The organism is Kitasatospora sp. NPDC005748, assembly GCF_040630735.1.
In the GTDB taxonomy this organism is placed as follows: Bacteria; Actinomycetota; Actinomycetes; order Streptomycetales; family Streptomycetaceae; genus Kitasatospora.
Genome location: NZ_JBEXYD010000027.1, coordinates 55,984 through 101,396, shown reverse-complemented (window position 1 = coordinate 101,396; position 45,413 = coordinate 55,984). Strand labels below are relative to the sequence as shown.

The 45,413-nt window shown below is 75.4% G+C and carries 36 protein-coding genes and 1 pseudogene (1 of these 37 running past the window's edge); 18 read left to right on the top strand and 19 right to left on the bottom strand.

Translation table 11 applies throughout. From position 1 onward, the window contains the following. The 5 genes from ABZ495_RS20690 to ABZ495_RS20670 all read left to right on the top strand — a co-directional run. A partial coding sequence (locus tag ABZ495_RS20690; protein WP_359837302.1) for an electron transfer flavoprotein subunit alpha/FixB family protein occupies positions 1-408 on the top strand: 408 nt, incomplete at its 5' end. Positions 409-627: 219 nt separating this feature from the next. Continuing rightward, entirely contained in the window at positions 628-2,049 is a 1,422-nt protein-coding gene (locus ABZ495_RS20685) for an acyl-CoA synthetase (protein ID WP_359808447.1), read from the top strand. A gap of 304 nt (positions 2,050-2,353) precedes the next feature. Then, positions 2,354-3,250: a C40 family peptidase gene (locus tag ABZ495_RS20680; RefSeq protein WP_359808445.1), complete on the top strand. Its 897-nt coding sequence runs from the start codon at positions 2,354-2,356 to the stop codon at positions 3,248-3,250. Positions 3,251-3,731: 481 nt separating this feature from the next. Continuing rightward, on the top strand, positions 3,732-4,799 hold the full coding sequence (locus ABZ495_RS20675) for an NUDIX domain-containing protein (RefSeq protein ID WP_329490790.1): 1,068 nt from the start codon (positions 3,732-3,734) through the stop codon (positions 4,797-4,799). Positions 4,800-4,892: 93 nt separating this feature from the next. Continuing rightward, the gene (locus ABZ495_RS20670; protein WP_359808441.1) at positions 4,893-5,678 is read left to right on the top strand and encodes a DUF4184 family protein; all 786 of its coding nucleotides are present in this window, start codon (positions 4,893-4,895) and stop codon (positions 5,676-5,678) included. Positions 5,679-5,730: 52 nt separating this feature from the next. Here the strand turns inward: ABZ495_RS20670 and ABZ495_RS20665 are convergent, their stop codons facing one another. Next, positions 5,731-7,095, bottom strand: coding sequence for a dipeptidase (locus tag ABZ495_RS20665; protein ID WP_359837299.1), 1,365 nt, complete (start codon positions 7,093-7,095; stop codon positions 5,731-5,733). Between the two features lie 274 nt (positions 7,096-7,369). On the opposite strand from ABZ495_RS20665, the gene ABZ495_RS20660 reads away from it, so the two are divergent. Continuing rightward, entirely contained in the window at positions 7,370-8,542 is a 1,173-nt protein-coding gene (locus ABZ495_RS20660; protein ID WP_329492354.1) for a geranylgeranyl reductase family protein, read from the top strand. A gap of 102 nt (positions 8,543-8,644) precedes the next feature. Here ABZ495_RS20660 and ABZ495_RS20655 read toward each other — a convergent pair whose 3' ends face one another. Then, positions 8,645-10,948: a glycosyl hydrolase family 18 protein gene (locus tag ABZ495_RS20655; RefSeq protein WP_359837297.1), complete on the bottom strand. Its 2,304-nt coding sequence runs from the start codon at positions 10,946-10,948 to the stop codon at positions 8,645-8,647. Between the two features lie 181 nt (positions 10,949-11,129). Beyond that, positions 11,130-12,122, bottom strand: a complete 993-nt coding sequence (locus ABZ495_RS20650) for an ArsR family transcriptional regulator (protein ID WP_359837295.1) — start codon at positions 12,120-12,122, stop codon at positions 11,130-11,132. Between the two features lie 228 nt (positions 12,123-12,350). Between ABZ495_RS20650 and ABZ495_RS20645 the strand changes: the two genes are divergently transcribed. Then, positions 12,351-13,613: an MFS transporter gene (locus tag ABZ495_RS20645; protein ID WP_359837293.1), complete on the top strand. Its 1,263-nt coding sequence runs from the start codon at positions 12,351-12,353 to the stop codon at positions 13,611-13,613. 79 nt (positions 13,614-13,692) lie between these two features. Here ABZ495_RS20645 and ABZ495_RS20640 read toward each other — a convergent pair whose 3' ends face one another. Both ABZ495_RS20640 and ABZ495_RS20635 read right to left on the bottom strand, forming a co-directional pair. Beyond that, on the bottom strand, positions 13,693-14,109 hold the full coding sequence (locus ABZ495_RS20640) for a RidA family protein (protein WP_329490796.1): 417 nt from the start codon (positions 14,107-14,109) through the stop codon (positions 13,693-13,695). A 55-nt stretch (positions 14,110-14,164) separates the two neighbouring features. Beyond that, complete coding sequence (locus ABZ495_RS20635; RefSeq protein ID WP_359837291.1) at positions 14,165-14,962, bottom strand: ATP-grasp domain-containing protein; 798 nt, start codon at positions 14,960-14,962, stop codon at positions 14,165-14,167. Between the two features lie 187 nt (positions 14,963-15,149). On the opposite strand from ABZ495_RS20635, the gene ABZ495_RS20630 reads away from it, so the two are divergent. Then, the gene (locus ABZ495_RS20630) at positions 15,150-15,923 is read left to right on the top strand and encodes an enoyl-CoA hydratase family protein (RefSeq protein WP_329490798.1); all 774 of its coding nucleotides are present in this window, start codon (positions 15,150-15,152) and stop codon (positions 15,921-15,923) included. A gap of 13 nt (positions 15,924-15,936) precedes the next feature. Here the strand turns inward: ABZ495_RS20630 and ABZ495_RS20625 are convergent, their stop codons facing one another. Further along, positions 15,937-16,773: a maleylpyruvate isomerase N-terminal domain-containing protein gene (locus ABZ495_RS20625; RefSeq protein ID WP_359837289.1), complete on the bottom strand. Its 837-nt coding sequence runs from the start codon at positions 16,771-16,773 to the stop codon at positions 15,937-15,939. Between the two features lie 119 nt (positions 16,774-16,892). Here ABZ495_RS20625 and ABZ495_RS20620 point away from each other — a divergent pair, with 119 nt between their 5' ends. Continuing rightward, positions 16,893-17,651: a DapH/DapD/GlmU-related protein gene (locus tag ABZ495_RS20620; RefSeq protein ID WP_329490800.1), complete on the top strand. Its 759-nt coding sequence runs from the start codon at positions 16,893-16,895 to the stop codon at positions 17,649-17,651. Positions 17,652-17,756: 105 nt separating this feature from the next. Here the strand turns inward: ABZ495_RS20620 and ABZ495_RS20615 are convergent, their stop codons facing one another. Beyond that, positions 17,757-18,974, bottom strand: coding sequence for a helix-turn-helix domain-containing protein (locus ABZ495_RS20615; RefSeq protein ID WP_359837287.1), 1,218 nt, complete (start codon positions 18,972-18,974; stop codon positions 17,757-17,759). 174 nt (positions 18,975-19,148) lie between these two features. On the opposite strand from ABZ495_RS20615, the gene ABZ495_RS20610 reads away from it, so the two are divergent. After that, the gene (locus ABZ495_RS20610; RefSeq protein WP_359808426.1) at positions 19,149-20,111 is read left to right on the top strand and encodes an alpha/beta fold hydrolase; all 963 of its coding nucleotides are present in this window, start codon (positions 19,149-19,151) and stop codon (positions 20,109-20,111) included. A 102-nt stretch (positions 20,112-20,213) separates the two neighbouring features. On the opposite strand, the gene ABZ495_RS20605 is transcribed toward ABZ495_RS20610, so the two are convergent. Together ABZ495_RS20605 and ABZ495_RS20600 are read right to left on the bottom strand one after the other, a co-directional pair. After that, positions 20,214-20,789, bottom strand: coding sequence for a HutD family protein (locus ABZ495_RS20605; protein ID WP_359837283.1), 576 nt, complete (start codon positions 20,787-20,789; stop codon positions 20,214-20,216). A 376-nt stretch (positions 20,790-21,165) separates the two neighbouring features. Further along, entirely contained in the window at positions 21,166-22,455 is a 1,290-nt protein-coding gene (locus ABZ495_RS20600) for an MFS transporter (protein ID WP_359837281.1), read from the bottom strand. Positions 22,456-22,571: 116 nt separating this feature from the next. On the opposite strand from ABZ495_RS20600, the gene ABZ495_RS20595 reads away from it, so the two are divergent. The 3 genes from ABZ495_RS20595 (at position 22,572) to ABZ495_RS20585 (ending at position 25,706) form a co-directional block, all read left to right on the top strand. Then, the gene (locus ABZ495_RS20595) at positions 22,572-23,753 is read left to right on the top strand and encodes an ROK family protein (protein ID WP_359837305.1); all 1,182 of its coding nucleotides are present in this window, start codon (positions 22,572-22,574) and stop codon (positions 23,751-23,753) included. A gap of 138 nt (positions 23,754-23,891) precedes the next feature. Then, on the top strand, positions 23,892-25,010 hold the full coding sequence (locus ABZ495_RS20590) for a PLP-dependent cysteine synthase family protein (RefSeq protein ID WP_359837279.1): 1,119 nt from the start codon (positions 23,892-23,894) through the stop codon (positions 25,008-25,010). 99 nt (positions 25,011-25,109) lie between these two features. Further along, positions 25,110-25,706: a TetR/AcrR family transcriptional regulator gene (locus tag ABZ495_RS20585; protein WP_359837277.1), complete on the top strand. Its 597-nt coding sequence runs from the start codon at positions 25,110-25,112 to the stop codon at positions 25,704-25,706. A 43-nt stretch (positions 25,707-25,749) separates the two neighbouring features. Here ABZ495_RS20585 and ABZ495_RS20580 read toward each other — a convergent pair whose 3' ends face one another. From ABZ495_RS20580 to ABZ495_RS20535, 10 genes and pseudogenes are all read right to left on the bottom strand, one after another. Then, positions 25,750-28,161 carry a right-handed parallel beta-helix repeat-containing protein gene (locus tag ABZ495_RS20580; protein WP_359837275.1) on the bottom strand — a complete coding sequence of 804 codons (2,412 nt, stop codon included), beginning with the start codon at positions 28,159-28,161 and terminating at the stop codon, positions 25,750-25,752. Positions 28,162-28,565: 404 nt separating this feature from the next. Beyond that, a complete protein-coding gene (locus ABZ495_RS20575) occupies positions 28,566-29,447 on the bottom strand; it encodes an MOSC N-terminal beta barrel domain-containing protein (RefSeq protein ID WP_359837273.1) in 882 nt (293 codons plus the stop codon). Between the two features lie 670 nt (positions 29,448-30,117). After that, a pseudogene (locus tag ABZ495_RS20570) lies at positions 30,118-30,495 on the bottom strand (DUF6643 family protein); the annotation flags it as partial. Positions 30,496-30,850: 355 nt separating this feature from the next. Continuing rightward, positions 30,851-31,306: a large conductance mechanosensitive channel protein MscL gene (gene mscL / locus ABZ495_RS20565; RefSeq protein WP_352294355.1), complete on the bottom strand. Its 456-nt coding sequence runs from the start codon at positions 31,304-31,306 to the stop codon at positions 30,851-30,853. A 128-nt stretch (positions 31,307-31,434) separates the two neighbouring features. Beyond that, on the bottom strand, positions 31,435-32,628 hold the full coding sequence (locus ABZ495_RS20560; protein ID WP_359837270.1) for an aminotransferase class I/II-fold pyridoxal phosphate-dependent enzyme: 1,194 nt from the start codon (positions 32,626-32,628) through the stop codon (positions 31,435-31,437). A gap of 129 nt (positions 32,629-32,757) precedes the next feature. Further along, entirely contained in the window at positions 32,758-34,311 is a 1,554-nt protein-coding gene (locus ABZ495_RS20555; protein WP_359837268.1) for a hypothetical protein, read from the bottom strand. Next, positions 34,311-35,516 carry a GNAT family N-acetyltransferase gene (locus tag ABZ495_RS20550; RefSeq protein WP_359837266.1) on the bottom strand — a complete coding sequence of 402 codons (1,206 nt, stop codon included), beginning with the start codon at positions 35,514-35,516 and terminating at the stop codon, positions 34,311-34,313. Before ABZ495_RS20550 ends, ABZ495_RS20555 begins: the two co-directional genes overlap by 1 nt. A 53-nt stretch (positions 35,517-35,569) precedes the next feature. Further along, positions 35,570-36,709 (bottom strand): glycosyltransferase, encoded by a 1,140-nt coding sequence (locus tag ABZ495_RS20545; protein WP_359837265.1) that lies wholly within the window; start codon positions 36,707-36,709, stop codon positions 35,570-35,572. After that, entirely contained in the window at positions 36,706-38,634 is a 1,929-nt protein-coding gene (locus ABZ495_RS20540) for an AAA family ATPase (protein ID WP_359837262.1), read from the bottom strand. Before ABZ495_RS20540 ends, ABZ495_RS20545 begins: the two co-directional genes overlap by 4 nt. 402 nt (positions 38,635-39,036) lie before the next feature. Next, the gene (locus ABZ495_RS20535) at positions 39,037-40,167 is read right to left on the bottom strand and encodes a glycosyltransferase family 4 protein (protein WP_359837260.1); all 1,131 of its coding nucleotides are present in this window, start codon (positions 40,165-40,167) and stop codon (positions 39,037-39,039) included. A 310-nt stretch (positions 40,168-40,477) separates the two neighbouring features. Between ABZ495_RS20535 and ABZ495_RS20530 the strand changes: the two genes are divergently transcribed. The 5 genes from ABZ495_RS20530 to ABZ495_RS20510 all read left to right on the top strand — a co-directional run. Further along, positions 40,478-41,590, top strand: a complete 1,113-nt coding sequence (locus ABZ495_RS20530) for a glycosyltransferase family 4 protein (RefSeq protein ID WP_359808406.1) — start codon at positions 40,478-40,480, stop codon at positions 41,588-41,590. Between the two features lie 169 nt (positions 41,591-41,759). Beyond that, a complete protein-coding gene (locus ABZ495_RS20525) occupies positions 41,760-42,437 on the top strand; it encodes a thiol:disulfide interchange protein DsbA/DsbL (RefSeq protein WP_359808404.1) in 678 nt (225 codons plus the stop codon). Positions 42,438-42,593: 156 nt separating this feature from the next. Then, positions 42,594-43,499: an ABC transporter permease gene (locus ABZ495_RS20520; protein ID WP_359837258.1), complete on the top strand. Its 906-nt coding sequence runs from the start codon at positions 42,594-42,596 to the stop codon at positions 43,497-43,499. Beyond that, a complete protein-coding gene (locus ABZ495_RS20515; RefSeq protein WP_359837255.1) occupies positions 43,489-44,688 on the top strand; it encodes a polysaccharide ABC transporter ATP-binding protein in 1,200 nt (399 codons plus the stop codon). The genes ABZ495_RS20520 and ABZ495_RS20515 overlap by 11 nt, the downstream gene beginning before the upstream one ends. Before the next feature lie 3 nt (positions 44,689-44,691). Next, positions 44,692-45,413, top strand: partial view of a glycosyltransferase family 4 protein gene (locus ABZ495_RS20510; RefSeq protein WP_329490820.1) — the 5' portion only. 478 nt of this gene lie beyond the right edge of the window; the window shows 722 of its 1,200 coding nt (coding positions 1-722); it begins with the start codon at positions 44,692-44,694; its stop codon lies beyond the right edge, outside the window.

The following is a 45,413-nucleotide window of genomic DNA, read 5'->3' as shown; positions in this document are numbered from 1 at the left end:
CGCACCCCGCGGGTCTCCTCCGGGCGCCCGGAGCTGACCGAGGCCGCGATCGTGGTCTCCGGCGGCCGCGGCGTCGGCGAGGCGGCCGGCTTCGGCGTGGTCGAGGAGCTGGCCGACGCGCTGGGCGCGGCCGTCGGTGCCTCGCGCGCCGCCGTCGACGCCGGCTGGTACCCGCACAGCAACCAGGTCGGCCAGACCGGCAAGCAGGTCTCCCCGCAGCTCTACATCGCGGCGGGCATCTCGGGCGCGATCCAGCACCGGGCCGGCATGCAGACCTCGAAGACCATCGTGGCCGTCAACAAGGACCCGGAGGCCCCGATCTTCGAGCTGGTCGACTACGGCGTGGTCGGCGACCTCTTCGCAGTGCTGCCGCAGCTCACCGGCGAGGTCCAGGCCCGCAAGGGCTGACCGCACGGCGTCGGACCGACACGGCGCGAGGGCGCGCCCGGGAACCGTCCCGGGCGCGCCCTCGCGCTTTCGCGCGGGCGGATCCCCCGCTGCCGCGGTCCGTCCCCGCGGGCTCTGCGGGTGCCCGCCGCCGGGCCCGTAGAGTCGGACGCCGGACCGGCGGCGACAGGGCCGGCGGGGACAGAGCGCCACACCGCGACCAAGGGCGAGGGCAGACGCATGACACTCTTGACGGCACTTCAGGGCGACTTCGGCGACTCCGGCGACGCGCTCCGGATCGACGGGCGGGAGCTCTCCCGCGAGCAGCTGCTGGGAGCGGCGACCGCGGTGGCCGACCGGGTGGCCGGCGCCCCCGCGCTGGCGGTGCTCGCCCGGCCCACCGCCGAGACCGTCGTCGCGGTGGTCGGCGGGCTGCTGGCCGGCGTGCCCGTGGTGCCGCTGCCGCCCGACTCCGGGCCCAAGGAGCGCGCGCACATCCTGCGGGACTCGGGCGCCGTCCTGCTCGCGCACGCCGCCGGGGACACGGTGCCGGAGACCGGGGGAGTGTCGGCGCTGCCCGTCGACCCGGCCGAGCGCTCCGCCACCGGTCACGCCGAGCCCGCGCCGGATGCCACCGCGTTCGTGCTCTACACCTCGGGGACCACCGGCGCCCCGAAGGGGGCGATGATCCGGCGCTCCGCCGTCGCGGCCGACCTGGACGCGCTGGCCGAGGCCTGGCGCTGGACCGCCGACGACACACTGGCCCACGGTCTGCCGCTCTTCCACGTGCACGGCCTGGTCCTCGGCGTGCTCGGCGCCCTGCGCGCCGGCAGCCGGCTGGTGCACACCGGGCGGCCCACGCCGGCGGGCTACGCGGCCGCCGGTGCCAGCCTGTACTTCGGCGTGCCCACGGTCTGGTCCCGGCTGGCCGCCGACCCGGAGGCGGCCGGGCAGCTCGCCTCGGCCCGGCTGCTGGTCTCCGGCAGCGCGCCGCTGCCGGTGCCGGTCTTCGAGAAGCTCGCCGCGCTGACCGGGCACGCCCCGATCGAGCGCTACGGCATGACCGAGTCGCTGATCACCCTCTCCACCCGGGCGGACGGCGAGCGCCGCCCCGGCAGTGTCGGGCTGCCCCTGACCGGCGTGCGGACCAGGCTGGTCGGCGAGGAGGGCGAGCCCGTCCCGCACGACGGCGAGAGCGTGGGCGAGCTGCAGGTCGCCGGGCCGACGCTGTTCACCGGATACCTCAACCGGCCGGACGCCAACGGGGAGGCGTGGACGGCGGACGGCTGGTTCCGCACCGGGGACGTCGCCGTGATCGGCGAGGACGGCTTCCACCGGATCGTCGGCCGTGCCTCGGTGGACCTCATCAAGAGCGGCGGCTACCGGATCGGCGCCGGCGAGGTCGAGGCGGCGCTGCGCGACCACCCGGCGGTCGCGGACGCCGCGGTGGTCGGCGCGCCCGACGAGGACCTCGGCCAGGCGGTGGTCGCCTACGTCATCCCGGACGGCACGGTGACGGGGGACCAGCTGACGGCCTTCGTGGCGGAGCGGCTCTCGGTTCACAAGCGGCCGCGGCGGGTGGTGCTGGTGTCCGAACTGCCCAGGAACGCCATGGGAAAGGTGCTCAAGAAGCAGCTGCTGGCGGAGTCGGCACTCGGGTGACGGGAGGTCACCCGGTGACGGTCGTTCATCTCTTCGACCGTCACCCCGGCGGTCCTCCTCACCTTCCGTGAACCCTTCCTTTGGCGCACTCCACTGCGCGCTGTGAGCGGCCGCGTGCCTAACGTGACACGCAGGCAGAACTGAATCCCAGGGTGACGAGCCGCGGCCTCCGGTCGCAGGACCGGAAGCCGCGGCTCGTCACCGGGAACCCCTCTGCCCTCCCCGTTCAGTGTTCAGCCGGGGTTCAGCAGCGTCAGCGGTGCTGGGCAGTGCTGAGCCGCGTTCAGCAAAGGAAGACAGCAGGATGACGACCGTCAACACCGGCGCACCGGGTGCAGCCGACGACCCGACCGGGCAGACCGCCGCCACCACCGACGGGCCGGCGCGTGCCGCCCGGCCCTCCCGGGCGGCACGGGTCCGTCGGGGGATAGGCATGGTGGCGGTGATCGCGGCCGGTGCCGGCGTGATCGGCCTCGGTACCGGGGTCAGCAGCGCGGCCGCCGAGCCGGCGCCGGCCCACGCGGGCTGGGACGGTTCGCGGTACTGGTTCAAGAACAGCCAGGGTCAGTGGCGCTGGACCAGCCACTACGACATCTACCGGGCCCGGACCGGGAGCGGTGCCAAGGCCGCGGCCCCGGCGGCCTCCTCCTCGTCCGGGGGGATCACGCAGGGCTGGGACGGTTCGCGGTACTGGTTCAGGAACAGCCAGGGCCAGTGGCGCTGGACCACCCACTACGACGTCTACCTGGACCGGACGGGTGGCGGCTCCGCCGCCGGTTCGTCCTCCTCCTCGGGCTCGGCCGGGTCGTCCGCCGGCTCCGGCTCGGTGGCCGCCGACGGGGACGTCGAGACGGCGGTGCAGTTCGCTCTCGCCCAGCTCGGCAAGCCGTTCCGGACGGCCGGCAACGGGCCGGACGGGTACGACTGCTCGGGCCTGGTGCAGCAGGCGTTCAAGCGCGGCGGCATCGCGCTGCCGCGGGTGGCCAACGACCAGTACGAGGCGACCACGCCGGTCAGCGCCAGCCAGCTGCGCCGCGGTGACCTGCTCTTCTGGTCGGACGACGGCAGCGCCCGGGGCATCCACCACGTGGCGATCTACCTGGGCAACAACCAGTACGTGGAGGCCGCCCGGCCCGGCACCAACATCCGGATCTCGGGGCTCAGCAGCGGCTACTACCCGACGCAGATGGGCCGCCCCTGAGGAGCGTGCCCGCCGGGTGACGCCCGGCCGGTCGAGCGGCTGTCCGTACGCCGCCCGACCGGCCGGGCGTCCGGGTGTCTCGGCGCTTCCGCGCCTCCGCGCTTCAGGGATTCGGCACTCTGTCGCCGGGTCGGGCCGTCAGGGGTGCCGGGTGGGGTGCCGGGTGGGGCGCGGGGGATGGGGAGCGTGGGGCGGGTGGGGGCGCGAGAGGTGTTCAAGGGGGCGCGCGTAAGGTAGGTGGCCGCCGGTGATCAGGGGCGTGCGGACCGGCGGTCGGGCAGGCGCGCGTACCGTGGTGCGGACCGCCTGGCCTGGGCACATGCCCCTGTCACACGGCGTGGCCGGGTTCGGCCGCCGGGCCCGGTCCGCAGGTATGGGGACCGGCGCGGCGGGGGTACCACCTCGGGTGGCGCTGGTACGGCTGACGGGGGCGCCGCCCGGTGCGAACGGCATCGGGGGAAGTCGAGGGGCAGGGGACGTTGTGATCGTCTGGGTCAATGGCACATTCGGGGCGGGCAAGACGACTGCCTGCCGTGAGTTGGTGGAGCTGCTGCCGGGGAGCACGCTGTTCGATCCCGAGCTCGTCGGGTTCGGGCTGCGCGACCTCCTGCCCGCGGACCGGCTGGCCGCCGTGTCCGACTTCCAGGACCTCCCGGCCTGGCGCCGGCTCGTCCCCGAGACGGCCGCCGCGCTGCTCGGCGAGGTGCCGGGGCCGCTGGTGGTCCCGATGACGCTGCTCCGGGAGGACTACCGCGACGAGATCTTCGGCTCGCTCGCCTCGAACGGCATCACGGTGCACCACCTGGTCCTGGACCCTGAAGAAACGATCCTGCGTGCGCGTATCGCCCAGCGGGACGAGTGCCCCGGCGATCCGGAGCGCAGCGAGCGCGTCCGGCAGTGGTGCCTGGAGCACCTCCCGCGGTACCGGGCCGCCCGCCGCTGGCTCATCGAGGACGCCCGGATGGTCGACAACGGCGAGCTGACACCGCGCGAGACCGCCGCCCGGCTCGCCCAGCTCGTCCGTGACGGCTCGGCCCGCTGCCCGATCGTCCAGACCCCGGACCCGACCGGGGACACGGTGGCCTCCGCCGTGCTGTTCTTCGACGAGCAGGACCGGGTCCTGCTCGTCGACCCGGTCTACAAGCCGGACTGGGAGTTCCCCGGCGGGGTTGTCGAGCGCGGCGAGGCGCCGACCGACGCCGCCCTCCGGGAGACCGCCGAGGAGCTGGGGCTACGGCTCGACCCGGGCACGCTGCGGTTGCTCGCCGTCGACTGGGAGCCGCGCACCGGCCCGCGCCGCGGCGGCCTGCGACTGGTCTACGACGGCGGCCTGCTGGACGCCGCCGCCCGGCAGAACCTGCTGCTCCAGCAGGAGGAGCTGCGCGGCTGGCGCTTCGTCAGCCTGGACGAGGCCGCCGGTCTGCTGCCCCCGGGCCGGTACCGGCGGCTGGCGGCCGCGCTGGACGCCCGCCGCAGCGGCGAGTTGCGCTACCTGGAGGCCGGCCGCCGGGCCGGTCTCGGCCTGGCCAGGGCGGCGGACGCGGCGTAGCGCCCGTCGTGGTGCCCGCGGCCGCGAGCCGGCGGGGCCGCCCCCGGTGCGGTTCGGGTGTGCCGGGCGGGGTGGGGGCGGGAGGATGGGGCCATGCCGTTCACACTGAGCCATCCGGCCGCTGTCCTGCCCCTGCTGCGCGCGGCGGGGGCGCGCGGCCCGCTGGTGGCCTCGGCGCTGGTCGCCGGGTCGATGGCGCCCGATGTGCCGTTCTTCCTGGAGTCGTTGCTGCCCGGCGTCTACGGGCAGGGCGGGACGACCCACCGCTGGTGGGCGGTGCCCACCGTGGACGTGGCGATCGCGGGCGTCCTGGTGGCCGGGTGGCACGGGCTGCTGCGCGCCCCGCTGCTCGCCCTGCTGCCCGAGCGGTGGGCCGGCGCGGCCGAGGCGCTGACGGTCCGGCGGGGCGGCGGCGCGAGTGCAGCCTGGTTCGCCGGCTCGGCGGCGCTGGGCGCGGCCACCCACGTCGGGTGGGACGCCTTCACCCACGAGGGCCGGCTGGGCGTCCGCCTGCTGCCGGTGCTGGACCGGACGGTCGCCGGGCTGCCGCTGTACACCGTGCTGCAGTACGGCAGTTCGGCGCTGGCACTGGCGGCGCTGGCCGGGCACCTGGCGCGGGCGGCCCGCGCGGTGGAGCCGGTCCGGCCCGCCCCGGCGCTCCCCGCGGGGGCCCGGCGGGCCGCCGTGGCGGTGCTCGGCGCGGCCACGGCGGCCGGGGTGGTGCACCGGCTCGTCCCGCTGCGGCGGAACCCGATCCCAGAGTTCTGCTTCGGGGCCGGCGCCGGCCTCGCGGCCGGAGCGGTCGGGTACGCGCTGGTGCACGCGGTCGCGGGGCGGCTGGCGGGCCGGCGGCGGGCGGCCGGGCGGCTGCCGGTGTGACGGCCGCCCGGCGCACCGGGGCGCCGTCGCACCGGCAGGGCGGGGCCGGGGCTCAGACGGAGCGCAGCTCGGCGTACCGGCGCAGGAAGAGCGCCTCGGTCAGCGCCATCCGCTCCAGCTCCCGCGGGTCGACGCTCTCGTTGACCGCGTGGATCTGGGTGGTCGGCTCCTCGACGCCGATCAGCACGATCTCGGCCTGCGGGTAGAGCGACTGCAGGGTGTTGCAGAGCGGGATCGAGCCGCCCTCGCCGGAGGCGACCATCGGCGTGCCGAAGGCCTCGGCCATCGCCGCGCCCATCGCCTCGTAGGCCGGGCCGGAGGTGTCGGCGGCGAACGGCTCACCGGCGCCCTGCCGTTCGATCCGCAGCCGGGCACCGGCCGGTGCCTGCGCCTCCAGGTGGGCGATCAGCGCGTCCTGGGCGGCGGGGGCGTCGCCGCCCGGCGGCACCCGCAGGCTGACCAGCGCCTTGGCGGCGGCCTGGACGGAGGAGGTGGCGCCGATCACCGGCGGGGCGTCGATGCCGTGGACGGTGACGGCCGGGCGGGCCCAGAGCCGGTCCGCGACGGTGCCGGTGCCGGTCAGCGCCACGCCGTCCAGCACCTTGGCGTCGGCGCGGAACTGCTCCTCGGGGTACTGCACCCCGGGCCAGGTCTGGTCGCTGGCCAGGCCGGCCACCGCGACGTCGCCGTGCTCGTCGTGCAGCGAGGCCAGCATCCGGACCAGGCCCTGCAGGGCGTCCGGGGCGGCGCCGCCGAAGGCCCCCGAGTGCAGGTTTCCGGCCAGGGTGGTGAGCGACACCTCGACCATCGTCATACCGCGAAGGGTGGCCGTGACGGTCGGCAGGCCGGCGGTGAAGTTGCCGGTGTCGCCGATGACGATGGCGTCGGCCGCGAGCAGCTCGGGGTGCGCCTGGGCGTACTGCTCCAGGCCGCCGGTGCCCTGCTCCTCCGAACCCTCGACGATGATCTTCAACCCGACCGGGTAGCCGCCGTCAACGCGGCGCAGTGCCCGCAGGGCCGTCAGGTGCATCAGGATGTTGCCCTTGCAGTCGGCCGCGCCGCGCCCGTACCAGCGGCCGTCCCGCTCGGTCAGTTCGAAGGCCGGGCTGAGCCAGGCGTCCTCGTCGAGCGGGGGCTGCACGTCGTAGTGGGAGTAGAGCAACACGGTCGGCGCGCCCTCGGGGCCGGGCAGCTCGGCGTAGACGGCCTGGGTGCCGTCGGGGGTGTCCAGCAGCTGCACCTTCGTCAGGCCCTCGGCGGCGAAGGCGTCCGCGACCCAGCGGGCGGCGCCGCGGCACTCCTCGACCGGGAACTGGCGGGGGTCGGCCACCGAGCGGAACGCGACCAGTTCGGCGAGGTCGGTGCGGGCACGGTCCATCAGGGACCGGACGGCGTCGGCCAGGGGCTGCTGCGGCATCGGGGGCTCCGGTGGTGGTGGTCCGGCCCGGAGGGTGTTCCGGGCGGACGGTGCTGACAGGGGGATATGTCGATCATAGGCGGATCGAACGGGCGGGCCGGAGGGCCGTCCGGGCGTTCGGGGCGGCGCGACGGACGGTGGCTCCGGAGGACGCATAGGATTGCTCGACGTGACTGACTCCGGAAGCTCCGATTCCCGTAGCCCGCTCGACGCCGAGGCGCCCGGACAGCCGTCCGAGCCGCAGCCCGCCCCGCCGCGGGACGGGCCCGATCCGCTGGACGGCGTCTGGGACGTCGTCGTGGTCGGCGCCGGACCGGCCGGGGCCTCGGCCGCGCAGGCCGCCGCCGCCCAGGGCCGCCGCGTCCTGCTGCTCGACAAGGCCGAGCACCCCCGGTACAAGACCTGCGGCGGGGGCATCATCGGCCCCTCCCGGGACAGCCTGCCGCCGGGCTTCCGGCTGCCGCTGCAGGACCGGGTGCACGCCGTCACCTTCGCGTACGGCGGCCGGTTCACCCGGACGCGGCGCTCGAAGCGGATGCTGTTCGGGCTGGTCAACCGGGACGAGTTCGACCTGCGCCTGGTCCAGGCGGCCAAGCAGGCGGGGGCGGTGCTGGTCACCGGAGTGACCGTCACCGGCGTCGAGCAGCGCGGCGGCGAGCACCGCACGGCCGTGGTCACCGCCGCCGACGGGCGCACGTTCGAAGCGCGGGCGGTGGTCGGCGCGGACGGCAGCGCCAGCCGGATCGGGCGGCACGTCGGCGTCTCCTTCGACCAGATCGACCTCGGGCTGGAGGCGGAGATCCCCGTCCCGGCGGAGGTCGTGGCGGACTGGGCCGGCCGGATCCACCTCGACTGGGGTCCGCTGCCGGGCAGTTACGGCTGGGTGTTCCCGAAGACCGAGTCGAACAGCCTGACCGTCGGCGTCATCTCGGCGCGCGGCGACGGCGAGCGGACCAAGCAGTACCTGGCCGACTACATCCGCCGGCTCGGGCTGGCCGGGTTCCCGCCGAGCGTGGAGTCCGGGCACCTGACCCGCTGCCGGGCCGAGGACTCGCCGCTCTCGCGCGGCCGGGTGCTGGTCGCCGGGGACGCGGCCGGTCTGCTGGAGCCGTGGACCCGCGAGGGCATCTCGTACGCGCTGCGCTCGGGCCGGCTGGCCGGGGAGTGGGCGGTCAAGGTGGCCGAGGCGGGCACCGCGGCCGAGGTCCGCCGGGAGGCGCTGAACTACGCGTTCGCGATCAAGGCCGGGCTGGGCGTGGAGATGCGGGCCGGCAAGCTGATGCTGGCCGCCTTCGAGCGCCGTCCGTACCTGTTCCACGCGGCGGTCTGCCTGGTCGCCCCGGCCTGGCGGGCGTTCGCCCGGACCACCCAGGGCCACACCACCTTCGCCCAGGTGCTGCGCCAGTACCGGGCGGCCCGCAAGCTGACCTCGCTCGCCTCGCGGTAGCGGGCGGGGCTCCCGCGGGCCGGCGTCGGCCGGTCCGCGGGAGCCTCTTCGTGCGGTTCGTTCCGAGGGCGGCGCCGGCCCGGGGACCGGCGCCGCCCGGGCTCACTTCAGCCCGGTGTCGAGCGCCGTCATGAGGGCGCCGTTCGGGGTGTCGCCGGTCATCTCCCAGATCATCGCGCCGAGCAGGTTCTTCGACTTCAGGTAAGTCGTCTTCTGGCCGATCGACCAGGCGTCGTCGAAGGTCCACCACTGCCCGCCCGCACCCGTGTACCCGTACGTGGCGATCGACTGGGTGTCGTGGTGGACGGTGAGGTTGGGGAAGGTGGTGATCAGGTTGTTGTACCCGCGGGTGCCGGCCTCCTCGGCGAACTGGCCGGGCGCCGCGCCGGTCGCGCTCTGCCACTCGCCCGCCGCGCCGCCGTCCGCCACGCCCTGCCAGCCGCGTCCGTAGAACGGGAAGCCGATGGTGAGCTTGCGCGGGTTGACCCCGGCGGAGAGGTAGGCCTGGACGGCCGCGTCCACGCTGAAGTGGAACGGGTACGGGTCCTGGCCGTCGGCGTACAGGTTGGCCTGGTGCCCGGCCCGGTTCGGCTCCCAGGAGTTGTCGCTGCCGGCGCCGTGGAAGTCGTAGCCCTGGACGTTGGCGATGTCCAGGTAGGTGAAGATCTTCGAGAGGTCCCAGCCCTGGCCGATCTTGACCGGGTCGGCCGGGGTGAAGGCGGTCAGCAGCTTGTGGGAGCCGCCGAGCGCGTCGAGCTGCTTGCGGAACTCGGCCAGCAGCAGGGTCAGGTTGGCCTTGTCGGCCGTGCTGTAGTGGTTGCCGGCGTGGCCGTCGGCGGAGCCGGGCCACTCCCAGTCGAGGTCGATGCCGTCGAAGATCCCGGCCGCCACGCCGTCACCGCCGGCGCCGTTGTAGAGCGGCAGGTTGCCCTTGATCCAGGTGTCGACGCAGGACTTCACGAACTTCTGCCGGGAGGCCTCGGTGGCGGCCGCGTCCGAGAAGTACTTGGAGTACGTCCAGCCGCCGAGCGAGACGACCACCTTGAGGTTGGGGTACTTGGCCTTGAGCTTCTTCAACTGGTTGAAGTTGCCGCGCAGTTTGCCCCAGCCGTCGTCGGCCACGCCGTCCACGGACTGCGCCGCGCTCATCGGGCGGGCGTAGTCGGCGTCGGCGTCGCCCGCGCCGGTGCCCTGGTCCGGGTCCTGCGGGTCGGCCGTGGTGCCCTTGGTGACGCCGGCCAGGCAGGTGAGGTTGACCGGATCGATGTTCTCGAAGGCGTAGTTGATGACGTCGAGCTTGGCCGCGCTGCCCGAGGTGTCGAGGTTCTTCACGAAGTACTGGCGGCCGTAGATGCCCCACTGGGTGAAGTAGCCGACCCGGGCGTACTTCCCGGCCCCGACCAGGTCGGAGGTGGTGACGGCGAGCGCTGCGGAGGCGGGGGAGGCGTTGTCGGCGCCGTCGCGGGCCTTCACGGTGAAGGTGTAGGCCGTCGACGGGGAGAGGCCGCTGACGGTGGCGGTCAGGGTGCTGCCGGTCACCGTCCTGACCAGCGCGGGGCCCTGGTAGACGTCGTAGGCGGCCACCCGCTGGTTGTCGGTGGCGGCGTTCCAGGCCAGCGTCACGTCGGTGGAGGTCACCGCGGTGGCACGCAGGCCGGTGGGCGCCGTCGGCGGGACGGGGTCGGTGGCCGGGTCGAAGGTGGCGGCCGTGACGGACGCGCTCGACGGGCCGGTGTTGCCCCGGGTGTCCTTGGCGCGCACCGCCAGGGTGTACGAGGTGGCGGGGGTGAGCCCGGTGACCACGGTGTCGGTGGTCGCGGCGGCGGCCAGTACGGTGCTGCCGCTCAGGACCTCGTAGGAGGCGACCGGGAAGTCACCGCCGGTGGCGGCCGGCCACTTCAGTGCCAGGCTGTGCGCGGTCGACTCGGTGACCACCGGGGCGCCAGGGGCGGACGGCAGGACGTCCGAACTCCCGTCGCACTTGTCGCCGTTGATCCGGCAGCCGGTCGGCGTGCCGATCGGGCCGTTGGCCACGAACCAGAAGCTGTACGGCTCGGTGGTGCCGTGCGCCGGGACGCTCGCGTTGTAGAAGGCGTTGGTGGCCGTGACGTGCCGGCCGGTGGTGGTCGCGGTGCCGTTGTAGCTGTTCTGGACGCTCACGCCGGCCGGGAGGTCGAACTCCAGCGTCCAGCCGGAGACGGCGGCGGCGTTGTCGTTGCGGACGATGTAGGTGCCCTTCCACCAGGAGCCGTTGTCGGCGGTGGTGAAGGTGGCGGTCAGTTTTCCGGCCGCGTGCGCCGGGGCGGCCAGCGCGGTGAGCGCGGCCAGTGGCAGGAGCAGGGCGGAGAGCAGCGCCAGCAGTCTGCTGCGCGCTCGCGGGCGTCGGGCCCGGGGTCGAGCGGACATGGTTCTCCCTGTGACTGTGGGGGGTTGAACAGGGCGACGTAGAACCGTACGGGTGGTGCCGCGGCCGTGGTGCGTGGCCGACCGGTGCCCGCGCCGTGGGGAGACGGGGGCATGGGCACTGTAGGAGGACTGGACCAATGCGTCAACAGGTCTGTACCAATTGGGAGTTGGTGCGGGCACGCTAGCCCCGGCGCGGGTGCCCGGTCAGCTCGTCGCCGAGCGGGCTGCGGCCGTAGAGCACCGAACGGCCGTGCCGGGCCCGGGTGACGAGGCCGGTCCGGTGCAGGACCGCCAGGTGCTGGCTGACGGCGCCCGGTGTGACGCCCAGGCGGTAGGCCAGCTCGGTGGTGGAGGCCGGCTCGGCGAGCAGCGCCAGCAGCCGGGCCTTGGGCGCGCCGAGCAGCAGCTCCAGCGCGCGCGGGGTGACCGGGGCGGTCGGCGCGGCCATCCCCGCCCGGCCGCGGGCCGGGTAACTGATCTGCGGCGGACGGTCATTGCTGATCATCGTGATCGCGCCGCGGGCGAAGAAGGTCGGGACCAGCACCAGCCCGCGGCCGTCCACGGTGATCTCGCCGTCCCAGTCCGTCCAGCGGCGGTTGATCGAGAGCAGGCCGTCCGCCCAGTGCAGCCGGTGGTCCAGGTCGGCGAAGAGCGCCGCGGCGCCCTGCTGGGACAGCACCCGCGCCCGGTAGACGAGGTCCGCCTCCAGAACGGCGCGGGCCCGCGGCCACCAGGCGGGGGCCAGGCAGCGCTCCCAGTACTCCTCCAGCGCGTCGGCGATCCGGGCCAGCAGCCGGACCGGATCGCCGAGCCCGGCCGCCAGCGGGGCGGGCAACGGCCGGCCGTGCGGCAGGAAGGTCTGCTCCAGTTCGGCGCGCAGCTGCTCGGGCGGCAGCGCCCGGACCACGGCCAGCTCGGCCCGGAAGTCCGGCGCGGGGACGGACGGGCGGGGCGTCAGGAAGTCGGGGATCCACCGGTTGGCGGCGACCAGGGAGAGCAGCAGCCCGGAGTCCAGCCGTTCGAAGCTCGGGCGCAGCCGCTCGAAGGCGGCGGACTGCAGCGGGTAGACGCCGGGGTGGGTCCACATCCGCAGGCTGAGCGCGGCCTCCTGGATCGGCGAGCAGGCGAACCAGGTGGTGGCGAGATCGGCCAGATCCAGCCTGAACCGGTGCAACTCCGACCCCGTCCCTCCAGCTGCTTTGAGGCAGAGCCTAAATCATTACTGCGGACGCCGGGGACGCGGTGGGATCGGGGCATGAACACCTCACCGGCGTCGTCCGCCGCGCCTTCGCCCGTCGCCGGCCCGGCCGGTCCCCCGGCTCCGCCACCGCCCTCGGCCGCGTCGGATTCCTCGGCCGCGGGTGGTACCTCGGCCGCGGGTGGTACCTCGCAGCCGGGCCCGGTGGGCCGGCCCGCCGGGGGCTCGCGGCTGCTGCACCCCGACCCGATGGTGCGCCGGCTCGCCGGGATCACCCTCGTCAACACCGTCGGCAGCGGGCTCTCGCTCGCCGTCGGCGTGCTCTTCTTCACCCGCGTCCTCGGACTGAGCGCCGCCCAGCTCGGGATCGGGCTCACCGCCGCCGGCCTCTGCGGCGTCGCCGCCAGCGTGCCGGCCGGGCGGGCGGCCGACCGCTGGGGATCGCGGCCGGTGCTGGTGGTCCTGATCACGGTGAACGCGCTGGGCACCGCCGGCTACGCCCTGGTGCACAGCTACCCGGCGTTCCTGGCGCTGGCCTGCGTGGTGAGCGCGGTCGACCGCGGCGCGGCCGCCGTGCGGAACGCGCTCTACGCCGAAGTGCTGCCCGCCGACCGCAGGGTCGCCGGCCGGGCCTATCTGCGGGTGGTCACCAACGTAGGCCTCTGTCTGGGGACGGCGCTCGGCGCCGTCGCACTCCAGGTGGACAGCCGGCCGGCCTATCTGACGGCGATCCTGGCCGACGCCCTCTCGTACCTGGTGGTCGCGGCGCTGTTCCACCGGCTGGCCGTCCCGGCCAGGGTCCGCCCGGCGGCCCGCCCGGTGGCGGGCGACGGACCGGGCGAGCCCGCCGGCCGGCGGCGCAACCCCGCCCTGCGGGACGGGCCGTTCCTGGTGGTGACCGTGCTGAACGCGCTGCTCTGCCTGCAGTTCGCGATGCTGGAGGTGGGTGTGCCGCTCTGGGTGGTCCAGCACACCGAGGCGCCCCGGATCACCGTGGCCGGCACCCTGATCGTCAACACCGTGCTGGTGATAGCCCTGCAGGTGCGGGCCACCCGGGGCACCGAGGACCCGGCGACGGCCGCCCGGGTCTGCGGCCGGGCCGGGCTGATCCTGGCGGCCTCCTGCCTGGTGCTCGCCCTCGCCCACGGGCTGCCCGCGGTGGTCGCCGCCGTGCTGGTGCTCGCCGGGGTGGCGCTCCAGGCGTTCGGCGAGGTGCTGAGCCAGGCCGGCGGCTGGGCGCTCAGCTACGACCTGGCCGGGGAGCGCGACCACGGCGCCTACCAGGGCGTCTACAACGCCGGGTCGGCCGCCTCGCTGATGATCGGCCCCGCCGTCGTCAGCACCGCCGTGGTCGGGTGGGGCCTGTTCGGCTGGGTCGCCCTCGGCGTGCTGCTCGCCGGGGCGGGCCTCGCCATGGGGCCCGCCGTCCGGTGGGCCCGGGGCCGCGAAGGGGCCACCGCGGGGTAGGCCGGGTCGCCCGGCGCTCCGGCCCCCGGGGAGCCGGACGGACAGCGGGTGGCCGGTCGGTCAGCGGGTGGCCGGTCGGTCAGCGCTGCTCCGGGACCAGGGCGAGCGCCTCCACCTCGATCAGCACCTCGGGCAGGAACAGCGCGGCGACCTGCACCGCCGAGCTCGCCGGGAGCGGGGTCGAGCCGAAGTACGCGTCCCGGGCCTCGCGCACGGCGGGCATGAACGCCATGTCGGTGACGAAGTAGGTCAGCTTGACGACGTCGGCGAAGCCGGCCCCGGCGGCGGCCAGGCAGCGGCCCAGGTTCTCGAACACCTGGCGCGCCTGCGCCTTCGGGTCGCCGGCCCCGACCAGGTGCCGCTGTTCGTCGAACGCGACCTGGCCGGAGACGGCCACCAGGCGGCCGGTGCCGGTGACGACCTGGGTGTAGCCGGTGCCGGGGGCGACCCCGGGCGGCTCGGCGATGTGGGTGAGGTGCGGGCGCTGGGAAGTCATGACCCCATCGTGGCCGACGGGTGATCAGATGCACCAGGGCCTTCGCCCGCACCGCTCAGCGGACCACCTCGGGCAGGGCCCGGCCGTACCGCCGGTCCGCCTCCGGGAGGTCGGCGGCCGGTCCGCCGGCCCGCAGCACCACCTCCAGCACCGCCGCCGGGTCGCAGGCGTAACCGCCGCTCGCCCACGCCGGGTTGGCCTCCACCACCGCCCAGCGGCCGGAGTCCAGCGGGCCGACGTCGATCACCACGGCGCTCGGCAGCGCCCCGGCCGAGGCGGCCAGCACGTCCGCGGCGAAGGCCGTCACCTCGGCCCGGTACCGGTCCTCGGGCAGCGGGGCGGTGTCCAGGTCGCCGTCCACCGCGTAGCGCGAGGCGGTGAGCACCTCGCCGTCCAGGACGAACAGCCGGTACTCGCGGCGGAACCGGACCACCTCGCTGGCCAGCACGGGGGTGTCGTCGTCCAGCGCGTCCGGGCCGGGCAGGCCGGAGCCGTCCGGGTAGATCCGGGCGGGGAACAGCTTGTCGCCCGGCGGCTTCAGGAACATCGGGCGGCGCAACAGGCGGCCCGCGGCCAGCGTGGTGAGGGTGACCGACCGGCCGGTCAGCTCCGCCGGCAGGCGGGCCGGCCAGTCGTCCGGCGGCTCCAGCAGCGCCAGGTCGAAGGCGGCGCCGACCGCGTCGCCGAACAGCGGACCGCCGTAGAGGTGCACCGGCGAGCCGATCAGCTCCTCGGGCGCGCGCCAGGCCGTCGCGGTGTGCGCGCGCAGGCCGCGGCGGCCGGCGGCGGTGCGCAGCTGCAGGCCGGTCTCGTTGATCCGGGGTGCGAGCAGGAGGACGGCGTCGGTGGTCATGGCCCGATGCTGCCGTGGCGGACGGCCGCCCGACCACCGGATTTCGGCGCGACGGGGTGACGGGGCTCGCGGCGGGTGGCTCTGGCCGAGCGGCGGGTGGGCGTGTCAGAGTCGACCGGGCGCCGTCCGAGCAGGGCGGCCGCCACGCAATCCGACCCACCCTCAGCCGGAAAGCAGGCCCGCACCGATGACCCGCGAAGTGCCCTTCGTCCGTGTCGCCACCACCGATGCCGTCACCACGCTGACCCTCGACTCGCCGCACAACCGCAACGCGCTCTCCACCCGGCTGATGGCCGAGCTGACCGCCGCCCTGGCCGCCGCCGCGGCCGACCCGGACGTCCGCGCGGTGGTGCTCGGCCACACCGGCAAGGTGTTCTGCGCGGGCGCGGACCTCTCCGAGGCGACCGGTACGGACCCGACGGTGGGCCCGCGCGGCCTGGTGGACCTCCAGCGGGCCATCGTGGACTGCGCGAAGCCGGTGATCGCGGTGATCGACGGACACGTCCGGGCGGGCGGCCTCGGGCTGGTCGGCGCGGCCGACCTCGCCCTGGCCGGCCCGGCCGCCACCTTCGCGTTCACCGAGGTCCGGCTCGGCCTGGCACCCGCCGTCATCTCGCTGCCGCTGCGCCCCAAGCTGGACCCGCGCGCCGCCTCCCGCTACTACCTGACCGGCGAGGTCTTCGACGCCGCCGAGGCCGCCCGGATCGGGCTGATCACCGAGGCGACGGACTCCGCGGAGTCCACCGGAACCGCGCTGAAGGGCCTGCTGGACGCCCTGCGGCTCGGGTCGCCGCAGGGCCTCGCGCAGTCCAAGCGGCTGGCCAACGCCGAGGTGGTGCGCTCCTTCGAACGGGACGCGGACGAGCTGGTCCAGCTCTCGGCGCGGCTGTTCGGCTCGGACGAGGCGCAGCAGGGCATGCGGGCGTTCCTGGAGAAGCGGCCCGCGCCCTGGGCGCGCTGAACCCCGGCCGGGGTCAGCTCCAGCGGACGACCGCCGTCTCCCGCCAGAGGTCCAGCAGCGCCCGGTCCCCGGTCAGCTCGACCCGCTCGGCGGGCAGCCGGTTCCAGAGCAGCAGGTAGAGGTCGCGGGCCGGGCCGCTGACCGTGAGGTCGGCCGGGCCCGCGGCCCCGGCCGCCCGGCGGGTGACGGTGAGCGGCTCCCGGCTGATGGTGAGCAGCCAGGAGCCGGGCCCGTCGGTCGGTATGCCGCCGGGTGCGGGGTCGGTGGGCCCGGCGCTCGGCGTGACATCGCCGGGTGCGGGGTCGGTGGGCCGGATCAGGACGGTGCGCGGCTGTTCGCTGCGCACCCGGGCGCGGCCGCGGGACATGAAGCCCGCCAGCAACTCGTCGATCCCGTCCAGGGCCAGGCCGGTGGCGACCCGGGGGCCGTCCGCCCCGGCGGCCGCGTCCGCGTCGAAGCGGTGCACCGCGGTCTCGTGCGCCTGACGGCGGGCCCAGAACGCCAGCGGGGTCGGCGCGGGCAGGAAGCTCCAGCACTCCAGGTCGGCCGGGGCCGCCGCGAGCGCCGCCACCAGGGCGGCGTGGCCGGTCCGGAACCAGTCGACCAGCGCCGCGTCCGAGGGCTCCGGTCCCCAGGCGGCGCGCTCGCCCTCGGCGTCCAGCGGCTCCCGGTGGCCGTCCCGCACGAGGGCGGTGGCCCAGCGGTGGACCTGGCCGGTGTGCAGGACGAGGTCGCGCAACTGCCAGTCGGGGCAGGTGGGGACGGGGGCGGCGAGGTCGGTGCGGGCGGCCGCGTCGGCCAGCAGGACGCCCTCGCGGCGCAGCGCGTCGATGTGCTCGATGATCTCCATGGTCGACGAGTGTCGCACCGCTCGCGGATTTCGGACACGGTACGGGCGCCCCTCCGGGACGGGTGTGATGTTGGCCGCCTCCTCGGTGACGGCGCCGGGGCGACCGGTAGCGTGGCGGCATGTCGATCACCAGTTCCCTGTTCTCCGCCGCCCGGGCGGGCAGCCGACGCGTCGCGGGCCGCCTCGTCCACCGGGGCTGGACGTGGGTTCAGCGGGCCGGTGCGGTGTCCAGCGAGAGCCCCGGTCCGTACCGGTTCGGCGAACTGGGCGCGGGGACGAAGCTGACCTTCCCGCTCGGGGCGATCTTCAACGAGCGGTGGATCACGATCGGCCCGTTCTCGATCATCGGCGAGCGCGTCACCATCAGCGCGGGCTTCCTGCCCGGCCTCGACCTCGGGCCGGACCCGATCGTGCGGATCGGCGGCGGCTGCGTGATAGGCCGTGACAGCCACATCGTCGGCCACCAGTCGATCGTGCTCGGCGACGACGTCTGGACCGGCCCGGGCGTCTACATATCCGACCAGGCCCACGAGTACCGCGCGACCGATCTGCCGATCGGCAAGCAGTGGCCGCGCAACGAACCGGTCGAGATCGGCGGCGGCAGCTGGATCGGGACCGGCGCCGTGATCCTCCCCGGCGCCCGGCTCGGCCGCAACGTGGTGGTCGCGGCCGGCTCGGTGGTGCGCGGTGAGATCCCCGACCACAGCGTGGTGGCCGGAGCCCCCGCGAAGATCGTCCGGCGCTGGACCGCCGAGGAGGGCTGGCAGCCGCCGTTCCGAACCGACCCGCCCAACCCCTTGCCGGACGGCATCACCGCCGACCAGCTGCGCGCGCTCGCCGGGTGGGACCTGCGGCTCCCCGGCGAGACGGGGGTGTGAGGCACGGCGGTCGGCGGGGCCGAAGGCGGGCGGCGTCGGCGGGAACGGCGGGCTGGGGGTCGAGGGCTGAGGGCTGGGGCGTCGGCGTCAGGCGGGCCCGGCCGGTCAGGCCGGCTCCTGGGCGCGCTCGGCGTCCCGGGCGGCGATGGCGGCGGTGATCCGGAGCAGGTCGGCGGGCCGGGTCGGGTCGAGGCCGGTGAGGACGGCCACCCGGCGCAGCCGGTAGTCGACGGTGTTCGGGTGCAGGTGCAGGGTGCGGGCCGTGTGGCGGCGGTTGAGGCCGCCGGCCAGGTGGGTGCGGAGCGTGGCGAGCAGTTCGCCGCCGTCCTCCAGGGGCGCGAGCAGTGAGGCGAGCCGGGATCTCGCCTGGCTCGGCCGGCTGAGCTGGTACTCCAGCAGGACGTCGTCCAGGCGGTGCAGCCCGGGCGGGCGGGCGAAGGCCCGCGCCACCTCCAGCACTTCGGTGGCGAGCACGGCCGCCGCCGCCACCCCGGCGGGTGCGGCGACGGCCGCCCCGGCCCGGACCGGGACCCCGGCGGCCCGGGCGGTGCCGGCCACGGTGTCCGCGAGGCGCTGCCACATGTCGGCCGGGACGGCGTCCGGCCGGCACTCCAGCGGGATCAGCACCGGACCCCCCGAGGAGGAGAGCGCGGTGAGCGCCGACTGCCGGGTGCGGTGGTCGAGTTCGGTGCGCAGCCGGCGCAGCTTGCGGTGGCCGGCCACGGTCCGGTCGACGCCGGGCGCCCGCTCGTCGGGGTGGTCGGCGACGGCGAGGCAGAGCACGGCGTAGGAGGGCGGCAGCCGGAGCCCGGCCCTGGTGGCGGTCTCCTCGGCGGGGGCGCCGTCGAGCAGCGCGGTGAGCAGGGCGAGGCGGGCGGCCCGCTGCTCGTCGGCGAGGGTGCGGCGTTCCTCGACGTACCCGGCGCCGGCGGCGGAGGTGGCCTGGCGGAGCTGGTCGAGCAGCAGCCGGTTGAGCACCAGCAGGTCGGCGGCGTCGTCGTCGTGGGCGTCCCTGGTCACCAGCTCCCAGCAGACCTCCATCCCGAGGTGGTGGGCGAGCAGGACGGCGTCCAGCGGCAGGCCTTCCTCCGCCCGCCGGGCGGCGGCCTCGCGGACGGAGGTGAACTCCTCGTCGTCGGCGGGGTTCCCGGTGCGGACGGCCTGGGCGAGGGCGCGGATCCGGCGTTCGGTGACCTGGCTGAGTTCGCCCGCCACCTGCTCGTGCGGCAGGCGGCGGTAGGTCGGTACCCGGGCGAGCAGGGTGGCGATGACGGCCTCGACCAACTCGGGTACGGCGCCGAGCAGCCGCTGGTCGGCGGGCACTCCGCCGATCAGCGGGATCCGCCAACCGGGGGCGCAAGCGGGTGAATTGTGACCGGTCACAGAAAACACCGTCCAGGTCTGGGGGACACCCAAGGGCCGGGCCGGAGGGGCGACCGCATGATGGAGGCACTCGGGTTACCTGTTGGTAACAAACTTCCGTTGTGGAGGCAACAGTTGAGAACCCCACTTCTCCGCTCCGCCGCCGGACCGGTACGCCGCAGACTCCTCGGAGCACTCGGCTCGGCCCTGCTGGCCGGTGCGCTGCTCGCCGGCGCCCCCGCCACCGCCGCACACGCCGCACCGGACGCGACCCCCACCGCGTCCGGCGTGGCGGCCCAACTGCCCCCCGACGGCGACTCGGTGGCCTCGCCGCCGGGCGCCAACGACTGGGCCTGCAAGCCGACGGCGGCCCACCCCGATCCGGTGGTCCTGGTGCACGGCACCTTCGCCAACCGCTACGAGAACTGGCTGGTGCTCTCGCCCCTGCTGAAGAGCCAGGGTTACTGCGTCTTCGCCCTGGACTACGGCATGGTCCCCGGCATCACCTCCTCCGGCAGCGGCCTGGTGCTGCCGATCGGCGGGCTCGGTCCGGCCGCCGAGTCGGCCGCGCAACTCGGCCGCTTCGTCGACCTGGTGCGCGGCGCGACCGGCGCGGCGAAGGTCGACCTCGTCGGCCACTCGCAGGGCGGGATGCTTCCGAACTACTACGTGAAGTTCCTCGGGGGTGCGTCGAAGGTCGACAAGTTGATCGGCCTGGCGCCGTCCAACCACGGGACGACGCTCGACGGCATCGCCAACCTCGCCCCGTACCTCCCCCGGGTGGCCGAGCTGATCTACACGGCCTGCCCGGCCTGCAAGGACCAGGTGGTGGACTCCGCCTTCAACCGGAAGATGGCGACGGTGGCGGACACCGTGCCCGGCGTCCGCTACACGGTGATCTCGACCGTGTACGACGAGGTCGTCACGCCGTACCGGACGCAGTTCCTCAGCGGCCCGAACGTGAACAACGTCGTCCTGCAGGACCGTTGCCCGCTCTCACTCGCCGAGCATGTGGCCATCGCCTTCTCGCCGACCGCGTTGCACCTGGTCACCAACGCGCTCGACCCGGCCCACGCGTCCCCGGTGTACTGCGGCTGACGCGCCGTCCGGCCGCCGGGTGCGGCGGGCCGCCCGCACAGGAAGTCGGACCCGCCGGCTTCCTGTGCGGTGGTGTGTCCTGGGCGGGTGTGCCGTGCGGTGTCAGGCGGGCGGCGAGCGGAAGGTGACGGCGGCGGTCACGCCGTCGGGCCGGAGCTCGTACGGGCCGGGCCCGGCCGGCAGGGCGGCGTCGTAGCGCTCGAGCACGGTGTCGCCGACGGTGGCGCGGCCGGCCAGGCAGACCAGCAGGACGGTGCCACCGGCCGGGACGTCCACGGTGCGCGGCCCGGTGGTCAGCGCGAGGTCGGCGCTGGTGCGCCCGCGACGGGTCATCACGTTGAAGTCCACCACCGGGCCGCCGAGCAGTCTGCAGCCGGTGTCGGCCTCGCCGGAGAAGGCGAACGGGCGGAACGGGGTGTCGACGAGGTGCTCGGCACCGTCGACGGTCAGGGCCATACCGGGGCCCTCGACCAGGGTGATCACCCGGTCGACGCCGGGGAACGCGGAGAACGGCCCGGCGGAGGCGACGTCGGCGAGGCTGACCCGCCAGTCGAAGGCGTCCAGCCCGGCCCCGGCGGGGAACCCGGCGACCTCCCTGGTCACCCCGCCCCCGTTCAGCCACGCCGTCGCCGGGCGCTCGTCCGCCCGCAGTACCTGGATCCGCCCGGTCGTCGTCATGGCCGCATCCTGTCACGGGGCGGGACGCGGGAGTGCGCCCGGAGGGTCCAGGGCTGCCGGGGGCGCTCGCCGGGGGGAGTACGGGAGACCGCCGGTCCGCGGACCGGCGTGCGGGGGGCCGCCGCCGAGGAGATCGGCCGGCCGTGGGTCGCCCCGATGGGACCGTGGGTGGGTGGCGTGGTCGGTGGCCCCGACCGGGGGGTGCGCTCGCGGGGGTGTGCCGCCGGTCCCGGCGTGGAGCCGGTGGGCACCCCGGCCCGCCGGTCGGGAGCCCCGACCGGCGGGCCGGGGTGCAGGCCGTCGTGCGGTGGCCGGCGGCGGGTGCGACGCGTGGTGGGGCGTCCTCACCGCCCGCCGTACCCGGCGACGGGCTCCGTCAGTGGGTGCGGCGGGCGGTGAGGGGGAGCAGGGCGGCGAGGACGGCGGCGAGCGCGACCGAGGTGAGGGCGAGCGGGAGTCCGACGGCGTCGGCGAGGAAGCCGATCACCGGCGGGCCGATCAGCATGCCGCCGTAGCCCAGGGTGGAGGCGAGCGCGACGCCCTGCGGGCCGCCGGTGGCGCCGGCCTGGGCGATGGCGAGCGGGAAGATGTTGGCCAGGCCGAGGCCGACCAGCACGAACCCGGACAGCGCGAGCGGTACCGAGGGCGCGAGTGCGGCCAGCAGCATGCCGGCCGCGGCGGTCAGGCCGCCGAGGACGATCACCCGGTTCTGGCCCAGCCTGATGGAGAGCCAGGTGCCGCCGACCCGGCCGCTGGTCATCGCGAAGGCGTAGGCGGCGTACCCGGCGGCGGCCGTGCCGGCACTGGCGTGGACGTCGTCGGTGAGGTGCAGGGTGGTCCAGTCCGCGATGGCGCCCTCGCCGTAGGCGCAGCAGAGCGCGGTGAGGCCGAGCAGCAGGACGAGCAACCGGGTGTGCGGCACCCGGGCCGGCTCCTTGGGGGCGGCCGGAGCGGCCGGGGCGGCCGGAGCGGTGGGGGAGTCGGGGGAGGCGGGGGAGTCGGCCGCCCGGCCGGGGGCGACGAGCGGCGCGGCCGGGCCGCGGAGCAGGACGACGCCCGCGCCCGCGGTGACGGCCAGGCCCAGCAGGCCGCTCAGGGCGAGCGCCCACGTGGTGGTGAGGGTGCCGGCGAGCAGTCCGCCGACGCCCGCGCCGAGCAGGCCGCCGAGGCTGTACCCGGCGTGGAAGCTCGGCATCACCGGGCGGCGCAGCTGGGCCACCAGGTCGACGGCGGCGCTGTTCATCGCGACGTTGGCGCCGCCGTATCCCGCCCCGAAGAGCAGCAGGACGCCGCCGAGCGCCGCGACCGAGTGGGCGTGGGCGGGTAGCGGGACGGCGAGGCTGAGCAGCGCCAGCGAACCGACGGTGACCGGTCGCGAGCCGTACCGGAGGCAGAGCCGGCCGACCAGGGGCATGGTGGCGACGGCGCCGGCCGAGACGCAGAGCAGGGCGAGCCCGAGCGCGCTGTGGGAGGCGCTGACCTGGCTGCGGATGTCCGGGATGCGGACCACCCAGGCGGCGAAGAGGAAGCCGTCGACGGCGAAGAAAGCGGTGAGTGCGAGCCGTGCCGCGCCCCAGGGGGTGCCGGAAGCGGCCGGAGTGCTGCGAGACTGGAGGGACGGCCGGTCGACCCGGTCATGGACGTGGATTTTGTTTCGGAGCGGCACAAAGTAACAATAGGGCCGTGCAGCTCACTCCATCAAGTCCGAAGCCCGGCTCTGGGGCCGACCACGACGCCCAGCGTGACGCCCACCGCCGCTCGGCCCCCGATCGCGGTCGCACGCTGCTCGGCCCGGCGCTCTCGCTCATCCACACCGGCCAGACCCCCACCCGCTCGGCGCTCACCCGTGCGCTGGACGTCACCCGGGCCACCGCCGGAGCGGTCACCGCGGAGCTGGAGGCGCTAGGCCTGATCACCGTCGACTCCCGGCCGGCCGGCGGCGGTCGCGGCCGCCCGTCGCACCGGCTGGCCATCGACCCGGCCGGTCCGGTGGTGATCGCCGGCCAGATCCACGCCGACGGGCTGAGCGTCACCCTCGCCGGACTCGGCGGACTGCTCGATCCGCCCGTGCACCGGCCGCTGCCCGCCGCCACCGACCCGGTCCGGATGCTGCGCGCCGTGGCCGAGGCCGGCGCCGAACTGGCCCGCCACAGCAGCCGCCGCTGCCTCGGTGCCGCGCTCGCGCTGCCCAACCCGGTCACCGAGCCGGACGGCACCGCGCTCGCCGCCCTGCACTTCGCCTGGCCCAGCGGCACGCCCGTCGCCGACCTGTACGACGTCGAGGTCGGCCGCGCCGACAACGGCCCGCTCGCGCTGGACCCGCTGCCCACCGCGATCGCCAACGACGCCAACCTCGGCGCCCTCGCCGAGTACCGGCACGGCGCCGGCCGGGGCGCCCGCCATCTGCTGCTGGTCACCTCCGGCCACCGGGGCGTCGGTGGCGCGCTGGTGATCGACGGCCGCCTGCACACCGGGAGCGCCGGGCTGGCGCTGGAGGTCGGCCACCTCACCGTCGACCCGCAGGGCCGCCCCTGCCAGTGCGGCAACCGCGGCTGCCTCAACGCCGAGACCGACCCGGACGCGCTGTTCGCCGCCGCCGGGCTCACCCCCGACCCGGACCGCCCGCTGCTCGACCAGGCCGGCGAGCTCTGCCGGGCCGCCGGGACGGACGAGCGGGCCCGGGCGGCCGTCGAGCACGTCATCGACCGGCTCGGCCTCGGACTGGCCGGCGTCGCCAACATCCTCAACCCGGACCGGGTGGTGCTCAGCGGTCTGCACCTCGATCTGCTGGAGGCCGCGCCGGAGCGGCTGCGGGCGGTGGTCGCCGAGCGCAGCCTCTGGGGGCGCAGCGGCCGGGTGCCGATCGTGGGCGCCGAGCTGGCGCACGGCGCACTGGCGGGCGCGGCCGAGCTGGCGTGGCGGCCCTACCTCGCCGACCCGCAGTCGGTGCAGGCGGGGGCGTAGCGCGGCGGGCGGCGGCGGAGCGCGACGAGGCCCGGTGGCCGTGGATAAGCGGAAGCTGGGGCTACGAAAACCGTCACTTATCGTGACTCTCGTACACTCGTAGTGAGCAACCGGGGGGTTCGAGCGAGGAGAGTGACGATGGGTGCGCAGCTGAGTGCCGAACGGACCGAGGATGTGGACCGCTCCGACGCGGCGTACCGCGGCTGGCTCAAGGAGGCGGTGCGCAAGGTCCACGCCGACGCCAACCGCTCGGCCGACACCCACCTGCTCCGGTTCCCGCTCCCCCTCGACTGGGGCATCGACCTCTACCTCAAGGACGAATCCACCCACCCCACCGGCTCGTTGAAGCACCGGCTGGCCCGCTCGCTGTTCCTGTACGGGCTCTGCAACGGCTGGATCCGGCCCGGCAAGCCGGTGATCGAGGCGTCCAGCGGCTCCACGGCCGTCTCCGAGGCCTACTTCGCCCAGCTCATCGGCGTGCCGTTCATCGCGGTGATGGCCAAGTCCACCAGCCAGTCCAAGATCGACCTGATCGAGTTCCACGGCGGCGAGTGCCACCTGGTCGAGCGCTCCGACGAGGTGTACGCGGCCTCCGCCCGGCTCGCCGAGGAGACCGGCGGCCACTACATGGACCAGTTCACCTATGCGGAGCGGGCCACCGACTGGCGGGGCAACAACAACATCGCCGAGTCGATGTTCGCCCAGCTGCGCCTGGAGCCGCACCCGGAGCCGGCCTGGATCGTCGCGACCGCCGGGACGGGCGGGACCTCGGCGACCATCGCCCGGTACGTGCACTACATGCAGTACGACACCCGGATCTGCGTCGCCGATCCGGAGAACTCCTGTTTCTTCGAGGGCTGGGTCGGCCACGATCCGGACGCGGTCTGCGAGAGCGGCTCGCGGATCGAGGGGATCGGCCGGCCGCGGATGGAGCCGAGCTTCGTGCCCGGCGCGATCGACCGGATGATGAAGGTCCCGGACGCCGCCTCGATCGCGGCCGTGCGGGTGCTGGAGCGGGTGCTCGGCAAGAAGGCCGGCGCCTCCACCGGGACGGGGCTGTGGAGCGCGCTGAAGATCGTCGCCGAGCTGCGGGCGGCCGGGGTGCGGGGCAGTGTGGTCACCCTGATCTGCGACCCGGGCGACCGCTACCTCGACAAGTACTACTCGGACGACTGGCTGGCCGGGGAGCGGATCGACATCGCGCCCCATCGGGCCCGGCTGGAATCCTTCCTGGCCGGCGGGGCCTGGACCGGCTGACCCGCGGCGGGCGTCACCCCCGCCCCCGGCATTGCCGCGGGCGGGGGTGGCACTGCTCCTTTCATGGCTCTCTTGCCTAGCGCTGCTAGAGTCGATGTCATGTCAATCCAGGAGCGCCGCGGGCGCGAACGCGCCGAGCGTCACCAGCTGATCATTCGAACCGCCCGTGAGCTGGCGGAGTCTGAGGGCTGGGAGGCGGTGACGACCCGCCGGCTGGCCGAGCGGATCGAGTACAGCCAGCCCGTGCTCTACAGCCACTTCGCCGGCAAGGACGCGATCGTGGCCGCCGTCGCGCTGGAGGGCTTCGCGGAACTCGCCGCCGAGCTGCGGGCGGTCACCCGCGGGGCGGCCGGGCCGGCCGGGGCCTTCCGCGCCGTCGCGGGCCGCTACCTGGCGTTCGCGGCGGCCAACCCGGCGCTCTACGACGCGATGTTCGTGCTCGCGACGGACCTGCCGTTCGGCCGTCCGGACTCGCCCGCCCCGCTGAAGGAGGCGTTCGCCGCCCTCGCCGGACCGGTCGCCGAGGTGGCCGGGGCCGAGGACCCGGAGCCCTTCACCGAGGCGGTCTGGGCGGCCCTGCACGGCCTGGCCACCCTCGCCCGGAGCGGCCGGCTCCGGCCGGACCACGCGGAGCCCCGCCTGGCGCTGCTGGTGGACCGGATGCTGGGCGACGAGGCGGCCGCGGAACGCGGCTGAGCGCGGGGGCCGGGCGGGTGTCCACCTGCCCGGCGGACGCTGGTCAGGGCAGGCGGGCCGTCGGCAGGTCGGCGGGGACGAGCAGTTGCAGCTCCTCGGTCGACGGATCCGCGAGGTGGGCGACCCGCATGGCGTGCCGCTCCACCATCGTCTCGAAGACCTGCCGCGCGGTGCGCCCGTTGCCGAAGTTGGGGCCGCGCTCCAGCGTCCCGAAGTGCAGGAGCAGCGCGCCCTCGGTCGCCTCGGCCAGCGCGTACTCGTGCTCGGCGCACTGCGCGCGGGCGATCTCCAGCAACTCGTCCGCGGAGTAGTCGGGGAAGGTGATGGTGCGGGAGAACCTGGACGAGACACCTGGGTTGGCGGAGAGGAAGCGTTCCATCTCGGCGGTGTAACCGGCCACGATGACGACCACTTCGTCCCGGTGGTCCTCCATCAGTTTGACCAGGGTGTCGATCGCCTCCCGGCCGAAGTCCCGGGCCCCGTCCTCGGGTGCCAGCGCGTACGCCTCGTCGATGAAGAGCACGCCGCCGCGCGCCCGGTCGAAGGCGGCCGCGGTGCGGATCGCGGTGGAGCCGATGTGCTCGCCGACCAGGTCCACCCGGGCCACCTCGACCAGGTGCCCGCGCTGGAGCACCCCGAGCGAGGCCAGGATCTCGCCGTAGAGCCGGGCCACGGTGGTCTTGCCGGTGCCGGGGGCCCCCGTGAAGACGAGGTGGCGGCGGAGCGAGGGGGCCTTCAACCCGGCCTGGCGGCGCCGGCGCCCGACCGCGATCAGGTCGATCAGGGTCCGGACCTCCTGCTTGACGGTGGCCAGGCCGACCAGCGCGTCGAGTTCGGCCAGCGCCTCGTCGGCCGGGCGGCAGTCCGGGATCGGCCCGATCGCCGAAGGCGCCGGCAACGCCGGTGCGGTGGCCGTCAGTTGGGCGGCCCGTGCGGTCCGTGCGGCGCGGGGGGCCGGCAGCTCGGCGGCCGGAGCGGCCGGGGCGACGTCGTCCGACGTGCAGGCCTCCACCACCGGGCTGGGTTCGGAGAACTCGAAGCCGGCCCGTTCGTTCTGCTCGGCCCGGCAGCGGGTCAGCACGGTGCGGCAGCCGTCGATGATGTGGAAGCCGAAGCCCTTGCCGTGCGAGACCCGGCAGTCCTCGAAGGTGCCCCGACCCTGGGCGGAGACGTAGACGCCGGCGTCCGAGCTGGCCCGGACGGTGCAGTCGCGCAGGACCGGGTCGGCGCCCTTGGTGACGATCACGCCGGTCGCGACGTCGGAGATCTCGCAGTCGGTGAGCAGCCCGCCGCTGCCGTGGTCGCGGAACCAGAGCCCGGTGCCGGCCTCCTGGACCCGGCAGCCGCTCAGCGTCACCCCGGCGCCGCCGCTGACCGAGACGGCCGAGCTGCGGATCCGGCTGAACGAGCAGCCCTCGGCGGTGGCGGCGGAGTCGCGGTCCAGCACGAAGAGCGCGTCCGGCAGGTCGTGCAGCGAGCAGTCGGTGAGGGTCAGCCGGGCGCCGTCGCTGACCCAGAGGGCCGGGTACTCGCCGGTCGAGCTGTGGATCTCGCAGGATTCGGCGGTGGCTTCGGTGCCCTGGTCCCAGACCGAGAGCGCACCGCGCCCGAAGTCCCGCACGGTGGTGCCGGTCAGCGTGAGCCGGGCCCGGCCGCGCAGGTCGGCGCCGTTCTCCGGCAGGTCGTGCACCCGGCAGCCGGTCAGGACGAGTTCGGCCTCGCTGTCCAGGGTGATCCCGTTGCCGGTGACCCGGTGGATGTCGCAGTCGACCAGCCGGCCGCCGGCGTGGGCCTCGGCCTGGACGCCGCTGCCGCGGATCTCGTAGATCTCGCAGCCGGTCAGCTCGGCGGCGCTGCCCGGGTCGGTCAGGAGCACCCCGGCGCCGGTCGCGTGGTGGACCCGGCAGCGTTCCAGCGCGGCCGTGGCCCCGCCGAGCACGGCCAGCCCGGCCTGTCCGGCGGCGGCGACCTCGCAGTCCTCGAAGGCCGCCGCGGTGCCCTCGCCGCGCAGCCGCAGGCCCAGCCCGGCGGGGTTGGCGACCACGCAGCCGCGCAGGGTGGGCCGGGCCCCGCCGGTGACCTCGACGCCGGTGGCCGAGCGGGTCTCCACCCGGCAGCCGCCGAGCGCGGGCGTCGCCTCCGGGCCGGTGATCAGCACGGCCGGGAGGGAGCTGTCGCTGCCCTCGATCACCAGGTCGCGGACGGTCGCGGCGGCCGTGACGGTCAGCGGGACACCGCTCGGGGGGTCGATCCGGACCGTGCCGGGGCCCTGCGCCGGGACGATCGTGACCGGCTTGTCCAGGACGAGGTTCTCCCGGTAGGTGCCGGGTCGGACGGTCACGGTGTCGCCCGGCTCGGCGGCCGCGAGGGCCTCCGTGAGGGTGTCGTACTCGCCGGCGCGGCGACGCCAGCGGGAGGCGCTGTCCTGGGTGACTCGGACCCTGTGCTCAGCCATGACGGTCTGTCGTCCCCACCTTCATCGAGCCGGCGATCCCATCGGGCCGCACGCGCGGGGTGCGCGGGTGGCCCGCCCACCGTAGCGCGCCCGCGACGGTGCTCCGGCCGCCGGCGGCCGGCCCCGGGCGGGGACCGTTCCGGGTTCCACACATGTTTCAACGAGCGCACACAGTCGGGGTTCCGAACGCGGCGCCGGCGCGGCCGTGTCCGGCGACGGCGCATCCGGGGCGCGGCGCGGCGCCCGGGGCGGCGACAGGGCGGTGTACGGAGGGCCGTTCGTGGCCAAGGCCGGGGCGCCCGGGCCCCCGGAGGGGCCGGCCCACCGGGCGACGGCCGCGCGGACCGCGGGTCCGCCGGCGGCGCGGGCGGGAGGGGCGCCCGCCGCTCGCGGGCGCCCCCGGCTCACACCCGTTCGTCCGTCGGCCAGTGCGCGCCGCCCTCCAGCAGCTCGACCTCGTCGCCGAGCCGGAGCGTGCCGAGCACGTCGCCCCCGACGCCGGCCGGGCGCTCGGGGATCAGGTTCTGCCCGAACGAGGCCTTCTTCAGCAGCCGGTGGTGCCGGGCCAGGGTGCGCAGCGGCTCGGGACCGCGCCGCTCGCCGCTCTCCTGGTCGGTGGTGGTGACCACGCAGCGCCCGCACGGCTTGACCACCTTGAAGGTCAACTCGCCGATCCGGATCCGGCGCCAGCCGTCCTCGGCCCACGGCTCGCTGCCGGAGACGACCACGTTGGGGCGGAACCGGGCCATCGGGAGCACCTCGTGGCCCTCCGGGTGCTCCTGTGCGATCAGCGCGTTGAGCCGGTCCAGCGAAGCGGTGGTGGTGAGCAGCAGCGGGAAGCCGTCGGCCATCGAGACGGTGTCGCCGGGCCCGCCGAACTTCGGGTCGACCGGGCGGGCCCGGGGGTCGTCCAGGTGCACCAGCCGGTAGTCGCCGTTCAGCTGCTCGGCGATCCAGAGCTGGGCTTCCTTGGCGGCCTCGGCGGCGTGGAACCGGGCGCCCCAGACCTCGACCTCGGCGAGCGGGTCGCCGGCGGCGGCGCCGGGCGCCGGAACCTCGATCCGGGAGCCGCCGGGGGCGGTCAGCACCAGCGTGCCGTCGGCGGCCGGTTCGGCGCGGATCAGACCGACGGCGGTGTCGTCGCGCTGGCTGACGAAGCGCCCGGTGGCGTCCACCAGCATCCAGCGCCGGTCGCCGGCCAGCCCCCACGGCTCGACCCGGGCCTGCTCGGGGCTCAGGCGGTACATCGACTTGACGGGGTGGATGTGGAGTCCGGTGAGCAGCATCCCCCCATCCTGCCAGCTCCCCCCGGGAGCCCGGCGTCCCGCCCTCCGCGGCCGCCCGTGGCCGGAACGCGCACGGACCGCCCGGACGCCGTGGGGTGGCGGTCCGGGCGGTCCGTGGATGACCCGTTTCTCCGTGCGCCCGGCGCGGGATGACGTCGGGATCGTGCTCAGGTGCTGCGGGCGGTGGCCGGGTGGGGCCGGCCGGGGGTGTCGGTCAGTAGCCCTGCCCCTGGGGCTGGTAGCCCTGCTGGAACTGGGCGGGCTCGCCGTACGGGCCCGGACGCTGCGGCTGCATCGGGCGGACCGGGGCGACCGGGGTGACGGCCGGGCGCAGCTGCGCGCCGCCGAACCCCTGCTCGCCGCCCTGGCCCTGGAAGCCGCCACCGTTCTGGCCCGGGGCGCCGAAGGACTGCTGGCCGCCGAAGCTCTGCTGCCCGCCGAAGCTCTGCGGGCCACCGTGCGGCTGACCGCCGCCCTGCGGCTGGCCGCCGAAGGAGCCGGGCGCGCCCATCGGCTGCGCGCCGAAGGTCTGCTGGCCGCCCTGGCCGGCCCCGACGAAGGTGTTCTGGCCGCCGAAGCTCTGGCCGCCGGAGGGCTGGAAGGCGCCGCCGCCGGTGGCCTGCGAGAAGCCGGGGGCGGGGGCCTGCGGCCGCTGTGCGGACAGGTACGGCTGGGGGGCGCCGTAGCCGGGGGCGGGCGGCTGGGGCGCGGAGGCGTACGCCGGGGCGGGCTGCGCCGGGATGTACGCCGTGGCGGGGCCGGTGGAGGGAGCGCTGCTCGGGCCGGGGCCCAGGGCGAGGCGCGCGGGCGGCAGCGCGGGGAGGTTGCTGCCGGGGGTGTCGTACCCGGTCGCGTACCGGTTCTCGTAGGACTGGCCGAGGCTTGATCCGTAACCGGACGACAGTGCCGGCGGCAGGGCGGCCGGCACGTTGATGGGCGCGATCTGCGGGACACCGCGCTCTGCGACGAGGCTGTCGTAGATGGGCGTGCCGGAGGAGAAGGACGGAGGGGGGTAGCCGACTCCGTCGTAGGAGCGGGGCGAGGTCATGGGGCATACGGTAAGCCCACAATGCGCCTGCTGAGGAGAGTGGGAGGGCGAGCAGTTCGAGTGTTTACACAGTCTTCGCTCGCACAAAAGTTTCGAAAGTGCGAAGAACGGACATTCCGGCGACGACTTCCGGCCAGCTTCGGACCGGGGTGCGCGGTCGAACAGAGCCCGGACTGGGCTGGTGAAGCCCCGTGCGGTGACGGGCCGGTGAACGGTTCCGGGCCGGGCGAAGAAACTTTTGCGGTCAGGGCGTGCGCCGGCGCATTCAAGCCCCCGCCGACTGCGCGGCGAGGGCTCGTGAATGTTTCGGGGATAAAGTCACGGTGAGAGCCGCCGGGCGTGGCAGAACCCGAGGTCAGCGCACCTGGAGCGGCTCCGCCGCGGACTGCGCCGGGAAGCCCGGCCGACCGGCCACCTCGGAGGTGCAGAACGAGCAGCGCACCGCCGCCGCCGGGATCGGGCTCAGGCACTCCGGGCAGTCCGCCTTGGCCACCGGGGCGGGCTTGGCGCCGTCCAGCCGGGCCTGCAGCCGGCCGACCGGGACCACCACGATGAAGTAGATCACCGCGGCCACCAGCACGAAGCTGATCAGCGCGTTCACGAAGACGCCGTACGGGAAGTTCGTCCCGGCCACCGCGAAGGTCTTCTGCGTGAAGTCGCCGACGGCGCCGCTCGCGACCCCGATGAGCGGGGTGAGGAACGCCGTGACGAACCCGGTGACGACAGCGGTGAACGCGGCACCGATGACGATGCCGACCGCGAGGTCCACGACGTTTCCGCGCAGCAGGAAGCTGCGGAATCCCTTGAGCACCGGGTGACTCCAAATCCGTACGGGGGAGGGTGAGATGGGACCGCGGGCCCCGGCCGGACATCCTGCCGACCGGGCGGGGCCGCGGTCCAACCGCGTTCACCCGATCCGCCTAACGGGACGCGGCCCGGTCAGGCGGCGCGCAGACGCTCCGCGTACGGCTGGATCCGGACTACCGCTCCGGCGATCCGGCGTACCGTGGGCGCGTCCATCTGGGTCCAGAGCGGCACCGTCAGCACCGAGTCCGCCAGCCGGTCGGTCAGCGGGAGCGACTCGGCCTGGCCGAGGTGGGCGTAGGCCCGCTGGCGCTGCACCGGCGGGTGGAAGTAGCGGCGCGAGTCGATGCCCTCCGCCCTGAGCGCGTCGGCGAGTTGGCGCGCGCTGAGCCCGAACGCCGCGGCGTCCAGGATGAGCGTGAGGTCCTTGAAGGTGGACACGTCGCCGTCCTCCGGCAGGGCCAGCCGCAGCCCCGGCAGTCCGGCGGTCACGGCGGCGAACTCGGCGACGAGTGTGCCCCGGTGGACCACCCGTTCGGGCAGCCCGGCCAGCCAGTTGAGACCGACGGCGGCGTGCAGCTCGCTCATTCGGGCATTCAGGCCGGGGAACAGCGTGTCGTAGTCGCCCGGGTTGCCGTAGTCGCGGGCGGTGCGCAGCCGTCCGGCGAGCGCGGCGTCCCGGGTGGCGACCAGGCCGCCCTCACCGGCCACCGCGACCTTGGTGGGGCTCATCGAGAACACCTCGGCGTAGCCGAAGTTGCCGATCGGCACGCCGCGGCGGCTGCTGCCGAAGCCGTGCGCGGAGTCGTACACCAGCGGCACGCCGGCCGCGTCGGCGACCTCCTGGAGGCGCTCCACCTGGCAGGGCGTGCCGTACACGTGGGTGGCCATCAGCGCGGCCGGGCGGTCGGCGGCGGCGAGCCGGGCGGCGGCGTCCTCGGGGTCCAGCGTGATGTCCCGCTCACGGGCCTCGGCGAACACCGGGGTGCCGCCGGCCCAGTGCGCGGCGTGGGCGGTGGCGGAGAAGGTGAAGCCGGGCATCACCACCGGCCGGCCGTCGGCCACACCGGCCGCCTGGAGCACCAGCATCAGGCCGGCGGTGCAGTTGGAGACGGCCACCACGTGCGGCACGTCCAGCAGTTCGGCGGCGGCCTCCTCCAGCTCGGCGACGGTGCGGCCGTTGGTCAGTTGCCCGCTGTCCAGGACGGCGCCGAGCCGCTCCAACAGGGTGGCGCGGTCCGGGACCTGGACGCGGGTGAGCGGGAGCCCCTCCGGGAAGGCGGGCGTGCCGCCGAGGGCGGCCGGCAGGGCAAGGGTGTCGGTGGTCATCAGATACCTCCGTGGGTAGTCCGGTGCTCGCCAGTGGCGGGGGAGTGCGAACGGGCGGTGGTGTCCGCGAGGTCGGCGGAGCCCTGGCACCGGGCGCCGGGACGGGCCGGAGCCGGGGCGGGGGAGGGGTCAGGGCGTGGTGGATCCCCCTCGGGACGGCGCCGCCTCCCCGGGCTCCCGTCCGCCGAGCCGGACGGGGTGGGGCCCGGGCGGCCGCCGCCGGCCGCCCCACTGCCCCGGCGCCACCCGCCAGACCGGCGGCGGCCGGCGCTCGGCGGCCCCCCGGGCGGCGGTGGAGGCGGCCGGGACGACCAGCAGGACCAGCACCAGGGGCAGTACCTGGACGCGTTCGCGGGACAGGATGCCCATGTTGTTGATGGTCGAGAAGGCCCAGCAGAACAGCAGCGTGTAGACGGTGGTGAAGGCGACGTAGGACCGCTGCACGAAGAGCCGCGGCACTCTGCTGAGCTGCGGCCAGCTCCGGATGAACATCACCAGCAGGGCGAAGCACTCCACCGACTGGATCAGGTTCTGGATGTTCGAGGCCTCGAAGGGGAAGGGCCGGAAGAGCACGCTGACCACGGCGACCGGCAGCCCGGCCGGATTCAGGCTGAACCGCGGCGCGGCGTCCTCCGGGGCGGTCGCGCTGATCATCGAGTTGCCCTGGCTGGTGCGCCGCGAGGTCTCCGAGAGCACCTGGTTGACGGCGTCGCCGCCGGTGCCGTCGGTACCGAAGAAGGTCGAGACCTGTTGCAGCATCAGCACCGCCATCGCGCCGAGCACCACGGCGGTCAGGATGGTCCGCAGCGGTCCGAGCGCGCTGGCCTGCCGCGGCCGCTTGCGCAGCACGTAGGCGACCAGCAGGCCGGCCCCGGCGAGCGCGGTGACGTGCGGGCGGACCATCGCGGTGCCGACCGAGCCGAGCGCGACGCAGGCGAAGGCGCCGAACCGGCGGTCCAGCAGCCGGGCGGTCCCGTAGGTGGTCAGGCCCAGGCAGAACATCATCCAGGCGTCCTTGCCGATGCTGGACGGCCAGAACAGCAGCGAGGGCAGGAAGAAGACCAGCTTGGCGTACTTGCGGGTGTCCGCCTCGGGGAAGGCGATCTGCAGGGCCCGCCAGAACAGCAGCAGTCCCCAGAAGCCCAGCCAGGAGAAGACCAGGAAGCCACCGATCAGCGACGGCCCGGTGATCGCGTAGACCACCCCGGTGACGATGATGACGAACCCGGTGCCGGCGACCTTCATCCCGAGGTCGTAGTGCACGCCGGCCAGCAGGTCGGCCTGCCCCAGGTAGGTGGCGAGCTCGGCGCCCTTCTGGTGGTACATCTTGGCGTCGGCCGCGCCGCCGTACAGCACGAAGGCCATCAGGTAGCGGGGGAAGGCGCAGAGCAGCTTGGCGGTCATGGCCAGCATCAGCAGCCGGAACACGTCCCGCTCGGGGTTGGCGGCGGCGATCCGGGCGAGGACCGGGGTGCCGACGGCCATCAGCACCGGCAGGACCAGCAGCGCGCCCCAGGTGTCGTACGAGGTGTGCACCATGGCGACGACGAAGAGCGTGACGTAGGCCGTCACCAGGGTGGCGGCGACGGCGGACGGCCAGGGCACCCGGGCCCGGACGGCGGCGACGGCGGACGGCCGGGGTGTGCGGCGCGGCACGGTCCGGGCCGGAGCCGGCCGGGGCATCAGAAGACCTCCAGGTCACCGAGGGTGAACCGCCAGTCGGGCAGGGTCAGTGCGGTCCGGCCGGTCGGGGTGCGCGCGGCGAGCGTCATCCCGGTGCGGGGGGCCCGCAGGAAGCCGGAGCGCAGCGCCGCGGCGGCGGCCTCGGTGCCTGGGGAGAGGTGCGTGGCGACGTGGTCGCAGCCGGACTCGCGGGCGGCGGCGCGCAGCAGCCGGGCGGCGCTGTCCCGGTCGCCGGGGCGGACCAGGACGTCGGCGAGGGTGAACTCGGCGAGCGGGCCGCGGCGTCGGGGCCGGCCGACGGCCAGGCCGGTCAGCTCGCCGCCCCGGTGGCAGGTGAGGACGCGGTAGTCCAGGCCGGGGGCCTCGCCGTAGCGCCAGCGCAGGAACTCCGGGGTGCGGAGCACGGCGAGGCGGGGGTCGGCGCGGTCGGCGGCGGCCCGCTCGCGCAGCAGCTCGGCCAGCGGGCCGTCGGCGCCGGCCATCGGGTCGCCGGCGGGGCCTCCGGAGGAGCCGGTGGCCGCGTCGGGAGCGGCCCGGCCGGCGGTCCGGTTCTGGCGGTCGGCGGTGGTCGGGCCGTCGGGAGCGGCCCGGTCGGCGGTCCGGGGCGGGTCGGGGAGCGTCACGCGGTCGGCGAACCACGACCGGGCGGTGGGCAGCCCGCAGGCCGGTGGCGCGGCCGCGCCGGCCGGGGTGCGGGCCAGCGCCGCCCGCACTCCGCGGGCGAACGCGGCCGGGCGGACCGGGCGCAGGGCCACCGGTACCCGGCCGAGTTCCTGCCAGCCCATCTTCCGGTACCCGGGCAGGCTGTTCCCGTTGGGCGTGTTGAAGACCAACTCGGCCTCACCGGCGACCTGTCCGAGCAGGTCCAGGGTGAGCCGGCGGAAGATCCCGCGGCCCCGGAAGTCCGGGTGGGTCGCGGTGTCCACCGGCCGGACGGCGGTGACGGTACGGCCGGTGGAGCCCTCGTGCCACTGCCAGCGCAGGAACAGCCGCACCCCCGCGAGCCGCCCCTGCGGGGTCTCGGCGACCAGGCCGGGGCTGGCGCCGAAGGGCCCCAGCCGGTGCTTCCAGCCGAAGAAGTCGGCGGTGCGGGTGCCGGTGGGGCCGCCGGCCAGGGAGGCGGTCAGCAGGTCGAGCACCGCGGGGAGGTCGTCCTCCGCGAGCGGGCGGAACGTCAGCTCGGCAGGGGCGGGCAGGGCACTCACGTCCGGACTCGCTCTCCGTTCGGTGGTAGCAGCCTTCGGGGGACCAGGGGGGCTCAGCGCCGCAGCACCTTCTCGTACACCGCCTCCACGGCCCGCTGGGCGCCCGCGACGTCGAAGCGGGCGGAGCGCTCCCGCGCCGCCGCCCCGAGGCGTTCCCGCAGCTCCGGGTCGTCGGCCAGCCGGCCGAGCGCGGCGGCCAGGGCGACCGGGTCACCGGGCTCCACCAGGAGGCCCTGCTCGCCGTCGTCGAGCACCTCCGGCATGCCGCCGACCCGGGTGACCACGGCCGGCAGGCCGCTCGTCATCGCCTCCATCAGGGCCACCGGCAGGCCTTCCTGACGGGAGCTCAGAGTGAAGACGTCCAGTCCCGGCAGCAGCGCGGGGACGTCCGGGCGGGAGCCGGTGAACAGCACGCTGTCGGCCACCCCCAGCTCGGCGGCCCGGGCCCGCAGCCGCTCGTCCAGCGGCCCGGCGCCGATCACCACCAGCCGGGCCGGCGGTCGGCCGCGGCACAGCTCGGCATGGGCGGCGAGCAGCGTGGACTGGTCCTTCTTCGGTGTCAGGTTGCCGACCGTGCCGACCACGAACGCGTCCTGCGGCAGGCCGAGTCCGGCCCGCGCGGCGGCCCGGGCGGCCGGTCCCTGCGGGGCGCCGGCCAGGTCCGGTCCGTGGTGCACCACGTGCACCCAGGCACCGGGCCGGCGGCGCGCGGCCGGGATGGTCCGCTCGACGGCGTGCGAGACGGCGATCACCGCGTCGTTGCGCCGGTAGGTCAGCGCGTTGGCCCAGCGGGTGGCCGGGCGGTAGCGGTCCCAGACGTTGTGCTCGGTGTGGACCAGGCGCGGCGCGCCCCCGCCGCCGAGCCCGTACGACAGCAGCCGGGCGGCGGTGGCCGGGACGGGCATGTGGGTGTGCACCAGGCCGTAGCGGCGGTCGGCGAGCAGGCGGCGCAGCCGCAGCGGCCAGCGCGGGTCGGCCCGGCCGGGCGCGCCCGGCACGCCGCCCAGGCAGTGCACCCGCACGCCGGCCTCGGTGAGCGCGGGGGCGAGCGCGTCCTTCCAGGGCAGTACGTAGGCGACCTCGACCTCGTAGCGCGAAGCGTCCACCTGGCGGGCGCAGTTGAGCAGCAGCTGCTCGGCGCCCCCGCGGCCGAGGCCCTTGGCCAGCCAGAGCACCCGGGTGCGTCCGGTCACCGCTCCTCCGCCTCGCGCAGCAGGGCCGGCTCGCCCGGGTCGCCGCCGACCGCACCGGCCGTGGGGCCGTGGCCGTTGACGCCCGGACCGGCGTCGGGGCGGGTCCGGCCCGGTCCGGCGGCGTCACGCCGGGCCCAGCTCGGCGCCGCCCGGTCGTAACCCCGCTCGGTGCCCCACTCGGCACCTCGCTCGGCGCCCCGGTCCGCACTCCGGTCCGCGCCCCACTCGGGCCCCCGGTCCCGGTCCCGGTCCCGGCCCCGCTCCAGGGCCCGGTCGGGGGCCCGGTCCACTGCCGGCGCGGCCGGGCGCGGCAGGGTGGACGGGGCGGCCCGGCCGCCCGGTGCCGCCGGTCCGCCGACCGTCCCGGTGCGCCGGCGCCGTCCGCCCGGGCCGAAGCTGGCGAGCAGCGCCACCCCGGCCACCGGCACCCCGGTCCGGGAGAGCAACTCGGCGACCCGGTCCGCCTGTTCGGGGGTCACATTGCCGCTGCGCACGGTGACCAGCACCGCGTCGGCGTGCTGGACCAGGTCGTAAGCGTCGTTGGCGTGCAGCAGCGGCGAGGTGTCCACCAGGATCACGTCGGCGTGGCGGCGGGCCCGGCGCAGGACTTCGGCGGCGCGCAGCACCAGTGCGGCCGGGTAGGCGGTGGTGTTGCCGCCGGTGATCAGCGAGACGCCCGCCACGTTGGTCGGCCGGATCAGGTCGTCCAGCTCGCCGAGCCGCTCGCCGCTGAGCAGCTCGGCCATCCCCGGACCGCCGCCCACGCCGAGGTGGGCGTGCAGCTGCGGGTGGCGGAAGTCGCAGTCCAGGACGAGCACTTCGCGACCGGTCTCGGCGAGCGCGGCGGCCAGGTTGGCGACGGTGGTGGTCCGTCCGTCCCCGCTGCCGCCGGAGGCCACCAGCACCACGGGTGCCGGGTCGGCGGGCCGGCGCGGGGCGGGCTCGGCGCGCTCCCACTCGGCGGGCCCGGCGGCCGAACGGCCGAGCGCGTCCGGCCCGGTGAGCAGCAGGGTGGAGCGCAGCGAGCGGTACGCCTCGGCGGCCGGGTCCGAGGGGCGGGCCCGGACCAGCGGTTCGCGCAACCGCCGCAGTCGGCGGGACAGTTGCGGCACCTCGCCGATCACCGGCAGGTTGAAGCCCTCCTCGACGGCGTTGCGGGTGCGCAGCCGGGTGTCCATCCGGCTGAGCATCAGCGCGGCGACCACGCCGAGGCCGAGGCCGAGCGCGACCGCCAGGCCCAGCCGGACGTTCCGGCTGGGGGAGGAGAGCAGGTTGCCGGCGTTCTGCCGGGCGTCGATGCTGCCCCACTGCTGGATGGCGTCGGTCTGGGCGCCGTTCTGCAGCTTGCTGATGGCGGTCAGCGTGGCGGTCAGCGAGGTGGACGCGGCGGTCAGCTTGGGCTGGAGCTTCGGCTGGTCGCCGGCCGAGGAGCGGTTGAACTGCTGCTGGATGTCGTCGAGTTGCTTCTGCTGGGCGTCCGCCTGCGCCTGTAGCTTCCGGACCGTCTCGGCGGCGCTCTTGGCGGACTCGTCGCTGAAGCCCTTGATGATCGCGGCCGAGTAGGCGGCCGCGAGGTCGGAACAGGACTGCTGGGTCGGCCCGGTGGTGGCGATCGAGAGCATCTGGGCGCTGTCGGCCGTCACGGTCCGGCGGGCGATCACGGCGGCGGCGTCGCCGATGCCGAGCTGGTGGGCCGCCGCCGTCGCGACGTCCGAACCCTGCGCGTACGAGAGCACCTGGTCGGCCCGCACGGTGTCGCCGGCCCCCGCGACCGGCGTGATGGCGACCTTGCACTTCCATTTGGCGTTGTCCACCGTGTCACCGGCGGGGGTCAGCAGCCAGCCGACGACGAGTGCGGCGAGCGTGCAGCCGACGAGCAGCCGCCAGTACCGCCGCAGGACGGTGAAGTGGTTTGCCGGTTCCACCGGTGGGATCCCCTCGCGTTCGTGGTGCGGTGGTGCTGGTGAGCTCCCCTCGGGAGCGCGGCGGTCCGGGTGCTGCTGCCTCTGCCTGTCCCGCGCCACGCTCTCGGCCCGGTGGAATCCCTCGCCCGATGTCGCAACTCGCCCCCTGACGAACCGCTGCCCGACCCGCCCCCCTGACGGCTCGCTCCCCGCCGACCCGCGCCCGGCGGCGCAGCGGCACCGGGCCCCGGCCGGGCGGTCGGGGCCGCGCCCTCGCCCACGCCGGGCCACGCCCACGCCGGCCACGCACCGGCCGCCGGTCATCCTGCGATGCTTGCCCAGCCCCGACGTGCGGCGCAACCGCTTTGGCGATACTGGGACCGCCCGATGACCGGGACGGCGCCCGGGACCGACGGGATCCCGTCAGATCGTGCGCAGGCGCAGGGAGCGCTCGTAGAACCCGACCATCTGCGCCGACACCTGGTGCAGGGTGAACGAGGTGAGGAACCGTGCCCGCGCCGACTTCGCCCGCACCCGGGCCGAGGCCCGGTCCTGCACCGTGTCGACCAGCGCCGCCGCCAGCGCGGCCGGCTGCTCCGCCGGCACCAGCCGGGCGTAGTCCTCCGAGCCCACCGTCTCGCGCAGCGCCGGCACGTCCGCGCAGACCAGCGGCACGCCGACGCCCATCGCCTCCATCGCCGCGCTGCCCAGCCCCTCCCAGCGGGACGGCACGGCGAACGCGTCGGACGCGGCCATCAGGTCGAAGACGTCGCCGCGCGGCCCGAGGAAGCGCACACCGCCCGCCGCCTCGGCGAGGGCCGTGAGCCGGGCCGTCTCGGTGCCCTCGCTGCCGGCCAGCAGCAGCACCGCGTCCGGCTCCGCCCGCCGGACCGCCGGCCAGGCCTCCAACAGCACGTCAAGGCCCTTCTGGTACTGCTGGCGGGCGGCCGCGAGCACCACCGGCGCGTCCTGCGGCAGGCCCAGCGCGGCCCGGACGGCGGCCCGCCGCTCCGGGGTGACGGTGCCCAGCAGCTCCGGGTCCCGCCCGCGCGGCACCACGTCGATCCGCTCCCGCGGCACCCGCAGCCGCTGCGCCATCGCGCCCGCGACGTGCCTGGTGAGGGCGTGGAACCGGCGGGTGCCCTGGGCGGTCACGGCGTCCACCGTCTGGGCGGCCCGCACCTTCCAGGGGCTGAGGCCGCGCGCGTTGAGGTGCTCCGGCCCGTACGCCGAGTTCACCAGGCTGGAGACCACCGGCGTACGCGCCGACAGCGCGGCGGCCCGGCCGAGGACGTCCGACTCGTACAGCGTGGTGTGGACGAGGTCCGGGCGGCGTTCGCGGACCAGTCCGCGCAGCGCGGCGAGCGTCCGCCCCCGGGTGGCCCGGCCGACGCCGAAGACATCGGCCCCCGCTCCGGTCAGCTCCGGCTGGAAGCCCCCGGGCGAGTCCTTGAGGTACGCGACGTCCAGCTTCACCCCGGACCGCACCAGTTGGGGGGCCATCGCCACCAGGCCCTGCTCGGCCCCGCCGACCCGGCTCACGCTGTCGATCACATAGAGCACATGCACAGGCCAACCCCCGCCCTCCGGGGCGCGGCCGGTCTCCCGTGCCGGTCGGCACCCTGACTGCCGATCAGCATCGCAGGTGGCGCCGCCCGCCCGCCAGGTATTCGGCCAGGAGCCTCCCGCCGCCCCGGGCGGTCGGGGGCGGCCAGGGGCGCGCACCGGGGCGCGCGCCCGACACCGGCGGCGTACGACGGCACCCGACCGGCGCCCGACAGGGGTAACCGCGCTGGCGCACGGGCCACCGCCGGGTTGTGCGAAGGGGCTGCCCCGGACGCCCCCCTGTGCCAAGGTCGTTCCCATGCCCGACGCGACACCGGCGAAGACGGCCGGAACCCGCCCCCGCATCCTGCACGTGATCACCGACCCGCGCCGCCGCGGCGCCCAGAACCTCGCCCGGGACCTGCACCGGGAACTGCGCCGCCGCGGCCAGGCCTCCGCCCTGCGGGCCCTCGCCCCGCACCCCGACGCGGCCCCCGACGCACCCGACACCCTCGCCACCACCGTGCTCGGCCGCGCCCGGCTGCACCCCGCCACCCTGCTCGCGCTCCGCGCCGCCGCGCGCACCGCCGACGTGGTCGTCGCGCACGGCTCCGCCACCCTCCCCGCCTGCGCCCTCGCCCTGGCCGGCACCCGCACGCCGTTCGTCTACGTCTCCATCGGCGACCCCCGGCACTGGACGGCGAGCCCGCTGCGCCGGCTGCGCACCGGCGCCCTGCTGCACCGGGCGGCCGCCGTCACCGCGCTCGCCGACGAGGCCCGCACCCTGCTGCAGGAGCGCTTCCGACTGCCCGCCGGCAAGGTCCGCACCATCCCCAACGCCCGCGCCGCCGACGGCTACCCGCCCGCCGGGAGCGAGCGCGAGCGGCGCGCGGCCCGGCAGGCGCTCGGCCTGCCCGCCGAGGGGCTGCTGGTCGCCTGGATCGGCGCGATCGCCCCGGAGAAGCGGCTCGACCTCGCCCTCGACGCCCTCGACCGGCTCCCCGACGTCCGCCTCGCGGTGGCCGGCGACGGCCCGCAGCGCGCCGCCCTGGAACGGCACCCGGCCGCCGCCCGGGCCCAGTTCCTCGGCACCCTCGCCGACCCGGCCCCGCTCTACCGGGCCGCCGACGCCCTGCTGCTCACCAGCGACAGCGAGGGCGTCCCCGGCGTCCTGATCGAGTCGGCGCTGGCCGGGCTGCCCGCCGTCGCCACCGACGTCGGCTGGGTCCGCTCGGTGGTCCGCGACGGCGCCACCGGCGCGCTGGTCGCCCCCGGGGACCCGGTCGCGCTCGCCGAGGCGCTGGCCAAGGTGCTGGCCGGCGACCGGACGGCGCTCGGCGCGGCCGCCCGGGAGCACGTGCTGGCGCACTGCGAACTCGGCGTGGTGGCCGACGCCTGGCAGCGGCTCTTCACCGACCTCTGCGGCCGCTGACCCGCGCGGACGGCAGGCGCCGGCCCCGGGCCGGTCCGCCGGTACGGACGCCGTCCGCGCCGCCGTTCGCACCGGCCCCCGGGCCGGGCTGCGCCGATCGGGCGAATCGCGGCCCGGCCCCCTCGGGGCGAGTGGCCGTCGACGATCCGTCACCGCCACACTGCCCGGTGTGAAATCGCTGCTGAGGTCCACCGTCCTGCTCGCCGTCGCGACCGGGATCGCCGCGTCCCCCGTCCAGGCCGGCGCGGCCACCACCCACCAACCGTCGCGCGAGGGCTCCCAGTCCGTCCGCGTCGACCAGCTGAAGCCGGTGCGCGAGAGCGCCCGCACCGAGGCCGTCGAGTTCTTCTGGTACGACTGCGGCCACTCCCAGCAGCTGGAGCAGCCGCTCCAGGCCTGGGCCGAGAAGCACCGCTCCGACGTCAACCTGCGCCGGGTGCCCGCGATCTGGCCGGGCAGCCCCGAGGAGCGCACGCAGCGCGGCCACGCGCGGCTCTACTACACCCTGGAGCGCCTCGGCCTGGTCGAGCGCCTCCAGACCAGTGCCTTCCGCGCCGTCCACACCGACGACAAGGACCTCACCACCGAGGACGCCACCACCGACTGGGCGGTGCGCCAGGGCGTCGACGAGCGGACCTTCCGGGACGCCTACCGCTCCGACGACGTGCGGCGGGCCGTCGACGACGCCGCCGCGATGTTCGTCCAGAACAAGATCAACGAGCTGCCCACGGTGATCGTCCAGGGCGAGGAGCGCACCACGCCGACCCGGGCCGGCGGTGTCTCGGCGATGCCCGACGCCCTCGACCGGCTGGTCGAGCAGGACCAGCAGCGCCACCCCCGCGGCTGACCCCTCTCCCGACCGACCGATCACCTTCACCGAACCGACCCCCGGCGACCACACCCTGTGCCAGAGTGGACGCCGGGCCGCGCCGCCGGGATCGAGAACTGCCGTGGTGGCGAGCCCACTTCTCGATACCGGCGGTACCGGAGAGGGCAGGGGTCCGTGGGGGGACAACGCGCGCAGCTCGTCGACGAGCGCGACAGCCAGACATCGGCCGCGTCGTGGCGGCCCGCGGTCGCCGACGGGCCGCCAACCGACCTGGTCTTCAAACGACGGCTGCGCCCCGCGCAGGTGGCCCGGGAGCTGTGGGGCGCGCGGGAGCTGGTGCGGGCCCTGGCCGAGCGCGACCTGCGCGCCCGCTACAAGCAGGCGGTGCTCGGCTTCGCCTGGGCGGTGCTGACCCCGCTGGCGCTCTGCGCCATCTTCACCCTGGTGTTCCACCGCGCCGTGAAGATCGACACCGGCGCGGTGTCCTACCCGCTCTTCGCCTACGTCGGCCTGATCGTCTGGCAGTTCTTCAGCAACACGATGAACCAGGGCGCGCTGAGCCTGGCCAACAACCTCAGCCTGCTGAACAAGGTCTACTGCCCGCGCGAGGTCTTCCCGCTGGCCACCATGCTGGTCGCCAGCGTGGACATGGTGATCGGCGTCGGTGTGCTCGGCCTGCTCTTCCTGATCTTCTGGACCGCCCCGGCCGTCACCTTCCTCTGGGTGCTGCCGCTGCTGCTCATCCAGTTCGCCTTCACCTACGGCGTCGCGCTGATCCTCTCGGTCGCCGTGGTCTACCTGCGCGACGTCCGCCACCTGCTGCCGATCATCACGCAGATGGGCGTCTTCGCCACCCCCGTCGCGTACCCGCTGGCGCAGATCCCGCAGTGCCTCCAGGAGATCTACGTCGGCTTCAACCCGCTGGGCGCCGTCATCGAGGGCTACCGCGGCGCCCTGCTGTTCGGCGACGCGCCGGACGTCACGCTCACCTCGATCGCCGCGGTCTCCTCGCTGGTGTTCCTGGTCGGCGGCTACCTGCTGTTCAAGAAGCTGGAGACGGGGATCGCCGATGTCGCCTAGCCCGACGCACCCCCTGGGGACCATCCGCACCGACCGGGTGTGGAAGCGCTTCAAGGCCGACCAGCAGCGGATGCTGCTGCGCGACAAGGTCGACTCGATGGCCCGTCGGCTCCGCGGTGAGAAGGGCGAGGAGTGGCGCTGGGCGCTGCGCGACATCAGCCTGCACATCGAGCCGGGCGAGTCGGTCGGTCTGATCGGCTCCAACGGCTCCGGCAAGTCCACGCTGCTGAAGATGCTGACCCGGGTGATGTACCCGTACGGCGGCGTGATCGACGTGCGCGGCCGGATCGGCGCCCTGATCGAGATCAGGGCCGGCATCCACCCCGACCTGACGGGCCGGGAGAACATCTACCTGTTCGGAGCGTTGCTCGGCCTGCGCCGCCGCGAGGTGGCCGGCCGCTTCGACGACATCGTGGAGTTCGCCCGGCTCGGCGGTGCGATCGACCGGCAGGTGAAGTTCTACTCCTCCGGCATGCAGATGCGCCTCGGTTTCGCCGTCGCCGCCTACCTGGAGCCCCATGTGCTGCTGGTGGACGAGGTGTTGGCGGTCGGCGACGCCGTGTTCCAGCAGCGCTGCCTGGACCGGATGCGCGAGGTGGCCGAGCAGGGCACCACCATCGTCTTCGTCTCCCACGACCTGCCCGCCGTCGAGTCCATCTGCCGGCGCGGGATCTGGCTGGAGCAGGGTTCGGTGCGGGTGGACGCGGGCATCAAGGACGCCATGGCGGGCTACCGGGACTCCATCGAGGCGCAGTCGGAGTCCGGCGGTCGCACCGGCGAACCGCTGCGACTGCTCAAGCACGCCGTCCGGGGCGAGGACCGCGACAGCCTGACCACCGACGAGCCGATGACGGTCGAACTGACCCTCGGCGGCGACTACCGGGGGGACGCCACCCTGCACCTGGGCGTCAGCGAGGGCACCTCCAGTCCGATCTTCCAGATCAGCCACGAAGTCCGGCTCACCGGGGAGGACCACCAGGTCGCCTGCGTGATCCCCCGGCTGCCGCTGCCGCGCGGCCGCTACACGCTCTGGGCCGGCGTCTACAGCATCGGCCGGACCGACGGCGGTACCCTGATGAGCTGGCACTCGGTCGGCCAGTTCGACGTGTTCGGACCGATGCTGGACTCGCCGCCGCGCGCGGTGGTGCTGGCCGCGCCGGTGTTCGTCCCGCACCACTGGGAGGAGTGACCCGTGAGCCCGGTCCGGGTGCTGGTCCACCTCAACAACCTCGCCCTGGGCGGCGCCCAGCTCAACGCGGTCGACATCGCCCGCACCCTGCGCGACCGCGGCCACGATCCGGTGCTGTTCGCCCAGGGGGTCGCGGGCCCGGCCCCGCTGCTCGACGTCGCGGCCGGCCACGGCCTGGACGTGGTGGTCGCGGGCGGGCCCGACACCCCGCGCGCGGACGTCCGCCGCCGGCTCGGCCGGCTGGCCGCCGAGCACGGCAGCCAGCTGCTGCACGCCTGGGAGGTCCGGGCGGCGCGCAACTCCTACTTCGGGCCCGGGCGTTACGGCCGTCTGCCGCTGGTCACCACGTTCTACGGGATCCGGATGCTGCGCGGCCTGCCCCGGCACCAGCCGCTGGTGCTCGGCCTCGGCGCCCTGCTGGGGGACGGCCGGGCCTTCGGGCACCAGGACGTCAGCCTGATCGAGCCGCCGGTCAACACCGCCACCGACGCGCCGGGCCGGGGGGACGGCGCCGCGTTCCGTCGTGAACACGGCATCCGGGACGACGAGTTGCTGCTCGCGATCGTCACCCGGCTGGTCCCCGCGCTGGAGAAGGACGCCGGCGCCGAGCTCACCGTCGAAGCCGTCCGGCAGCTCGACGACCCGCGGGTGCGGCTGGTCGTCGTCGGCGCCGGCCCCAGCCTGGAGCGGCTGCGCACCCGCGCCGCCTCGGCCAATGCCGCGCT

What these genes read in the sequence shown, in the direction of transcription:
- ABZ495_RS20670 (WP_359808441.1), top strand. Translation starts at nt 4,893, where the DNA reads ATGCCGTTCACACTGAGCCATCCGGCCGCTGTCCTGCCCCTGCTGCGC.
- ABZ495_RS20625 (WP_359837289.1), bottom strand. Translation starts at nt 16,773, where the DNA reads ATGGAGATCATCGAGCACATCGACGCGCTGCGCCGCGAGGGCGTCCTG.
- ABZ495_RS20575 (WP_359837273.1), bottom strand. Translation starts at nt 29,447, where the DNA reads ATGCTGCTCACCGGACTCCACATCCACCCCGTCAAGTCGATGTACCGC.
- ABZ495_RS20680 (WP_359808445.1), top strand. Translation starts at nt 2,354, where the DNA reads ATGACGACCGTCAACACCGGCGCACCGGGTGCAGCCGACGACCCGACC.
- ABZ495_RS20685 (WP_359808447.1), top strand. Translation starts at nt 628, where the DNA reads ATGACACTCTTGACGGCACTTCAGGGCGACTTCGGCGACTCCGGCGAC.
- ABZ495_RS20630 (WP_329490798.1), top strand. Translation starts at nt 15,150, where the DNA reads ATGACCCGCGAAGTGCCCTTCGTCCGTGTCGCCACCACCGATGCCGTC.
- ABZ495_RS20640 (WP_329490796.1), bottom strand. Translation starts at nt 14,109, where the DNA reads ATGACTTCCCAGCGCCCGCACCTCACCCACATCGCCGAGCCGCCCGGG.
- ABZ495_RS20515 (WP_359837255.1), top strand. Translation starts at nt 43,489, where the DNA reads ATGTCGCCTAGCCCGACGCACCCCCTGGGGACCATCCGCACCGACCGG.
- ABZ495_RS20590 (WP_359837279.1), top strand. Translation starts at nt 23,892, where the DNA reads ATGGGTGCGCAGCTGAGTGCCGAACGGACCGAGGATGTGGACCGCTCC.
- ABZ495_RS20655 (WP_359837297.1), bottom strand. Translation starts at nt 10,948, where the DNA reads ATGTCCGCTCGACCCCGGGCCCGACGCCCGCGAGCGCGCAGCAGACTG.
- ABZ495_RS20635 (WP_359837291.1), bottom strand. Translation starts at nt 14,962, where the DNA reads ATGACCACCGACGCCGTCCTCCTGCTCGCACCCCGGATCAACGAGACC.
- ABZ495_RS20605 (WP_359837283.1), bottom strand. Translation starts at nt 20,789, where the DNA reads ATGACGACGACCGGGCGGATCCAGGTACTGCGGGCGGACGAGCGCCCG.
- ABZ495_RS20620 (WP_329490800.1), top strand. Translation starts at nt 16,893, where the DNA reads ATGTCGATCACCAGTTCCCTGTTCTCCGCCGCCCGGGCGGGCAGCCGA.
- ABZ495_RS20560 (WP_359837270.1), bottom strand. Translation starts at nt 32,628, where the DNA reads ATGACCACCGACACCCTTGCCCTGCCGGCCGCCCTCGGCGGCACGCCC.
- ABZ495_RS20530 (WP_359808406.1), top strand. Translation starts at nt 40,478, where the DNA reads ATGCCCGACGCGACACCGGCGAAGACGGCCGGAACCCGCCCCCGCATC.
- ABZ495_RS20665 (WP_359837299.1), bottom strand. Translation starts at nt 7,095, where the DNA reads ATGCCGCAGCAGCCCCTGGCCGACGCCGTCCGGTCCCTGATGGACCGT.
- ABZ495_RS20580 (WP_359837275.1), bottom strand. Translation starts at nt 28,161, where the DNA reads ATGGCTGAGCACAGGGTCCGAGTCACCCAGGACAGCGCCTCCCGCTGG.
- ABZ495_RS20585 (WP_359837277.1), top strand. Translation starts at nt 25,110, where the DNA reads ATGTCAATCCAGGAGCGCCGCGGGCGCGAACGCGCCGAGCGTCACCAG.
- ABZ495_RS20555 (WP_359837268.1), bottom strand. Translation starts at nt 34,311, where the DNA reads ATGCCCCGGCCGGCTCCGGCCCGGACCGTGCCGCGCCGCACACCCCGG.